We start from the raw sequence: 55948 nt of genomic DNA, 5'->3' as shown, positions 1-55948 counted from the left end.
ATCAGCCGTCGAGGGAAACGCACCGTCGTTCCCAGCAGTTCGGCAACTTCTTCCACGTCCATCAGTCGATCCATCTTCAGCCCTCCCCCTGGGTGTCGAGGTCTTGCAGGGCTTCTCGTGCTGTCTCACGGTTCAGTTGGAGGTCTCGGGCGATGGATGCGGCGAGGGCGGATTCGCCGGGTGTGTGGCCGTGGCCGGCGTACTGCCAGGAGGCGAGGACGAGGACGGTGTTCGGCTCGGTGTCGTCGAGGCCTCGGGCTTGGTCCTCTTGGGCGGCGCGGTAGTCGGCGCGGATCTGGCGGAGGGTGCCGAGGGTGGTGGAGTAGCGGCGGGACTTGGAGGAGAAGTGGCCGCGGAAGCCGAGCATGTGGGCCCAGGCGCGTAGGCGACGCTCCGGGTAGAGGGGTTCGAGGTCGAAGCAGGCATCGATGAGGCGGCGGGCGTGGTCGGGGACGCCGAGGCGTACGGGTGCTTCGCGGTTGCCGATGGGCCGGTCGAGGGTGCCGGTCGTTTCGGCGGCTTTGGTGGCGTACTTGGCGACGTAGGAGGCCACGGCCTGCTCGGTGACGTCCGTACCGTCTCCGAAGGACTTCACGGGGCGGATGTCGAGCTGAGTGCCCCACTGGAAGGTGCGGGGCGGCTCATCGCCAGCGGCGGGCACGGAGACCGAGGCGTAGCGGTGTACGGCGGCGGCGCGGATCGCGTGGGTGAGGAGTTCGACGCTCGCCCAGGGCGGCGGGGGGTCTTCGGGTCCGTCGGGTCCGTCGAGGCGCATCACGGCGTGGAAGTGGACGGCGCCGCGCTTTTGGAATTCGGCGACCTTGCCGTACGACAGGCGTGCGGTGTCGGCGAGTTCGCGTTGGGTCAGGCCGGCTCGTGCGGCGATTTCTCGGCGCAGTCGTTTGATGAAGCGGTGCCACAGGTCGCCGGCGTGGTTGTTGAAGAGGACCGCGCCCGCGTAGTCGTAGGTCGTCGGATCGAGGGCTGTACCGAGTGCCGGATCTTCGGAGGTGTGCTGGGCGCCGCAGCGGCAGCGGCCGTGTGTGGGCCGGTTGTGGACGGGGCCGAAGGTGGGGGCGGTGAAGGTGGCGAAGACGCGGGGGTGTTCGCGGACGGTGGCGGGGATGTCGTGGCGATCGTCGCCGGCCAGGCCCGCGCGGATGAGGTGGTAGGTGTCGCCGGCGTACATCCAGGCGCAGGCCGGGCAGCGAGAGGCACGGCGGTTACCGCAGGCGATGCGCAGCCGGCCACCGGGCTCGTTCTCGGTGCTGTAGCGGTGCAGGGTCTCGCCGGTCGTCTTGTCTTTGGTGAGCGACCAACCCGTGATGTGGATCGGGTCGGCACAGCCACCGGTGCGGCGGATCTGGTCTTGCCAACGATCGAAGTCATTGGCGCCGGCCACCCTCAGCATGTCGGCGAGGGTGACCGGGTCGAGGCCCGCGGGGGTGGGATCAGACACGAGCCACCTCCCGCCGACGAACCGGAATGGTGCCGATGCCGTGGCAGGCCGGGCAGGCGACCTGGATGGTCTCCCGGGAGCCGTCGCGGTGACGGACGCCGGTGGTGATCGCGGCGGCGGCCTGGCCGTCGCAGTGGGAGCAAATAGGCATGTTCAGGACGCGCTGAGGCATGATGGTGCTTCCCTTTCGGGTCCGTTGGATCTGGAAGGTGGGAAGGCGCCCGGAGCGGCGGAAGTTTGGCGACCGAGGCCGCTCCGGGGGCCGGTTAGCGTCGCTTCGCGTCGGTGGTGATCAGGGAGCGGATGACCAAGGCGCAGATGGCGAGCGAGGCGCCGGTGATGGCGACGGCGAGCAGCATGGAGACGAGGACCGCTCCGACGACCAGAACCACGGCGACACCCGCACCGGCCACAGCCACGACAGCGCCCGGGGTGAGCTGGGTGGTCGATCGAGGCGGCGCCGGGGCAACGGGAGCCGGTGCGTGGTGCTGGCAGCCGCAGGGAGTCACCGGAGCGGGGTGGTGCTGCTCAATGGCGGTCGGCGTGATGACGGGCACGATCTGGCCGGTCGGGATCGGGTTGACCGGGATGCGGGGCTGGAACACGGTTGATCTCCCTTCTGGACGGGGTTACTTGGTGGCGGTGTCGATGGCGGGGGCAAGGAAGCTGTCGGCGAGGAGGTAGCCGCCGATCAGCAGGACCAGGACCAGCCAGAGCGGCGGGCGGACGAGCTTGATGCCGACGAGACCGACGCAGGCGATGAAGAACCAGAGCGGCACGGACATGAGCTGATCTCCTTTCTTCGGGTCAGCGGACGCGGCAGCGGTGGCCCTGGGCGGCGATCATGGCGGGACTGGCGTCGTCGTACTCGACGGACCAGCCGCAGTCCTCCGCGGCGCAGGCGGCTACGTACTTGATCTCTCCGCGGCGTCCGTGGGCGGTGCCGACGGTGACCTGACCAACGCGGCGCAGTTCGCGGAAGATCTGGTAGAGGCCCATGGGTGGAACTCCCTTCGGAATCAGTTGAGTTGAGCGGCGATCGCATCCGCCATCGGGGCGGGGACGCCGAGGCGGGCGCGCAGGGTGTCGGTGTCGATCCGGCTGCCAGTGCGGGCGCGGTGGTCGTCGGCGAGCTTGCGAGCGTGGGCGACCAGGGCTGCCGGTACCGACGGAGCCGGATCAGGTTCGGCGGCGGGTAGGGCCGGCGCTTCCTGCACAGCGGTCAGCGGTGCGGTCTGCGGCCGAGCATCAGCGGCAGGCTCGCGTTCGACTTCAGGCACGGGGATGGAGGCGCTGGACGCCGGCGGAGCTGGTGCCGGATCCTCTCCGGAGTGCGAATGAGCGAGAAGGGTGCCGCCGAGGAAGGCCAGCGCGGGCCATCCGGCGATGCCGAAGCGCAGCCAGGCCGGAGGGTGGGCGAGGTCGAGGAACCCGGCCGTTGCGACGTTGGCTCCGAGCGAGGCAACCAGGGCGATCAGGAACCAGCACCAGGCCAGTCGGGACGGCCCGCCACTACGCAGCCGACGCCAGGCAGCGACCAGGAGCAGGTCAACGCTGATCGGGTAGGCCCAGGCCTTCCAGCCGGTCTGTCCAGCCGCGTCGGCGAGCTCGTGCAGGTGGGCGAAGGACAGAGCGCCGGCGATCACGGCTTGTACGAGTACGGCGTCCGGTCGGATCGAGCGGGGCATGTCTTCACCTCCTTCGAGGGGTTGGACCAGGGCAGGGCGGGGATCAAGTCCGGCCGCCCGGCCCCGGGTGGGGTTCAGTCGGTGGCTTCGCCGGTTCCGAAGCAGGCAAGGCAGATGCCGGACTGCTGTCCGACAACGCGTTGCTTGCGGCCGACACGGACCGTGCGGGGGGTCTCTCCGGTGCCGTTGCACGGCTCGCACTTCCGCAGCTCCGGAGCCTTGCGAGCGGGGCTCTTGCGTCCGGCCATGAGGTGATCTCCTTCCGGCTTCAGGCATGGAGCGGGTAGGGACCTGGCGCGAGACGGTCACGCCAACCGGTGAAGCAGGGAGAGATCAGGCAGCTTCAGCCACTGCCGGCGCCTCAACGGCCGCGAGATCCAGCACGGGCCTGAAGCGCGCCAACTCCGGCAGGTCCGGCACCAGATGGGCGTACCGGTTGCAGGCGGACACGGCTTGGCGCATCGACGTGTGCGGAGTACGGATGCGCGTCCACTCACCGGTGGAGTAGCCGACGACGGCCATTCCTCGGCGGTCGTTGGGAATCTGCGTGGCGGCGAACACAGCGTGCGGAGAGATGTCCCCAAAGGCCATCTTCGCGGTCGACTCGTCGTTGACGCGGTGCACGATCCGGCCGGTGAGCTGGGCACGCAGCATGGTGATGCCGTCGCCGAGTTCGGAGCCGAAGCGCTGCCCGTAGATGTCCAGGAAGACGCCGGCGGCGCGGCCCAGTTGAGCGAGCCGGATCAGGGCAGTGATGATCCGGTCCCGGCGCGGATCGTTCCTCTTGGCACTCATGGCGAGTTCGGCGATCTCGTCGATCGTGACCACGATCGGCACCGGGCGCAGCGCTTCGGGCAGGTCCCAGATGTTCGCGGCGATCTCCGCATCCGGGGTGTCGGCACTGATCCGCTGTTCGTGGCGGATCACGTCGTAGGTGCCCTCCATGCGGACCACCAGCGCTTCGAGCAGATCGGCCGCGTCGTTGGGATTGTCGACCAGGGCGGAGAAGCGTCGGGCGAACGGGTCGAGTTCGATCGTCTTGCAGTCGATGCCGACCAGGGCGACCGGCTGAGCGGCGAGTTCTTTGATCACAGTTCGCTGGAAGACAGACTTACCGGACTGCGTGGCGCCGACCGTCACCGAGTGCGGCACCTCCCGGTAGTCCCGGTAGTGGACCGAACCGTCCTCCACCAGCGCAACCGGGATCTTCAGCAGACCACGGTCGGTCTTGACGGGCATCTGCACGTGCTTGAGCACGTCATAGCCGGTCAGGGTGATTTCGACTACGCCCGGCTTCACTTCCCGGGAGGTGACCTGGTGGACGCCGAAGGAGTGGCGCAGCCTGTCGCCGGCAGCGGAGAACTCGAACGCGTCCTGCCCGGGGCGCATCTTGATCCGCAGTCGAACGCCGGTCCGGGTCGGCCTCAGCCACAGCAACCGAGGAATGCGCTGCTGCGGAGCCGGCCTCTTGGACCAGCGGGCCAGCGCCAGCCGGAGGCGCGAGGCAGGGACGGTGAGGTGACAGGCATCCATCACGGCCGCGTAGCGGAAGCGGATCCGCAGTGCGGCGAACAGGATGCCGAAGACCAGCCAGTACCAGGCCGGGCGGCGCCACTTCAGCAGCAACGCCGACCCAACCACGACCGCGATGGCGATCAGTAACCAGCTCATCGTTAGGCCGCCTTGGGCTTCGAGGCGCCGGCGGCGAGCGAGGTCACGGCGACCGCGCGGAAGCTGATGCCGTGGCGCTTCTGGCCGTTGAACTCGTTCTCCCACGGCCGGGCGACCAGTCCAGTCAGTGCGACCGGGGTGCCCATGGCCAGCTCACCGGAGATGTCCGGCTCGGCCACGGTGATGCTCACGACCTCGGCGTTGCCGTTCATCACGAACAGCACGTCCACCGTGACGAGCGTGTGCCCGGTGTCCTGGTCGGTGGCGATCACGCCGTTTCGCTTGTCGCGCATCTTGACCTGCGGGGGCTGGGCGACCATCAGGGTCGCACCGTTCGTGTCGACGGGGATCTGACGCATTATGGAACTCCCTTTTCCGAGGGGCGGGAGCGGCGGACTACTTGGCGGTGGGTCGCCGCTCCTGCGTGTTGTTGGTCTTGGTCCGCAAACAGCCACGGACACTCGCGTTCCCAACTGGTGCGCACCAATAGATTCCATCTGGTGCGCACCAGATGTCAAGCCCTGTCGCGATCCGGCTTTCTCAACTCGCCTTCCTGCGACACTTCTAGGCAACCGCGTTCGCCAACGACCCGGTAGCCAACAGGGGTTAACGCGGTTTGGGTTAACCCCTGACGACCTGCGCAGATGTGCGGCATGCTGCTGTTACGGCTCAGGACTCACATGCAGGGCGGTGCACGTGACGAACGGACTCCGGGCAGCGAGAAGCGCGCGCGAGTGGTCTCAAGAACGGCTGATCCGAGAGATCGAGCGGTACGCGCGACAGCACTTGCTCACGATCGCGTCCACAGCCAGCCTGCGCGTCTACGTCTCGGAGTGGGAGAACGATCGGCGTCCGATCACGGAGCGCTACGCAAAGATCCTCCGGGCATTGCTCGGCATCACCGACGACGAGCTGAACGGCAAGCACACCGCGCCAGAGATCCCGGAAGCTGACGGATATGACGACCTGGTAAGCCGTATCGACGCAGCCCGCAGCGTCAGTCTCACCATGGTGAAGACCTTCATGGACCAGACCGAGCTACTACGGACCGTAGATCGTCAGATGGGTGCAGCCAGTCTCGTTGACCAGATGAGCGGCCATCTCTCGACGCTCGAAGAAGCGTTGACCTTCGCCGTGCTCCCCGACACGCGTCGACCCGTCGCGCAGGCACTCGCCGGCGCAGCGACACTCGCCGCATGGCAGGCCCTCGATGTCGGAGCCGTCGAACGAGCCTGGCGGCACTACGAGTTGGGCAAGCACGCTGCCAAGGAAGCGGAAGCTCCGATGTACCTTGCGCACGCCACAGCCGAGCAGGCGTACGTACTCTGCGACGCGGGTCGACCAGCCGTAGCGGTCGAATTGATCAGGGATGCCCAACGCGCCGGCGGAAGGGCGATGTCTCCCCGACTGCGGGCATGGCTGTACGCAGCCGAGGCCGAGATATGCGCCAAGGCCAACATGCCCGACGACTGCCGGCGAGCACTGGACAAGGCGACCCAGTGTCTGCCGTCAGGCCAAGATGCCCGCGACCCAGACATGTTGAGCATCTTCCTGAACGAAGGCCATCTGAGCCGATGGCGGGGCAACGCCCTCGCGCTGCTTGGAGATGATGACGCGGTAGACAACCTGTACGTAGCTCTTGAGGCTGTAGACCCCACATTCATCCGGGCAACGTCCGGACTGCGGTGCGATCTCGCGCAGGCGCATCTGGCGCGTGGCGAGTATGACCAGGCAACCGATCACCTTCGGCAAGCGCGTCTTCTCGCGAACCGGACCGGATCTGTTCGCCACCGCCGCCGAATAGAACAGCTCACGCAGCGGTTGTAGGGGACTTCCCGCCGGTCCGCGATGCAAGCACGTGCAGAAGCGCGACGAGGGTTCCCGAGCCCATCAGGTCCCCGCTTGCCATGAGCCCAGGAATGTCGGCGAGCGGCACCCAGGCGACCCGGCCAGCCTCTTCGAGGTCCGTTGGCTCCCCGATGTGCTTGGCACCACGGCCCACGTAGATCTCATGCGGCGAATCGACCATGCCGACCATGGGCTGATAGGTGATCATGTGCTTCAGACCATCCGGGCGCCAACCGGTCTCTTCCTCGACCTCACGGGCAGCAGCCGCAGCGGGATCCTCCCCGTCATCGACGATGCCACCGGGCAACTCCCAGCCGAACGTGTCGGGCACGAAGCGGTAGCGCCAAAGCATCAGTACTCGGTCCTGATCATCGAGAACCGCAGCGATCGCGACATGGTGCAGCCGCACCACGTGATGTTCGAACCGCTCCATGCCGGGCGGCTCAACATCAACGAGACCGAGCTTCACCCACCGGTTGTCATAGACGGTGCGTTCTCCATGGATCCGCCATGGCTCCAAGTCCCTCGGTGTCTCAACGGAGACGGCATGCTCGGGAACGCGGTACGAGCTTCGCCCGTGTACTTCCACGATGCCTTCGAGCGCGAGACGCCCCAAGACGACGCGCAGTTGAGTGCGCCCGATGTCGAGGTCTTCGATCAGCGTGCGCTCTGAAGGGAGCTTGGAGCCTGGCGGGTACTTGCCCGCGGAGATCCATTCGCGAATCGTGCGGTCAACCCGCGCCGACTTCGTTTCCATCCCTTGAGCACACTCCCCGATGTCATCACCTGGCCCGCACCAGCGTAGCCGCGGAGCCTGCCACTCGACAGAGCCGATCTCCGAAGGACGCGGCCAAACTTTCCCTACATCATCAAGGCTCGCTGCGCTCGCGGCCGCATCAGCAGCCGCGAGCGCCAACCACTCCTGCCCCGGGATGATCAGTCCGAGTGACGCGGAAGATCCCACCGCGTACCGCTGCCGCGATCCGACCTCTGGGAGGGGAAAGCCCAAGCACCCGTTGCCACGCAAGCGCACGGGGAACTCACCCAGCACCACCAGACCCGCACCGCCTAACGAAGTGAGGTCGATCAAAGGACCGAGGGCCGCGCACAGCGCGGGGGGCGCCGGCCGGCCCGGCGCCCCCTGCCTCAATGTCTGCGCCACCGGCTGGGCGCGCCGGCCCGTCCGTCGCCCCCGGCAGCGGCCAAAACCCAGCACGGGGCCATGGGGAGCAAAGCGATTGCCGCACAGCAGGTCACAGACGCTTTGTCTTACCGAAAGAGGCCGGATCGCGGCAGCGGTACGCGGCGGACTCTCCCGCTCCCATGGCCGTTGCCCCGTGGCTGGGGCGGTCGGCTCCACGGCTTTAGGCAGCCACCATGGGGCGAGCCTCGAAGATCATGGCCCCAACGTCGTGCTTTAACGGGCAGGTCCACAGACTGCCCGACTCGCCGGAAGCTTACGGGGCCATGATCACTCGCCCCATGGCAGCTCCCGCCCAAAGCCGCTCCACCGACCTAGTCGTCGCCCTCTACGGGTTCAGCCTTCACCCAGCGGCTAACGAAGTCTCGTCCAGCGGGAGTTACGACAAAGTCTTGATGGGCAGGGATCCCCGCGATCTCGATCCGCGCGCCACCCTGCGCCACGGCCAACAGCCCATCCTTGATCAGATACATCAGTTGGATGTCCCAGCCGCCAGGCAGCCTGATCTGCGCAGCCTGGGGCGACTCCACCAAGAGGTCAAGAATGCGCCTCTCCATCTCTCCGTATCGACCAGAGATGACCGAGAGGTTGGCCTTGTACGTCTTCATGGAAAGCCGGTCGATATCACCGTTGTCGTACCTCGTGTGACAGGTCGGGCACAACGCAATGAGATTCTCAAACGTGTGCTCTTGGACCTTGGACCACGGGTCGATGTGCGCGAGCTCTACCGGGACGGTGCGGCACGTCGGGATGGCACACCGATGACCGGCCTCCACCAACACTCGACGTTCCAGCGGCCGCGGGATTGCCGGTCTTCCTTCTGGCATATAGGCAGGATACGGACCTCAACCCCGGGGCGCTGCACTTTCGACCCTCGATCAATCTCAGGGCCGGTCTCCTGCCTCTATCACGCATCGCCTCAAGCAGGCAGTGATCTCGACCACATTAGCGATCATCGGTTCGGTCACGAACATGCGATCGAGTACCCTACGCACTTGAGGGCAGCACAAACCCCGGCGCCATGCCGTGGTGACAGGCGGCCGGGGTTGGGAACTTCTTGGCAGTCGTTCGTCAACGTACAGGGTGTCCATCACCGATGGAACACCAGGGTCGCCTCCTGCCTGAGATATGAGGAGGCTCACATGCCTAAGTTCGTGATCAACAGGAAGTTCAGCAGCTCGTACCGAGAGGTCGAGGCGCAGAAGTTCCAGACCGTCGGCGACTACATCGACTTCGAGGACAGCGAGGGCATCGTGCTCCGCATCCTGGCGAAGGACGTCCACACGATCGAGCGCGACGCCGCCTAATACCAAGCGGGGCGACGCGTCCACTTGTCGCCCCGCCCGGCGTGCCCGTCACGTGCCCGACGAGAGGGCACACCAGAGGCGCCCACGGGGAACGACGGGGAACCAGCGACAAACACGCAGGTTAGCGTTTCACCAGTTCAGCCCCGGTGCGCATACGCGATCTTCCAAACTAGCTACGCGGGTTCGATTCCCGTCGCCCGCTCCATATGACGTAGGGCCAGGCAGAGGTTCGATCCTCCGCCTGGCCCTCGTTCGTTCTCCAGCGGCTTCCTCGGCCCGTCGCGTTCGTAATAGAGGTGAGCGGAGACGGGGCGCGCGAGGTCCCGGGGCAGGGGTGTGTCCCCGGCTCGCCGCGGGGCCGGGGCGTGCCCCTCTCGGTCAGAAGCTGATCGAGTTGATGGTCTCCGCTATCGAGTTGAGGAACCGGTTGATGGACGGAGCCATCCCGGTCGAGGCGAGGAAGAAGCCGAAGAGCACCGCCACGATGGCTGGGCCCGCCTTGATCGATCCCCCTCGGATCAACACCACCAGGATGATCGCCAACAGCAGCACCACTGACAGCGAAATGGCCACAACTGATCACACCCTACGGTCGGTTCCGCTCTCCCGGCCCGGGGGTGCCATCCCCGCGCACACCCCCGCCAGAACCATCGTGCCACCAACAGGCCCGCCGTATGCGGCGGGTGGGGCATCGTTCGGCCAAGGAAACGGGAAGCCGTCGCGTCCGCACCTTCCCCGCGGACCGAACCGCCGGGCCCCGCACAGCAATTCGAGGGTCCCCCCGCACAGGGAATTCAAAGTGATCGTTTCCATGTCCACACATCGTGTTCGCAGGTAATTCGAATTGTTGCCACAGACACCTCGAAGGCGCCCCCGGGCGGGTAACTAAAGACTAATGAACCGGACATTTCACCAGAGTCGCCCGCGACTGGTATGCACCATTTAGTCGGGATGAATACGGACACAACAGCCGGATACTGTATGCCGATCGGGGGTCGGATCTTGGATGGATTCGGATGTTGACTTCGCCAAATCCGGGGTATCCGCAGGCGATAACAGGAATCACACTCAGAGGTTTTACGAAATACCATGGACAACGCTAGGGTGCCTCAGATGTTCCACGCTGCCTCGTCCCCCGCAAGTGCAGCGAGGTCCCGGATCGTCCCGCCCAGTTTTTGGTGGGAGGCTCTGTGACGAACTCGTTGCGTCCGCACGGCCCCGACAGAGCGCCGCTCCCCCCGGCACAGCCGCCGGTGGACGGAGTGCCGAGTCCGCGCTCGCCCCAACCCACCCGGCAGGCCTCCCCGGCCGCCTCCCCCGACACCAAGCCGGCCAAACAGCGCGACGCCTTCTTCGACAACGCCAAGTACCTGGCGATCGTCCTCGTCGCCATGGGTCACGCCTGGGAACCGCTCACCGACCGCAGCCGCGCCGCAGAGGCGCTCTACATGGTCGTCTACACGTTCCACATGCCGGCCTTCATCCTCATCTCCGGCTACTTCTCACGCAGTTTCGACATGCGCCCCGACCGGCTGAAGCGGCTGGTCACCGGGGTCGCCGTGCCGTACGTCCTCTTCGAGGTGGCGTACTCCCTCTTCAAACGGTGGGCCGACCACGATCCCGGCCACCCGATCAGCCTGCTCGACCCCTGGTACCTCACCTGGTTCCTGGTCGCGCTGTTCATCTGGCGGCTGACCACCCCGCTGTGGAAGATCGTGCGCTGGCCGGTGCCGCTCGCGCTCGCCGTCGGCGCGCTGGCCTCCGTCTCCCCCGACATCGGCGACGACCTCGACCTCCAGCGGGTGCTGCAGTTCCTGCCGTTCTTCGTCGTGGGTCTGTGCATGAAGCCCGAGCACTTCCAGCTGCTCCGCCGCCGTGAGGTGCGCATCCTGTCGCTGCCCGTCTTCGCGGGCGCGCTGCTGGTGGCGTACTGGGCCGCGCCGCGGATGTCCTCGGTCTGGTTCTACCACCGGGACAGCGCACAGGAGATGGGCTTCCAGTGGTGGGCCGGCGTCGTGATGACGCTCGCGCTCTTCGGCTGCTCGCTCGTCCTCACCGCCTGCTTCTTCGCCTGGGTGCCGCGCCGGAAGATGTGGTTCACGGTCCTCGGCGCGGGCACGCTGTACGGCTATCTGCTGCACGGCTTCCTCGCCAAGGGCTCCCGTTTCTGGGGCTGGTTCGACCACGGGTGGGTGCACCAGCCGCTCGGTGAGCTCTTGGTGACGCTGTTCGCGGCCACGGTCATCACCGTGCTGTGCACCCCGCCCGTCCAGCGGATGTTCCGTTTCGCCATGGAGCCGAAGATGGAGTGGGCCTTCAAGCGGGATGCCAAGGAGGTCGCGCGCGAGCGCGCCACCGCGGACGTGAAGGCCGACCCCCGGACCATCGAGGACCGGACCGCCGAGACCCGGGTCGGGATCAGGACCTCGGTTTAGAGGGCGGGGATCTCACCTCGCCGGACCGACGCTCGTCACCCGGGCGGCAGGCCGAGAAGCGCGCGCATCGAGGCGTACTTCTTGGCCAGCCGGGCCCGGGTGTGTTCGTCGAGGACCGCGAGCCGGGCCGGGTCGGCGTTGTGCGCCAGGTCCGCCGCCTTCACCAGGAGAGCCCCCGAGGTCGAGCGGATGCGTTCCGCGTACGCCTCCGGGGGCTCGTCCTCGTGTTTGGTGAGGGCGAGGACGATGTCCTTGGTGCGCCGGGTGAGCGCGGCCTCGTGCAGCCACTTCTCGGACAGCGCCTCGTCCTCCACGGCGTCGTGCAGCCAGGCCGCCGCTATCTGCTCGTCGTCGCCACCGCGCTCGCGCACCCCCTCGGCCACGGCCTGGAGGTGCTCGGCGTAGGGCCGCCCCGCCTTGTCGGTCTGCGCGGCGTGCGCCTTGCGGGCGAGGGCTTCGACTTCGGCCAGGGTCAGGAGATTCTGCGTCACCCCTCCAGTGTCTCCCCGCGCAGCGCCGCGCGGGCCGGGACGGTGGCCGCCGTCACACCGAGCACGACGATCGCCGCGACGAACGAGGCGTACAACAGCGGGGGTATGTACGGCGCCTGACCCGTGAGTCCCTTCATCATCGGCACCAGCGTGGCGAGCGCGATGACCGTGCCGAGGACGATGCCCGCGAGGACGACCAGGAGGGCCTCCCAGCGGATCATCCGCAGCACCTGGCGACGGGTGGAGCCGATCAGCCGGAGCGTGCCGAGTTCGCGGCGGCGGTCGAGGACCGTCATCACCAGGGTGTTGGCGGCGGCGACGGCCGCGAAGCCACCGAGGACGGCCGCCATGACGGTGTTCGCCCAGGCGTTGAGCTCGCGGTCGAGGGACTGGGCGGCGGTGTGGTCCCCGGGGTCCAGGACCCGGCCGAGGCCGGACAGGGCGGTGGCCGTGCCGCCCTTCGTCCAGATCTCCGTGTCGAGGGAGCTGGTGACGTGCGTCGCCAAGTCGTCCCGGTTCAGCGTTACTTGGGACAGACCGAGACCGCGGCCGTACGTCGCCACGACCGTCGGCGACGCCCTGGTGCCGTCGGGCAGACGCAGGTGAAGGCGGTCGCCGACCTTCACGTGGGTGCTGTCGGCCAGCGCGCCGTCGAGCGCGACCTGCCCCGGCTTCAGCGTGAGGATGCCGTGCCGGACGTCGAGGTCCTGCACCCGCGCCAGGGAGGCCGCCGAGCCGGTCACGCCCTGGGCCGAGGCCGACTCCAGCGAACCGCTCGCCGGAACGAGGACGGCCGTTCTCAACAGGCCCACGGCAGCGGTGACTCCGGGGGTGCGGGCGGCCCGGTCCACGGCGTCGGGGGCCAGGCCCGGGTCGGAGGTGACGATGTGGTCGGCCACGACGCCGGCCCGCTGCTGCTCCTCGATGGCCCGCTCCTCGCTGGTGTGCATGAAGACGAGGACGGAGGAGAAGGCCATCGCGAGCACGATCGGGGTGATCGCGGAGGCCAGTCGGCGGGCGTTGGTACGGGAGTTGGCGGCCGCCAGCGAGGCGGCGGCACCCGCACCGCGCAGCGGCAGCCCCAGCAGGGCGGCACAGACCCGTGCGACCAACGGGCCGAGCAGGGCCATCGCGAGCATGAAGAGCACGACGATCCCGAGCGCCGCGTTGGCCGCGTCCTCCCCGGTGAGCGAGGCGGCGAGGCCCGCGCAGACGAATCCGCCGGCCGCGGCCGCGAGACCCAGCGGCGTACGGATCCAGCCCGGGCGCAGCCGCTCCACGGATGCCTCGCCGAGCGCCTGGCCCGGCCTGATCCGGGAGGTGCGGTGGGCCGCCATGAAGCCGGCGAACAGCGCGGTGACGAGGACCGCGCCGACGGCCGTGACCAGCGGGATGTACGAGACCGACAGATCGACGGCCTGTGGGATCGCGCCCCTGTCCTGGAGCTGTCCGAACCACCAGCGGGCCAGCGCGAGGCCGGGCAGGCAGCCGACGAGGCCGGCGAGCGGGGCGACGAGCAGGGTCTCGGTGGCGATCGTGCGGCGGATCTGGCGCGGGGTGGTGCCGAGGGCGCGGAGCAGGGCGAACTCACGGGCGCGCTGGCCCACGGAGAGAGCCACGGTGCCAGCCGCGGTGAAGACGGCCACCATGGCGGCGACGCCGCCGAAGGAGGCGCCGAGCCCGACGAGCAGCTCCTTGGCGCCGGCCAGGGAGGCGTCCTCGACGGCGCCGCGGTCGTCGCCGGTGTGCACCTCGGCCGCGTCCCCGAGGGCGTGGGCCACCTGGGACTTGAGGGCGGCGGCGCTCACTCCGGCCCTGGGCAGCACGGCGACCGCGTCGATGCGGCCCGGGTGACCCGAGACGCGTACCGCCTCGGAGTCGGCGAACCAGACGGTCGGGTCACCGGCCGTGCCGGTCACACCGGAGACCCGGAAGTCGCGGGCGCCGTCGGCGGTGGTGAGAGTGACACGGTCACCCACCGCGGTGGCCCTCCCGCCGGGCGCGCCCGCGGCGAGGACGACCTCACCGGCGCCCGGGGCCCGGCCGGAGGTGAGCTTCTCGCCGGTGAAGACGGTGGAGCCCCAGCCGTGTCCGGTGAGGGCGCCGCCCGGGCTGAGCACCGGGAACGTCACGTCGGCCACCGCCGTACGCGCGCCCGGCACCGAACCCGCCTTCGCCACCAGGGAGTTGGCGATCCGTGCCCGGTCAGGGACCGCTACGGCCTCGTCCTCGCGGTTGTCACCGTGCCCGGTGACGAGGTGGGCGCCCTGGTCGGCGGCGACCACGACGGGGGCGCCCGCGTAGCGCTGGGGAGGGACGGAGGCGCGTACCCCCGTCTCCAGGAGGATGCCACAGGCGGACACGATCATCGCGGCCATCGCGAGTGCGATGAACGTCCCCACGAAGGCGGCGGGTTTGAAGCGCACGGCGGCCCGGGCCAGCCCGTTCGGCACGAACATCAGACTGCCGCTCCCGGGCGGCGGACAGGTAGTGCGTGCACGCGGTCAAAAGCGGTCGGTTCGTGCCCGAGGCCGGGGACAGGCAGTGCGTGCCCGCGGTCGGGGACAGGCAGCTCGTGCACGCGGTCGGGGACGGGCAGCTCGTGCCCGTGGCCGAAAGCGGTCGGTTCGTGCCCGTGGACGGGGGCGGTCGGTTCGTGCCCGAGGCCGGGGACAGGCAGTGCCTGCCCGCGGTCGGGGACAGGCAGCTCGTGCACGCGGACGAGAACAGGCAGCTCGTGCCCGCGGCCGAAAGCGGTCGCTTCGTGCCCGCGGACGAGGACAGGCAGTGCGTGCACGCCGACGAGGACGGGCATCAGGCTGCCGCTCCCAGGTAGGTCGGTGCGGCGGTGAGGGCCGTCATCCGGGCCGCGATCCGGTCGGCCGGGGCCCGCTCCAGGCGGTCGACGATCGCGCCGTCGGCGAGGAAGAGGACGCGGTCCGCCCAGGCGGCGGCCGCGGGGTCGTGGGTCACCATGACGACGGTGGAGCCGAGGCCGTCGACCGCCTGGCGCAGCAGGCCGAGGATCTCGGCGGCCGTGGTCGTGTCGAGGGCGCCGGTGGGCTCGTCGGCGAAGACGACGTCGGGGCGGGTGACCAGCGCGCGGGCGATCGCGACGCGCTGCTGCTGGCCGCCCGAGAGCTGTCCCGGCCGGCGGCGGCCCATGTCCTGGAGGCCGACCTGGGCGAGCACCTCGGCGGCGCTGCGGCGGTCGGGGCGGTGTCCGGCCAGGCGCATCGGGAGCACCACGTTCTGTTCGACCGTCAGCGACGGCAGCAGGTTGAACGCCTGGAAGACGAAGCCGAGGCGCGAGCGGCGCAGGGCCGTCAGCTTGTTCTCGCTCAGGCCGGTGATCTCCGTACCGCCCAGCCGTACGGTCCCGGCGCTGGGCCGGTCCAGGCCCGCCGCGCACTGCAGGAAGGTGGACTTACCGGAGCCCGAGGGGCCCATGACGGCGGTGAAGCTGCCGCGGGCGAGGGCGAGGTCGATACCGCGCAGGGCGTGCACGGCGGAGCCACCGCGGCCGTACTGCCGCCGTACGCCGTGCAGTTCGACGGCCCAGTCACCGCCGGGGCCCACGCGGTCACCGTCCGGGCCCGCGCCCGCGTCTTCGTGGCGCTTCTTCCGCAGGCCCATGGTGGGGTCCCGTCCTTCCGTGACGTCCGATCTCGCTGACCTCTCGAACGTACGGAAACGGGGTCTGTCGGGACCATGAGGGCGGCCGCAGACTTGAGGTGGGGAGAACCCCACCCCCGGCGCCCGTGCGGGCACCCGGTCCCCGGCCGCGGCGCAGGTCAGCGGGCGACGGACAACCGGTGACCAGCGACGGGCGACCGGCGACCGGCTACGGTCAGCGCGCGGCGACCGGCGATCAGCGACCGGCTACGGTCAGCGCGCGGCGACCGGCGATCAGCGACCGGCGACGGTCAGCGCGCGGCGGTCGGCCCTTCCCGGCAGATCAGCAGCAGCGCCCGGTCGTCGTTGACGTCCTTCGCCACCGCTTCGATCAGGTGCCAGGCGGCGCCGTGGAACCCGCCGGCGACATAGCGGTCGGCCTCGCCGGTGAGCCGGTCGATGCCCTCGACGATGTCCCGCTCGGCGGTCTCCACCAGACCGTCCGTGAAGAGCATCAGCACGTCACCGGGGCGCAGCGAGCCCTTGACCGGGTCGAACTGGGCCCCGTCGTACACCCCGAGGAGCGGCCCTTCGGCGGCCTTCTCCTCCCAGCGGCCGCTGCCCGCACTGAGCTGGAGACCCGGCGGGTGCCCGGCGGAGAAGAGTTCGTAGTCCCCGGAGTCCAGGTCGAGGACCAGGTGGATGGAGGTGGCGAACCCCTCGTCCCAGTCCTGGCGCAGGAGGTAGCCGTTGGCCGCGGGCAGGAAGGCGTGCGGCGGCAGCGAGCCGAGCAGACCACCGAACGCCCCCGACAGCAGCAGCGCACGCGATCCCGCGTCCATGCCCTTGCCGGACACGTCGGTGAGGACGACCTCCATGGTCCGGCCGCCGTTCGTACGGGCCGCCACCACGAAGTCCCCGGAGAACGACTGCCCGCCCGCCGGGCGCAGCGCCATCTCGCGGTGCCAGCCCGCCGGCAGGTTCGGCAGCTTGCTCTGGACGCGGATGCGTTCGCGCAGGTCGAAGAGCATCGTGCCGCCGCGCCGCCAGGGCACGCCGACCCGGCTGCGGAACTGCGCGATGAGCAGCCCGAAGAACCCGCAGGCCGCGACCACCAGCACCACGCCGGGCGTCACCCGGGACGGGCCCTGGGTGTACGGGCCGAGCTCGACCGACTCCACTATCAGCGCGGTGGCCGCGGCGGCGTACAGCCCGAGCAGGCTGGCCGGGCGCAGCACCAGTCCCCCGGCGACGATGGGCAGAACCAGGGCGGCCGGCGAGCACCACACGGAGTTGACCAGCGTCGTGGCGGCGATCAGCGGGATCGTCAGCAGCAGCCCGACCAGCGCGACCCAGTCCGAGCCGTCCCCGCGGAAGTAGTCGACGGCGGATCTACGCAGGGCGGTGCGGACCCGGTGCCACTGCTTGTTCCACCGGGCCGTGAACGTCTCGGCTTCCGCGCGCCGCTCTCGTCCTGCTGCCATTGTTCGGGACCCTATCCATCGGACCTGCTCCTTGGCACGGGAGGTCCCACTTGTCCCCCGTCCGAGGCTTCAACTTCACGAAGAAATTCACAGACCAACGCTCCCGGTAACCGGCCCGAAATTCCGTCGCCCGGACCGCATCCCCCTGGTAGGCATGGCCCATGACGACTGACGTGCGAGTGCTGCGGCAGACCGAGTGGAACGTCTGGTACGACAACCTGATCCGAGCGTTCGGGGGCGTACCGGAGTCGTCGGAGGAGCGCGAGATGTTCGACGCGCTCACAGACTACGACCGCTCCCTGGGTTTCTGGGACGGCGACCAGTGCGTGGGCACCGCGGGCGCGTTCGTCTTCCGGCTCACGGTCCCCGGCGGAGCCTCGGTGCCGACCGCGGGCGTCACGATGGTGAGCGTCGCCGCCACCCACCGGCGGCGCGGGGTACTGACCTCGATGATGCGCCGGCAGCTGGACGACATCCGCTCCTGGGGCGAACCGCTGGCCGCCCTGACCGCCTCGGAGCCGGAGATCTACGGGCGGTTCGGCTACGGCGTCGGGACCCTTCAGCTCAACGCCGAGATCGACACCGCGCGCGTGAAGCTGTCCGTACCGCCCGGCACCGATGACGTACGTCTGCGGTACGCCGCGCCGGCCGAGGTGCTGGACGCGTGCGAGGCCGTCTACGCGCGGGGGGTGCCGACCCGGCCGGGCATGCTGGCGCGGCAGCCGGGCTGGGAGCGGCTCGGGGTGCTCGACCCGGAGAGCGAGCGGCACGGTGCTTCGCCGCTGCAGTGTGTGGTGGCGGAGCGGGACGGCGAGGTGGTGGGCTACGCGCGCTACCGGATCACGCCCGGGTGGAGCCTGTCCGGGCACGACGCCACGATCTCCCTGGAGGACCTGGAGGGGCTCGACCCGGCGGTGCACGCCGCGCTGTGGCGGTTCCTGTTCGGCCTCGACCTGACGACCAAGGTGCGCACCCGGGGCCGTCCCGTGGACGAGGGATGGCAGCACCTGGTGTCCGACATCCGGCGCTGCAGTCTGCGGGTCGTGGACTCGCTGCACCTGCGCCTCGTCGAGGTCGGCGCGGCGCTGGAGGCGCGGACGTATCAGGCCCCGGTGGACGTGGTGTTCGAGGTCGAGGACGCCTTCTGCCCCTGGAACGAGGGGCGTTGGCGGCTGACCGGCGACGCGAAGGGCGCTGTGTGCGTCCGTACGGAGGAGGCGGCTGATCTCGCCCTGTCCGTACGGGAGTTGGCCTCGGTGTATCTCGGCGGTACGTCCCTGACGTCGCTCGCCGGGGCCGGGCTGGTGCGGGAGCTGCGGCAGGGTGCACTGGCGGAGGCGTCGGTGGGCTTCGGCTCGGCGGTGGCGCCCTGGCTGCCGCACGGGTTCTGATTCCGACGCGCGCGCGGCAGACCGGCGTCCGGCCGGCCGGCGTGCGACAGAACGGTGCGTGGCCGCCCGGCATGCGACAGACCGGTGCGTGGCCGCCCGGCGTGCGACAGACCGGTGTGTGGCCGGCCGTCTTGGGCGGTCAGGGCCGGCCCGGTCGATCACGGCGCAGATGTGCGTGCCACACCCCGCGACCTGCCACATGACCTGCCGGACAGGTCCTAACCGCGCACTGCCGCCAGGCACTCGTCGTACAGATCCATGATGTCGCCCTTGCCGTCGTTGCCGACCCACGTCATCGATGCGGCATCCAGGCATGCGAACGCCGTCGCGATCACCGCGCGGGCCCTGGGATCCGCGCTGCCGACAGCAGTGTCCATACGCGCCTCGACGAGGGGCAGCAGGTCCTCCTGGAACTGCAGCCGCTTTTCGAGCCAACCGGCGCGCAGCGACGGGGTGTTGTGCAGGAGACGGAACCGCTCCAGGGCCTGTTCGCGGCTGTCGTGCAGAGCCAGTACGGCGGCAACCCCTGCGCGCAGAGCCTCCCAGACACCGACTTCGGCAGGCTGTTCGCTGATCGTGTCCGTCAGGACCTGCCCGAACCGGCCCTGGTCGCCGCCGAGAAGGTCCTCCTTGGTGCCGAAGTAGCGGAAGAGGGTGCGCTGGGAGACTCCGGCCTCCCGGGCGATCTGGGCGATGGTCGTCTCGTCGTAGCCCTGCTCGGTGAACAGGCGCAGAGCCGTCCCGAGGATCTCCTCGGAGGCCAGTTGCCGTGTCCGGTCCCACAGCGTGGTCGGCGCGCCCGTCGCTGTCCTGGCTTCCTTCTTCATGCCACCAGGCTAACCCAGCACTGCCAGACTGGCACTCACATCATACTTGGCAGTCACTGCCAGCCAGGCGTACGCTGCCACAGGTGATCGTCGCAGCACGGGCCGACGCTCCACAGGCCGGCCCGCTCGCCGACGCGCCCCCTACCTCCCCAGAGCAAGCAAAGGAACGCACCATGTCTGCACCCGCAGCTTTGATCACCGGTGGAACCAGCGGCATCGGCAAGGCGACCGCCGAACTGCTCCACTCTCGCGGCTACCGCGTCATGGTCACCGGCGTCGGCAATGTCGCAGGCGCAGGCCTCCCCGAGGACGTCGTGGTCGTCCGGGCCGACGCACAGTCCCTGCCGGACATCGACCATGCGGTGGAGCAGGCACGCCGGCAATTCGGCTCCCTCGACCTGCTCTTCCTCAACGCGGGCGTCTCCCGTCCCGGCCCGATCGAGTCAACCGACGTGGCCGCCTTCGACGCCCTGTTCGACATCAACGTCAAGGGCAACTTCTTCACCCTGCAAAAGGCGCTCCCACTCCTCGGCGAGGGCGCCTCGGTCGTGTTCACCGTGGGTGCCGGGGAAGGGGTCGGAGCCGCCATGACAGCCGCCAAGGGCGCCCTGCTGCCCCTCATGCGGTCCCTCGCGCTCGAACTCGCCCCCCGCCGCATCCGCGTCAACGCCGTCAGCCCAGGACTGATCAACACCCCTGCGTACAGCAGGATGGGCGTCTCCCAGGAAATGATCGACTCCTGGGCTCGGGACGTCCCGCTCGGCCGCGTCGGCACTCCCGCCGACATCGCCGAAGCCGTGGCCTTCCTCGCCTCGGAGGCCGCCGGCTACATCACCGGCGACAACCTCACCGTCTCCGGAGGCATCGGTGTTCACGCCCGCGCCTGACGAACAGGTCAGCACGCGGCTCCGATCTCCGCGCCGGCGCAGAATCCGCTGCGTGAAACCATCCGGTCACGGCACTACCGGCGCTGGCAGTCCGGGCACCAGAAGAGGTTGCGGGCGGCGAGACCGGCGGTGCGGATCTCGCCGCCACAGATGTGGCAGGGCAGGGTGGCCCTGCGGTACACGTAGACCTCGCCGCCGTGGTCGTCGACGCGCGGCGGGCGGCCCATGGCCTCCGGGGTGTGCTCCGGGCGGACCGTGTCGATGCGGTTGTGGCGGACGCCCTCCCGCATCAGGGCCACGAGGTCGGCCCAGATCGCGTCCCACTCGGCGGGCGTGATGTCCTTGCCCGCCCGGTACGGGTCGATGCCGTGCCGGAAGAGGACCTCGGCGCGGTAGACGTTGCCGACACCCGCGATGATCTTCTGGTCCATCAGCAGGGCGGCGATCGTCGTACGGCTGCGGACGATTCGGTGGTACGCCGTTGCCGGGTCGGCGTCGGGGCGCAGCGGGTCGGGGCCCAGGCGGTCGTGTATCGCCCGCTTCTCGTCGTCCGTGATCAGGGCGCAGGTCGTGGGGCCGCGCAGATCGACGTACGCCGTGGTGTTCGCGAGGCGCAGGCGGACGGTGTCGGTGGGCGGGGGTGCGGGGGCGCCGCCGAAGTTGACCTTGCCGAAGAGGCCGAGGTGGATGTGGATCCAGTCCGCCGCACGGAAGCCCAGGAAGAGGTGCTTGCCGTGGGCGTCGGCGGTGGTCAGTTCCGTGCCGTCGAGGAGGGCCGCGGCGTCGGCGAACTTGCCCTGGGGGCTGCTGACCCGGGTCCGTTCGCCGCCGAAGCCGGCCTCGTAGTCCGCGGCCAGCCGGTGAATCGTGTGCCCCTCGGGCACGGTGTCCTCCTGCGGGTACTGTCCTGCGGCCGAGCGGGTCTCACCCCCTCCGCCCCTGCCCTTCCCGTACACGGGGCTCCGCCCCGAACCCCGCTCCTCAAACGCCGGAGGGGCTGATTCCTACGGCTGCGGGTGGTGGGCCGGGACCGGCGGCAGTTCGCGGGTGGTCTCGTACGCGGACAGCATGTCGATGCGCCGGATGTGGCGCTCGTCGCCGGAGAACGGGGTGTTCAGGAAGGTCTCGACGAACTTCGTCGCCTCGTCCTGGGAGTGCATACGGGCACCGACGGCCACCACGTTGGCGTCGTTGTGCTGACGCCCCAGCGACGCGGTCTCCTCGCTCCAGGCGAGGGCGGCACGCACCCCGGCGACCTTGTTCGCGGCGATCTGCTCTCCGTTGCCGGAGCCGCCGATCACGATGCCGAGCGTGCCCGCGTCCGCCGCCGTACGCTCCGCGGCGCGGAGGCAGAAGGGCGGGTAGTCGTCCTGGGCGTCGTAGATGAGCGGCCCGCAGTCGACGGGCTCGTGGCCCGCGGCCTTGAGCCACTCGACGAGGTGGTTCTTCAGTTCGAAACCGGCATGGTCGGAGCCGAGGTACACGCGCATGCCCCGAGTGTGTCACGGCTGTTTCGGATCGGCCTCGCCGGGTGCCGCCGCGGAAAACTGTGAGCAACGCTACAGAACCTCAAGCAAACCTCAAGTAACGATCCGGATTCAAAGGTTCACGAATTCATTCGCCTCCGATTCACTGGACCGGCTCGTACACCGCTCGTACGAGTCCCCGTACACCGCTCGTACGGGAATCCGCTCACCCGGCGCAAAGGAATTCCGTTCATGACCTCGCAGTCGACCCTGCCGAAGGCCGGAAACGGCCCCGGCGGCCCCGGCGAACCCGGAGGCGGCCTCCAGGCCGGACTCAAGAACCGCCACCTGTCGATGATCGCCATCGGTGGTGTCATCGGAGCCGGTCTCTTCGTCGGTTCCAGCTCCGGTATCGCCACCGCGGGCCCGGGCATCCTGCTGTCGTACGCCCTCGTCGGCACGCTCGTGGTGCTGGTGATGCGGATGCTCGGAGAGATGTCCGCGGCCAACCCGACCTCGGGCTCCTTCTCGGCGCACGCCGACCGTGCGCTCGGGCGCTGGGCCGGCTTCTCTATCGGCTGGCTGTACTGGTTCTTCTGGGTGGTGGTCCTGGCCGTGGAGGCCACCGCCGGCGCCAAGATCCTCGAAGGCTGGATGCCGGCCGTACCGCAGTGGGGCTGGGCACTGATCGTGATGATCGTGCTCACCGCCACCAACCTGGTCTCGGTCGGCTCGTACGGTGAGTTCGAGTTCTGGTTCGCCGGGATCAAGGTCGTGGCGATCGGCGCGTTCATCATCGTCGGCGGACTCGCCATCTTCGGTGTGCTGCCGGGCGTCGACGCCGAGAAGGCGGGCGTCGGCAATCTGAGCGACCACGGCGGATTCCTGCCGCACGGACCCGGCGCGATCCTCACCGGTGTGCTCCTGGTCGTCTTCTCCTTCATGGGCAGCGAGATCGCCACCCTCGCGGCCGGCGAGTCCGAGGACCCGCAGCGCGCGGTCACCAAGTCCACCAACAGCATCATCTGGCGGATCGGCGTCTTCTACCTCGGCTCGATCTTCGTGGTCGTGGCGCTGCTTCCGTGGAACGACCCGTCCATCAAGGACAAGGGCTCGTACGTCGCCGCCCTCGACTCCCTCGGTATCGCGCACGCCGGTCAGATCATGAACTTCATCGTGCTGACCTCGGTGCTGTCCTGCCTCAACTCCGGGCTGTACACCGCCTCCCGCATGGCCTTCTCGCTCGGTGAGCGCGGGGACGCGCCCCGGATGTTCGCGAAGACCACCTCGCGCGGTGTGCCGAGGACCGCGATCATCGTCTCGGTCGTGTTCGGCTTCGTCGCCGTCTTCTTCAACTACAAGTTCCCGGACACCATCTTCCTCTTCCTGGTCAACTCCTCCGGTGCGGTGGCCCTGTTCGTCTGGCTCGCCATCTGCTTCTCGCAGCTGCGGATGCGGAAGATCATCCAGCGTGAGGCGCCGGAGAAGCTCGTCGTCCGGATGTGGCTGTACCCCTATCTCACCTGGGCGACGGCCGCGCTGATCGTCTTCGTGCTCGGCTACATGCTGACGGACACGGAGCACGACGGACGGGAGACCGTCCTGCTGTCCCTGCTCGTCGCCGCCGTGGTGCTGGTCATCGCGGTGATCCGGCAGAAGCTCGGCGCGGGTACGCCGGTGCGTGGCGTGCCCGAACCGCGGGACGAGGCACCGGTGAAGACCGGCGCCTGAGGCTCCGCCTCTCGATGTGAAGGGCCCCGCGGTGTTCGCCGCGGGGCCCTTCTCTGTGTACCGCTTCTTTGTGTACGGGGTCTTCGCGTACGGCTTCCTGGGGCTCCTGGCGTTCAGCTTGGGCGCTCGCTCAGAGGACGGTGAAGCTGTTCTTGACCTGCTTGTAGGTCTTGAGAGCCCCGTCCGCCGTCTCCGGCTGGTACCAGGTGTTGATCTGGTACGACCTCCCGTCGGTGTCGAAGCCGAGCAACTGGGCGTGCCAGCTCACCCCTTGGAGGGTGAAGGTGTACTCCCAGACGACCGCGGGCCAGCCGCGGAAGGTCGTCTTCTCCAGCCGGATCTTCCGGTAGTCCTGCCCCCGGTGAGCGTTCAGTTCCGAGGTCCGCCAGGTCTCCATCAGGTCACCGCGGGCGATGGCGGACTTGGCGACGAGCTCCTCCCTGCCGTCCGGCGAGGTGTAGTGCACCTCGGCCCCTGTCTTCACATCACGCCGCCAGCCCTCGGGCGTCGCCCACGCGAACCCGCCGGCCTCCCGGTGCGCGCCCGGCGGCAGGCTGGGCGGGCGCGAGGTCCCGTCGACGGTGGGCGAGGTCGAGGGGGACGACGGGCTGCCGGTCGCGCTGCCGCCGCCGGACGAGGGGGACGGTGCGGACGACGCGGCAGTCGCGGCGGTCGCGCTGCTCGCACCGGTCTTGTCGTCGGAGGCTCCGCCGTTCGTCGCGATGAGGAGTCCGGCGACGGCTCCCGCGATGACCACACCGCCCGCGGCGACGAGTCCCCCGCGGCGCCGGCGGTGCCGCGAGGTGGACGGGGCGGCGGGGCCGGGCGGTTCAGCCGGGTGCCCGGTGAGCGGCGCGGGCACCGACGGCAGGCGGCTCACGGCCGCCGCCGCGTTGGGCACCTCCTCGGTGGGTGCCTGTTCGGTCGACGGCACCTTGGCGGACGCCTGGCGTCGTGGCTGCGTGCCGATCTCCGAGCGCACTTCCGAGGGGGTTTGGGAGGGCGCTTCGGAGGAGGCGTGGGCCGGTGCAACGGATGTCGTGCGTGGCACCGGTGTCGCATCCTGCACGGGGTCGGGCCGCGCGAAGACTTGCGTGGGGGAATCCGAAGGGGGCGGCGGCGATGACGGGGCCGACGCGGCCGGAGAAAGCGATGCGCCGGACGACGGCGGTTCCGGTGCGGACGGCTCCGATACCGGCGACTTCGCTACGGGCGGCTCCGATACCGGCGACTCCGATACGAACGGCTTCGATACGGGGGGATCGAGCACACGCCGTTCACCCACCGGCACTTCCGACACCGGCGACCCCGGAACGGACGGCCGCGGAACGGACGGCCGCGGGACAGGCGGCTCGGCGTCGGGCTGTCGCGGGGTGGCGGACTGCCGCGAAGTGGGCTGTCGCGGCAGGTCCGCGATCGGTGCGAGCGCCGCCTCCAGGTCCTCCAGGCCCGGGCGGGCGGCCGGCTCCTTCTCCAGGAGGGCGGCCAGGATGTCCGTCAACTCACCGGCCGAGGCGGGGAGTTCGGGCTCCTCGTAGAGGACGGCGTGCAGGGTCGCCAGGGTGGTCGAGCGGGAGAACGGCGAGTGGCCGCCGAGGGCCGCGCAGAGCGTCGCGCCCAGGGACCACACGTCCGACGGCGGGCCCTGCGGACGGCCGGACACCCGCTCGGGCGCCATGTAGTCGGGGGACCCGACGAGCATCCCGACCATGGTGAGCGCCTCCGCGTCCTGCATCGCGGCGATGCCGAAGTCGGTGAGCACGACCCGCTGACCGCGCCGCTCGACCAGGACGTTGCCCGGCTTGATGTCCCGGTGCAGCACACCCCCCGCGTGCACCTCACGCAGCGCCGCCACCAGTCCGAGTGCGAGCCGCGCCGCCTCACGGGGGCCGAGCGGGCCGTCCTCCACCACGATCTGTTCGAGGGAGCGGCCCGCGACCAGCTCCATGACGATCCACAGCCGCTCCCCCTCGTCCAGGACGTCGTAGATACGGACGACGTTGGGGTGGTCGATCCGGGCCGTGGCGCGGGCCTCGCGCAGCGTGCGCTCCCGGCGGGTGCGGGTGTCCTCCAGGTCGAGTCCGTCGATCCGCATTTCCTTGACGGCCACCAGCCGGTCGAGCATTTCGTCGACGGCTCGCCACACCCGCCCCATTCCCCCCTGGCCGATGCTCTCGACCAGCCGGTATCGACCCGTCACCAATAATCCCGGAACACCACCGTACGCATTCCCCGGCAATCCCCTGCACCCCCTCAACACCCGCCACAAACGTCTGTAACACCAGAACCACAATGGTCACACTTCAGGTCGTACCAGCATAGTGCGGAGAAATCTTGTGGTACCTCTTCAAGTACTGCGAATTCAGGCGCAGCCAAGGGGGACGAACATGAGTTCTCGTCGTACGACGACCATCGCAGGATCGCTGCTCACGGCATCTTTCTCGGCCGTGATGATCCTTTCCTGCACCGCCGTCGCGGATGACACGGGGCCAGGGAGCAGCAAGGGGGGAAAGGCCGTCGACGAGGCACCGGCAGGCGTGAAGCTGACCACGCAGCTGCCCGAGAAGATCTCGGTCGACAACAGCTCGCAGAAAACGGCAATTACCGCCACGGTAAAGAATGAAGGGACGAAGAAAAGCGGCGCGATCCGGCTATTGGTGGTCGGTTTCGACGGCTTGCAGGTCAAGAACGTCAAGGGCTGTTCCGCCCTTGCCTCCGCGGATCTTCCGGAGGGATCGAACAGTGGTTTCAGTTGCGCGGTCGGCACTCTTGCGGCCGGCAAGTCGAAGTCGTACGACGTGGACGCGACCTTCGATGTGAACAAATCCGGAAAGATCTGTCTGCCGGTCCAGGACAGCGCCGGGAAGAAGACGTTCTGGCAGCAGGGCCCGGTCCCGTTCGGTACGTCGAACCCGTCACCGAACGCGCCGGCCACCCCGCTGCTCCTCGGCACCGACAACAAGCCGGTGGCACCCGGCGGTGACGAGCTGCCGAAGACCGGCGTCGGAAGCGACGTCCTGCCGCTCGGCGCGGCCGGCGCGGCGCTCCTGTCGGCGGGGGCGGCGGGCCTGTGGTGGGTCCGCCGGCGCCCTCAGTAGCACTCGGCGCGCACCCGACCGCCACCCGGCACACACGGCCGGGGTGCCGAGCCAGGCACCCCGGCCGTCCGCTGCCTGCCCCGTGGAAAACCTGACGGCAACTGTCAGGTAATGCGGCCACGATGTGATCCATGAACACAGTGGACGGAACCGATCACACCGGCACCCCGCACCCCACGGGTGGGCTCGTCCTGCGGCCCGGTGACGCGGGGTACGAGGACGAACTCGCCGGATTCCAGACCGGGTTCACACAACGGCCCGCCGTGATCTTCGCCGCGGCCTCGGCCGAGGACGTGGTCGCGGCGGTGCGGTACGCGGCCGCGGAAGGGCTCCCCGTCGGCGTCCAGGCCACCGGGCACGGTCTGCCGGGCGACGCCGAGGGCGGCGTACTGATCACCACGCGGCGCATGGACGGGGTGCGGGTCGACGCGGAGGCCCGCACCGTCCGCGTCCAGGCGGGCGTCCGCTGGGGCCAGGTCGTCGCGGCGGCGGAGCCCTACGGGCTGGCGCCGCTGAACGGCTCGGCACCCGGCGTCGGCGCCGTCTCGTACACGCTGAGCGGTGGACTCGGCATCCTGGCCCGGGAGTTCGGCTACGCGGCCGACCATGTGCGGGCGCTGGACGTGGTCACGGCCGACGGGCGGCTGCGCCAGGTGACACCGGCGTCGGACCCCGATCTGTACTGGGCCCTGCTCGGCGGCGGTCACAACTTCGGCGTCGTCACGGAGCTGGAGATCGACCTGGTGCCCGTGGCCCGGCTGTACGGCGGCTCGCTCTCCTTCGACGCGGCCGAGGTCGACCCGGCGGCCGTCCTGCGGGCGTACGAGCGCTGGACGCGGACCGTGCCGTCCACGCTGACCTCGTCGTTCGCCGCGGTGCCCTACCCGGACATCCCGGCGGTTCCTCCGCGGCTGCGCGGACGGTACGTCGTCTCCGTACGGGTCGCCCACACCGGCGCCGAGGGCGAGCGGCTCGTCGCCCCGCTGCGGGAGGCCGGTCCGGTGCTCGCCGACTCGCTGCGCGAGATGCCGTACGCCGAGAGCCACACCATCCACAGCGATCCGGACTTCCCGCACACGTACTACGGGGACAGCGCGGTGCTGCGGGAGCTGGATGTCGAGGCGGTGGCCGGGCTGCTCGCCCTGACCGGTCCCGAGGCGCCCACGATGTGCGTCGTCCAGATCAACCATCTGGGCGGGGCGCTGGCCGAGGCCGCGCCGAACTCGGTGCCCTACCGCGAAGGACGTTTCCTGGTACGGCTGTTGACGATGGCCGACCGGGCGACGGCACGGGCCGGACTCGACCCCGCGTTCGCACTGCTGGCACCGTGGACGATCGGGCGCGCCCTCAACTTCGCGTTCGGCGCGGGCGATCGCACGGACGGGCTGTACGGGCCCGGAACGCGGACGAGGCTCGCCGGGCTGAAGTCGCGTTACGACCCGGCGAACCTCTTCCGCAGGAACTACAACGTCGCGGACGCCGACGGCTCATGAACCGCCGGCGCCCCGCACGTCAGCGCCTGACGAGCTTCCAGGCGGTGGGCAGCACGCCCATCGCCAGGGCGGCCTTCAGGGCGTCGCCGATCAGGAACGGGGTCAGACCCGCCGCGATCGCCGCGCTGAACGACATGTCGGCGGAGACGGCCAGGTACGGGACGCCGACCGCGTAGATGATCGCCTCGCCGAGCAGCATCGCGCCCGCCGTCCGCAGGACCGAGCGGTCGGCACCGCGGCGGGCGAGGGCGCCCACGACGGTGGCGGCGAGGAGCATGCCGAGGATGTAGCCGAAGGACACGGTGGCACCGGAGGCGCCGCCGGCGAACCACGGGACGCCGGCCAGGCCGAGCAGCGCGTACAGCGCGAGGGAGAACAGGCCGCGGCGCGCGCCGAGGGTCGTGCCGACGAGGAGGGCCGCGAAGGTCTGGCCGGTCACCGGCACCGGCGAGCCCGGGACCGGGACGGAGAGCTGGGCGGCGAGGCCCGTGAGCGCGGCTCCGCCCAGGACCAGCGCGATGTCCCTGACGCGGGAGGCGGGGAGGAGGTCGGCGAGGACCTCGCGGGGGTGGGCGGGGGCGGTTGCGGTGCTCATGGGGACTCCGGCGGGGCGCATGGTCGGGACATCGTGACGCTATCCCAGGGCACTTGGGGGATCACCGGCAGCGGTCCACAAAGTGGATCGCGTGGGGTTGGTGGCCTTCTGACAAAGGGAGGCGGGTACACCCTTGCGGGCGTGATGCTGGTCACTGAGGTCGGGTCGGTTTGTCCACGGTGGTGGGTGCGGCTCGACTGTGGGGTCCCACCAACTGTTCTCGCCCCCGCCGCCCCTACCCGTCACGTACCGGGGGCCGGCACCCGGACCCGCGCATCGCTCTGACGCGCTCGTCCTCAAACTCCGGACGGGCTGAAAATCTCTCCCGTGGGGCACAGTCTTCGAAGTCCGCCCGGGGCAAGAATCCAGCCCCTCCGGCGTTTGAGGAGCGGGGTCTGGGGCGGAGCCCCAGGTTGGGACGCCAGGGGCGAACCCACCCCTGGCCGGATCCGCCCGGCAGGGCCTACGCTTCGCGTCATGGTTGCTCAGGCTGAAGACTTCGCGTCGCGTCGCTATGTCGACCTGCGGCGCCAGGGCACGGCCACCTGTTGTCCTCCGGTGTGAGGCGGGGCGGAGCGGATCCGGCTCGCCGAGCAGACGAAGGCGCAGTGTCGGACCGACTCCGAGGAAGTCACCCATGCCCCGCTCCCTGGCACCATCCCCTCCACCCACCCGTCGGGCACCCGCGCCGGTACGGCGGGCCGTCGACAGCGACCGGCGCAGGACCAGCGCCAGTGTGATCCTGCGGTGCGTGCTGGAGCACGGGCCCGTGGCCCGCAGCACGGTCGCCCGGCTGACCGGCCTCTCCCCGGCGTCGGTGACGGACTACTGCGCCCGCTTCGCCGTGCTCGGCCTGATCCGGGAGGCTCCGGCGCCCCCGCGGTCGAAGGGGGTCGGGCGCCCGCACGTACCGGTCGACCTGGACGACTCCCGGTTCGTCGTCGGCGGGGTGCATGTGGCGGTGCCGTACACCACGGTGGCGCTGCTGGATCTGCGCGGCCGGGTGGTCGCCGAGCGGCGGCTGGCCCACTCCGGCACCGAGCCGGGGCGGGTGCTGGCGAACGCCGTCGACGGACTGAAGGCCCTGCTGGCGGACGCCCCCGGCGTCACCCCGCTGAGCGTGGGCGTGGCGACCGGCGGCTGGGTGGACCGGGACTCCGGGACCATCGTCGAGCATGCGCTGCTGGGCTGGCGTGACGTGGCCGTGCGGGAGGTGATCGAGGCGCGCACCGGGCTGCCGGTGCATGTGGACGGGCACGCGCGGGCGTTGGTGAACGGGGAGCGGCTGTTCGGACGGGCCCGGGGCAGCCGCAGCGTGCTGCATCTGTTCGTCGGCAACGTGGTGGACGCCGCCTTCGCCACCAACGACGAGGTCCACCACGGGCCCCGCTCCCAGGCCGGGGCGATCGCCCATCTGCCGCTCGCGGGCGGCACGGAGCGGTGCGACTGCGGCCGGACCGGCTGCCTGCAGGCCGAGTTGAGCGAACGGACGCTGTGCCGGCGGGCCCGCGAGGCGGGCGTCGTCGACACGGTGAACCCGATGCACGTACTCGCCGCGGCCACCGCCGGCGACCCGGACGCCGTACGGCTGCTGGTCGAGCGGGCCCGGCTGGTCGGCCGGGCGGCGGCGCTGCTGCTCGATGTGCTCAACCCGGACACGGTCGTCGTCACCGAGGTCGGCGTCATCCACCGCGAGGACTGCCTGGGCGCGCTGCGCGACGAGGTGGGGGCGGACCGGGCCGCGGCGGTCGTACCGACCAGTTTCCCGGACTCGGTGCTGGCCGTGGCGGGCGGTTCGGTGGCTCTCGACGAGTTCTACCGGGATCCCCTGGCGCCTCATCATGGCCCGGTCGACCACGTCGGCGGGCGGGAAGCGATCGCGTCACCGGGGACGAATTAATTCAGAAAATCCGAATGTTGACAGGGGTCGCGCCCGGCCAGCAGCATTCTCTGTATGAGCAGCGCGCAGGACTTTTCCCCGGTGATCCGGTTGCGGCAGGGCCGCGACCGGACGGCCGGTGTCGCGCTGTCGCCGTCGCGACAGGTTCCGCTGACCAAGTGCCGTGTCGTCGACCTGATGCGGGTCGCCCGCACCCTGTGTTGCTGACGCGCTGACCTGCTGACTCGTCGGCTCGCGAACGCGCCCTGCGTCGACGCGCGAGCTGCCGGGACGTGGACGCTCCGAAGCGCCGGTCGCCTCCCGACAGCGCTCGGCCGTGTCCCGGCGGTGTCCCGGAAAGGCCGGCCCTGTCGGCACTCCCCCGCGCCGCCGCCCTTCAGCACCCCATTCCCTTTTCGCATTCCGCCGCCGCGGACCGCGCTGACGCGCCTTCGGCGTGTGCCTTCTCCTGCGCGCACTTTTCCTTTCTGGATTCGCCCTGCCCGGAATTCCGCGCGTTTTCCTGCCTCTTGAACTCACGGAGTCCTCCCATGCCACCACTGCCCGCGTCCTCGTCCGTGTCCGGTGTCGACCGACGGCTGTTCCTGTCCTCCCTGCTCGGCGCGGCCGCCGCTGCCGCCGGGCTCAGCGGCTGCGCGGGCAGCAGTGCCGCCGAATCCGGCTCCAAGGGGTCGATAGCCGCCCCGCTGGCCGACAAGGTCCCGTCCGGTACGAAGCTCAAGGTCGCCTCGTACCAGGGCGTCCAGCAGCTGGAGTTCAAGCTCGCGGGCCTCACCGACCTGCCCTTCACCGTCTCCGACTGGGTGAACATCGGCGCCGGCCCCGACGTCATCAACGCCTTCCGCGCCAAGTCCCTGGACGTCGCCAACAACGCGGGCATCCCGCCGATCCAGGCGCACTACCAGGGCTACGACGCGAAGATCGTCGCCATCAACATCACCCGCAAGCCCAACTACCTCTTCGCCACCAAGCCCGGCAGCGACATCGAGGACGTCCAGGGCTTCAAGGGCAAGAAGCTCGCGTTCTCGCAGGGCCAGGCCCAGGGTGTGGTCCTGCTGCGGGCGCTGAAGAAGGCCGGGCTGAAGTACGACGAGGTGGATCTCGTCCCGCTGACCAGCAACCAGTTCCTCACCGCGCTCCAGGCGGGCCAGGTGGACATCGCACCGCTCGCCAACAGCCAGTCCCCGGCCTACCTCAAGCAGTACGGGGCCAAGGGCGCGCACACGATCACCACGGACGTCGTGGACCTCCTCAACCTGCTGTGGGCGCCCACCTCCGTACTGGCCGACTCCGCCAAGGCCGCCGCGGTCGCCGCGTACATCCCGCGCTGGGCGAAGGGCCAGGTGTGGGCGTACGAACACCCCGACGCCTGGAACGAGGAGTTCTACGTCAAGACCCAGAACCTCACCCTGGCCCAGGCCCGGTCGATCACGGAGCTCGCCAACAAGCCGCTGTTCCCGCCGAGTTGGGACGAGGCGGTCAAGTGGGAGCAGGAGACCGCCGACCTGCTGGCGGAGGGCGGCTTCGTGAAGGGGTTCAAGGTCGGCTCGCTCTTCGACCGGCGCTTCGAGGGCCTCGCGGCCAAGGCCGTCCCGGCCACGTATCGGAAGTGACGGCCATGACCACCACTACCACCGCCGCGATACCCGTACCCGCGGTCGAGCAGAGCGACGACCGGCCGCAGCGCGCCAGGCAACGCCGGGGTCTGGCGCCGGGCAAACGCCTGCCGGCCTCCCGGCTGATCGGGCCCGCGCTCTTCGTCGCCCTGTGGGCCGTCGCGTCCGCCGCCGGGCAACTGGACCCGGGCGCGATCCCGGCCCCCTGGACGGTCGTACGCACCACCGGTCAGCTGTGGACCGACGGCACGCTCCCCACCGACGTGCTCACGTCCCTGGAGCGCGCCGCGTACGGCTTCGCCCTCGGTCTGACCGCCGGCGTACTGCTGGCACTCGCGGCCGGGCTCAGCAGGGTCGGCGAGGCCCTGATCGACGGGACGGTGCAGCTCAACCGGGCGATCCCGACGCTCGGTCTGATCCCGCTGTTCATTCTCTGGCTCGGCATCGGCGAGACCTTCAAGATCGCGATCATCGCCATCGTCGTCTACATCCCGATCTACCTGAACCTGCACGCCGCGCTGTCCGGCATCGACCACCGGTACGTCGAACTCGCGGAGGTCCAGGGGCTGTCGAGGGTGCGGTTCGTCCGGGAGATCGTCATCCCCGGCGCGCTGCCCGGTTTCTTCGTCGGACTCCGGCTCGGGGTCACCGGCTCCTGGCTGTCCCTGGTGGTCCTGGAGCAGATCAACGCCACCAGCGGCCTCGGTTACATGATGTTCCAGGCCCAGAACTACGGCCGTACGGACATCATCCTCGTCGGCCTGTTGATCTACGGCGTCTTCGGCCTGGTCTCCGACAGCACGGTCCGTCTCATCGAACGGAAGGTGCTGTCATGGCGACGCACGCTGAGCAGCTGACCCCCCTGCGGCACGCCGTCCGACTCCGCGGGCTGACCCGCTCCTTCGACGGCCGCAAGGTCCTCGACGACATCGACCTCGACCTTCCGGCGGGCCAGTTCACCGCCCTGCTCGGGCACAGCGGCTCCGGCAAGAGCACGCTGCTGCGGGCCGTCGCGGGACTGGACCACAAGGTCGCCGGCAGCGGGAGTCTGGCCGCCCCCGAGCGGGTGTCCGTCGTCTTCCAGGACTCGCGGCTGCTGCCCTGGCGCCGCATCCTCGACAACGTCCTGCTCGGCGAGGAGGGCAAGGACGCCGACGCGCGCGGTCGCGCCGCCCTCGCCGAGGTGGGGCTCGCGGGGCGCGAGCGCGCCTGGCCCAACGAGCTGTCCGGCGGGGAGGCGCAGCGTGCCGCGCTGGCCCGCTCGCTGGTCCGTGAGCCCGAACTGCTGCTGGCCGACGAGCCGTTCGGCGCGCTGGACGCGCTCACCCGGATCCGGATGCACGTCCTGCTGCGTGAGCTCTGGGAGCGCCACCGGCCCTCCGTCCTCCTCGTCACCCACGACGTGGACGAGGCGATCGTGCTCGCCGACCGGGTCCTGGTGCTCGACCGGGGCCGGATCGGCCTCGACCTGACCATCGAACCCCCGCATCCCCGCTCGTATCGCGACCCACTGCTCGGCGAGTACCGCGAGCGTCTGCTCGCCGCACTGGGCGTCACGGAGGACCACAAGTGACCACGCCACGCCAACTGCACCTCAACGCCTTCCTGATGAACACCGGGCACCACGAGGCCTCCTGGCGGCTGCCCGAGAGCGACCCCTACGCGAGCGTCGACCTGGCGCACTACGTCAACCTCGCCCGCATCGCCGAACGCGGCACCTTCGACTCGCTCTTCCTCGCCGACGGCCCGGTCCTCTTCAACAGCGTCGGCCAGCGCCCCTCCGGCACCCTCGAACCCATCACCCTGCTCACCGCGCTGGCCACGGCCACCGAGCACATCGGCCTGATCGCCACCGCCTCCACCTCCTACAACTCCCCCTACAACCTGGCCCGCAGGTTCGCCTCCCTGGACCACATCAGCGGTGGCCGCGCGGGCTGGAACATCGTCACCACCGCCGGCGCCGAGGCCGCCCGCAACTTCGGCCTCGACGACGAACCCGCCCACGCCACCCGCTACCTACGCGCCGCCGAGTTCCTGGACGTGGCGCTCAAGCTCTGGGACAGCTGGGAGGACGACCTGATCGTCGCGGACAAGGCGGCGGGGGTCTGGGGCGACGAGCGCAGGCTGCATCCGCCGCGCCACCGGGGGACGTACTTCCAGGTGGAGGGCGCGCTCAACGTGCCCCGGACGCCGCAGGGTTACCCGCTCCTGGTGCAGGCCGGCTCGTCGGAGGACGGCAAGCGGTTCGCGGCCCGGTACGCGGAGGCGGTCTTCACCGCCCAGCAGACCCTGGCAGACGCCCAGGCGTTCTACGCCGACCTCAAGTCCCGTACGAGCGCGGCCGGCCGTGATCCCGGCCATCTCAAGGTCCTCCCCGGCATCGTCCCGGTGATCGGCTCCACCGAGGCCGAGGCCCGGCGTCACGAGGCCGTCCTGGAGGACCACATCGTCTACGAGCACGGGCTGCGCCGGCTGGCGCACCTGCTGCACCTGGAGCCCGGCGCTCTCGGCCTGGATGCCCAACTGCCTGCCGATCTGCCGCCGGAGAGCGCCATCGAGGGGGCCAAGAGCCGCTACACGCTGGTCGTGGAGCTCGCCCGGCGCGAGCGGCTCACCGTCCGCGAACTCATCGGCCGGCTCGGCGGCGGACGCGGCCATCTCACCTTCACCGGCACGCCCGAGCAGGTCGCCGACGCGATCGAGGAGTGGTTCCGGGGCGGTGCCGCCGACGGCTTCAACATCATGCCCGCCCTGCTGCCGTCCGGCCTCGAACTCTTCGTCGACCAGGTCGTGCCGATCCTGCGCGACCGCGGCCTGCTGCGCACGGAGTACGGCCCCCGGCAGACCCTGCGGGAGCGCTACGGCCTTCCGCGCCCCGCCAACCAGTACTCCGCCGAGTTCCCGGCCCGTCTCGAACAGGGGGGACCCGCGTCCCCCGCACTCGCCACCCGCTGAAAGGACCGCCTCCCATGACCGATATCGAGATCAGCAAGGTCACCGCCCACATAGGGGCCCAGGTGTCCGGCGTCGACATCGCCAAGCCCCTGGACGACGTGACCGTCGCCGCGCTGCGCGACGCCCTCAACCAGCACAAGGCGCTCGTCTTCGACGACGTCGATCTGGACGACGAGGGGCAGCAGAACTTCGCCCGCCACTTCGGCGACCTCACCACCGCCCATCCCACCGTGCCCGCCGTCGACGGCGCCCCGAACGTGCTCCCCGTGGACAGCGAGCGCGGCCGCGCCAACCACTGGCACACCGACGTCACCTTCGTCCTCAACCCGCCGCAGGCCAGCACCCTGCGCAGCCTCGTCGTCCCGCCGTACGGCGGCGAGACGCTGATCGCCAACTCGGCGGCCGCCTACCGCGATCTGCCCGACCCGCTGCGGCTGCTGGCCGACACCCTGTGGGCCGAGCACACCAACGACTACGACTACGCGGTGCCGGACGAGGAGATCGACGCGGAGAAGGCGGAGCAGCGCGCCCAGTTCACGTCCATCCAGTACCGCACCGCCCATCCGGTCGTCCGGGTCCACCCGCTGACCGGTGAGCGCGGGCTGTTCATCGGCGGCTTCGCCCAGCGGATCGTGGGCCTCTCGGTGGGCGAGTCCCGCAAGATCCTCGACCTGCTCCAGGCGTATGTCACCCGGCCGGAGAACATCCTGCGCTGGCGCTGGTCCCCCAACCAGCTCGTCCTGTTCGACAACCGGATCACCCAGCACTACGCCATCGACAACTACGACGGGCTGCCGCGCCGCCTGCACCGGGTGACGGTCGCCGGTGACGTGCCGGTGGGCATCGCGGGCAAGGAGAGCTACGCGATCGCGGGTGACGCCTCGCACTACACGTCGGTCGCGGCCTGATCCTCGGCCGCGGAGCCCGGCCTCGCAGGTCTCCCCGCGCCACCGGGCCCTTACGGTCCGTAGCGCACCCGTCCGTATAGTGGGCAGCCTCTCCCTCCAAGTGGAGAGGCTGCCCAGACTGTGGGCGTTTTTGCCCCGTCTCACGTAACGGACCACCCGCGCCCATGTCTCGGACCGCACCCGACGTCGACCCGTCGGCCGGCGTCACCTCCGCCCCCGCGGAACCGCTCACGCACGGACTCAAGCAGCGCCACCTGTCGATGATCGCCCTCGGCGGTGTGATCGGCGCGGGCCTGTTCGTCGGCTCCGGTGCGGGCATCGCCGCCGCCGGGCCGTCGATCGTCATCGCCTACGCCGTATCCGGCCTGCTCGTCATGCTGGTGATGCGGATGCTCGGCGAGATGTCGGCCGCGTATCCCTCCTCCGGTTCCTTCTCCGCGCACGCCGAGCGGGCCATCGGGCCGTGGGCTGGCTTCACCGCCGGCTGGTCCTTCTGGGTGCTGCTGTGCACGGCCGTCGGGCTGGAGGGCATCGGCGCCGCGAAGATCGTCACCGGCTGGCTGCCGGGCACGCCCCAGTGGGCCTGGGTGGCGCTGTTCATGGTCGTCTTCTGCGCGGCCAACCTCGCCGCGGTGAAGAACTTCGGTGAGTTCGAGTTCTGGTTCGCCGCACTGAAGGTCGGCGCGATCACGCTGTTCCTGGTGCTCGGCGTGCTGGCCGTCGCCGGGGTGCTGCCCGGCACGGACTCCCCCGGCGCCTCGAACCTCACCGGGGAGGGTGGCTTCCTGCCGAACGGCAGCGAGGGGCTCGTCATCGGCCTGCTCGCGTCCGTGTTCGCGTACGGCGGTCTGGAGACCGTCACCATCGCGGCGGCCGAGTCCGAGAACCCGGTCCAGGGCGTGGCACGCGCCGTGCGGACGGCGATGTGGCGCATCGCGCTCTTCTACGTCGGTTCGATGGCCGTGATCGTCACTATCGTCCCCTGGGACTCCAAGGCGGTCGTCGAGCAGGGCCCGTACGTGGCCGCCCTCGACCACCTGTGCATTCCGGGAGCCGCGCAGCTGATGAACGTGGTCGTGCTCGTGGCCCTGCTCTCGGCGATGAACGCCAACGTCTACGGCGCCTCGCGCATCACCTTCTCCCTGGTGGCGCGCGGGCTGGGCCCGAAGGCGCTGGGCCGGGTCTCCGGCGGCGTCCCGCGCGTCGGCGTCCTCGTCTCGTCCGTCTTCGGCTTCGGCTGCGTCCTGCTCAGCTACTGGCGGCCCGACGACGTCTTCCCCTGGCTGCTGAACATGATCGGCGCGGTGATCCTGGTCGTCTGGATCTTCATCGCCGTCTCGCAGCTGCGGCTGCGGCGCCGGCTGGAGCGCGAGACGCCCGAGAAGCTGGTCGTACGAATGTGGCTGTTCCCGGCGCTCACCTGGGTGGCGCTGGCCGCGATGGCCGCCATCTTCGTCCTGATGGCCCGCCGGCCGGACACCCGCGTGCAGTTGTACTCGACGGGCGCGATGACGCTGTTCCTGGCGGCCGTCGGCTACGCCTGGCAGCGGACGCGCGCCCGCGCCTGACCGGCGCACCGGGCATCCGGCATCCACCTGGCAGCACTGAAGGGCCCTCGCACGGAGGAGGTTTCGTGCGAGGGCCCTTTCGCGCGCCCGGGCCCGGTTCCCCCGGCGCGGGTGCGCGTGTGCGGGCCCCGGCGCGCTCCTCCACTCTCTTGCTGCTAGCGTGCACTTGCAAGTACTTTGCAATAAGAGGTCAGAGGGGACCTGGCATGGCCGTGTACACACTTCCCGAACTGCCGTACGACTACGCCGCGCTCGCTCCGGTGATCAGCCCCGAGATCATCGAGCTGCACCACGACAAGCACCACGCGGCGTACGTGAAGGGGGCCAACGACACTCTGGAGCAGCTCGCGGAGGCCCGGGACAAGGAGTCGTGGGGATCGATCAACGGCCTGGAGAAGAACCTCGCCTTCCATCTGTCCGGCCACATCCTGCACTCGATCTACTGGCACAACATGACGGGTGAGGGCGGTGGCGAGCCGCTCGCGGCGGACGGCGTGGGCGACCTGGCGGACGCGATCACGGAGTCCTTCGGCTCGTTCGGGGCCTTCAAGGCGCAGCTCACCAAGGCCGCGGCGACCACACAGGGCTCAGGCTGGGGCGTCCTCGCGTACGAACCGCTCAGTGGCCGCCTGATCGTCGAGCAGGTCTACGACCACCAGGGCAACGTCGGCCAGGGCGCGACCCCGATCCTGGTCTTCGACGCCTGGGAGCACGCCTTCTATCTCCAGTACAGGAACCAGAAGGTCGACTTCATCGACGCCATGTGGGCCGTCGTGAACTGGCAGGACGTGGCGAAGCGTCATGCCGCCGCGAAGTCCCGCGCGGACGTCCTGCTGCTCGCCCCCTGAGGGCGACACACAACGCCCTGCTCGTGATCGTCTTCTCACCCTTCACGCGGCAGGCGGAGGAAAGGAAAGCCCTCGCGAGGACATGACTCGCGAGGGCTTTCCCCTGCCCCGCTCCACCGAACGGCGGACAGCTTGCCGCGCGGAGCTTCCGGTATGCACGGCTCCGGGTGATGGTGGTCGGATGCCGAGGGAAATGACGTACCCGTGCCACACCTGCGGCACCTATCAGCCGCACCGCCAGCCCCAGGACGACCGCGAGCGGGACGTGATCCGCAAGCTGGCCAAGCTGGAGAAGCCCAACGCGTACGTGGAGAACTACTGGATCTGCGTCAGCACCGAGCAGGACTGCCGCAACATCCGCAGGGCCGGGGTGGCCAAGCCCTTCGACCCGCCGCAGAAGATGCCGGTGTTCGACTGAGGGACCCCCGTACCCTCCCGCCGCGGACTACAGGTTGCTGAAGTCCGGGCCCGCCGTGCGGGTGCGCTTGATCTCGTAGAAGCCCGGGGTGGAGGCGACCAGCAGGGTGCCGTCCCAGAGCTTGGCGGCGGCCTCGCCCTTGGGGGCCGGGGTGACGACCGGGCCGAAGAAGGCGATCTGCTCGCCGTCGGCGCCGGGGACGGCGATGACGGGCGTGCCGACGTCCTGGCCGACCTTGTCGATGCCCTCCTTGTGGGAGGCGCGCAGCTCGGCGTCGAACTCGAAGGGGTCCTGGTCGGCGTAGTCGATCAGGTCCGCGGGGAGGCCGACGTCGGAGAGCGCCCCGGCGATCGCCGCACTGGCGTCCTGCTCACCCTGGTTGTGAATACGGGTGCCGAGCGCGGTGTAGAGCGGGCCGAGCACGTCGGCGCCGTGCTTCTGCCAGGCCGCGGTCACCACCCGGACCGGGGCCCACGCCTTGGTGGTGAGCAGCTCCCGGTACTCCTCGGGGAGCTCGTCGAGCTTCGGCTCGTTCAGGACAGCCAGGCTCATCACATGCCAGTGGACCTTGATGTCGCGCACCTTCTCCACCTCCAGCACCCAGCGCGAGGTCATCCAGGCCCAGGGGCACAGCGGGTCGAACCAGAAGTCGACAGGGGTCTTCTCCGACATGACTCTCCTCAGGAGGACTGTTTCTCCTCCGGCAACACCGGCGCTCGCCCCGCCCATTCCCGGGTGTGTTCCGTCAGGGGCACATGGCAGGATCGGTCCTGTTCACCCACATCCAGGAGATCCCGAGGGAGTGCCGCCCGTGCCCGGTGAGAATCTGTCCCGCGACGAGGCCCAGGAGCGGGCCGCGCTGCTGTCCGTCGACGGGTACGAGGTGTCCCTCGACCTGCGGTCCGCCGTGGGGGACGCCGGGAGCGAGCCGCGCACCTTCCGTTCGGTGACGACCATCCGGTTCCGCTGCACGGAGCCGGGCGCGTCCAGCTTCGCCGACCTGATCGCGCCGGCCGTCACCGCCGTGTCGCTCAACGGCAGGGACCTCGACCCGGGCGCCGTCTTCGACGGCTCCAGGATCCGGCTGGACGACCTCGCCGCCGACAACGAACTCGTCGTCGACGCCCAGTGCGCCTACTCCCGCACCGGCGAGGGCATGCACCGCTTCGTCGACCCGGAGGACGGCGAGGTGTATCTGTACACGCAGTACGAGCCCGCCGACTCCCGCCGCGTCTTCGCCAACTTCGAGCAGCCGGACCTCAAGGCCCCCTTCCGCTGCGACGTACGGGCCCCCGAGGGCTGGGTCGTGTGGAGCAACGGCGTCGGTGAACTCGCCGACGGCGTCTGGCGGTTCGCCGAGACCAAGCCGATCTCGACGTACATCACCTCCTTCGCGGCCGGCCCGTACCACTACGTGACGGACCGCTACTCCCGCACCTTCGACGACGGTACGAAGCTGGAGATCCCGCTCGGCGCGATGTGCCGCAAGGGTCTCGCGCCGTACTTCGACGCGGACGACGTCTTCCTCGTCACCAAGCAGGGCCTGGACTTCTTCCACGACCACTTCGACTACCCCTACCCCTTCGGGAAGTACGACCAGGCGTTCGTGCCCGAATACAACCTCGGCGCGATGGAGAACCCCGGACTCGTCACCTTCCGCGAGGAGTTCATCTTCCGCGGCAAGGTGACGCAGGCGTCGTACGAGGGCCGGGCGAACGTCATCCTGCACGAGATGGCGCACATGTGGTTCGGCGACCTCGTCACCATGGAGTGGTGGGACGACCTGTGGCTCAAGGAGTCCTTCGCCGACTTCATGGGCGCGTTCGCGCTGGTCGGGGCGACCCGTTTCAAGAACGGCTGGATCACCTTCGCCAACCGCCGCAAGGCGTGGGCGTACCGCGCCGACCAGCTGCCGTCCACGCACCCGATCACGGCGGACATCCGCGACCTCCAGGACGCCAAACTCAACTTCGACGGCATCACGTACGCCAAGGGCGCGTCCGTGCTCAAGCAACTCGTCGCGTACGTCGGCCAGGACGCGTTCCTCGAAGGCGCCCGCCGCTACTTCAAGCGGCACGCCTACGGCAACACGCGCCTCGGCGATCTGCTGTCGGCGCTGGAGGAGACCAGCGGGCGCGACCTGGCCTCCTGGTCGCGGTCCTGGCTGCAGACGGCCGGTGTCAACTCCCTCACCCCGCAGGTGATCCTGAGCGCCGACGGCCGGATCACCGAACTGGCCGTCGTGCAGGAGGCGGCGGAGTCGCACCCCGAACTGCGCCCGCACCGGGTGGCCGTGGGCCTGTACAAGCGGACACCCGAGGGCACCCTGGAGCGCTACGCGCGCGCCGAGGTTGACGTCGACGGCCCGCGCACGGTCATCGGCGAACTCGTCGGCGCCGAGGCACCCGAACTCGTCCTGGTCAACGACGACGACCTGACGTACTGCAAGATCCGCTTCGACGAGAACTCCCTGGCCACACTCCGCGACCGGCTGGGCGACCTCACCGACCCGCTGGCCCGCGCACTGTGCTGGTCGGCGCTGTGGAACCTCACCCGCGACGCGCTCATGCCCGCGCGTGACTTCATCGACCTGGTGCTGCGCTTCGCGGGGCGCGAGTCGGACATCGGCGTGCTGCAGATGCTGCACGCCTGGGCGAACTCGGCGCTCACCCACTACGCGGCCCCCACCTGGCGGACCGAGGGCGGGCTGCTGCTCGCGCAGGGTGCGCTCAAGGAGCTCCGGCTCGCCGCGCCGGGCAGTCAGGAGCAACTCACCTGGGCGCGCTTCTTCGCCCGGGTCGCCTCCAGCGAGGCCGATCTCCAGCTGCTGGCAGGCCTGTTGGAGGGCACGGCCAAGATCGACGGCCTGGACGTCGACCAGGAGCTGCGGTGGGCGTTCCTGGAGCCGCTCACCGCGCACGGGGTGGCCGACGAGTCGGTGCTGGCGGCCGAGCTCGCCCGCGACGACACCGCGTCCGGCAAGCGCCATCAGGTCCGCTGTCTGGCCGCCCGCCCGTCGGCGGCGGTCAAGGCACAGGCCTGGGCGTCGGTCGTGGAGTCCGACGCGCTGTCCAACGCGCTGGCCGAGGCGACCATCGCCGGCTTCGACCAGCCGTCCCAGCGTGAGCTGACCGCGCCGTACGCCCCGAAGTACTTCGCGGCGATCGAGCGGATCTGGGCGGAGCGGTCGATCCAGATCGGGATGGACGTGGTCCGGGGCCTCTTCCCCGACCTGCAGGACTCGCCCGGGACGCTGGACGCCACGGACGCGTGGCTGTCGGCCCACGAGGACGCGCCGCCCGCCCTGCGACGGCTGGTCCTGGAGGCCCGGGACGATCTGGCCCGCACCCTGCGCGCCCAGGCCTGCGACGTGGCCGCCGGCTGAGCACCTGAGCCATGAGCCGAGCGGAGGGCACCGGCGCATGCCGGTGCCCTCCGGTGGCACAAAAACAGTGGTTACGAAATGCAGGTATTCAAAGCCGTAACCCCTGCTGACCCCCATCCGGACCAGCCGCTTTCGGCAGTCGAACGCCCGTACTTTAGGGCGAGCTTGTCCTGATTTGTCGACGGGCGTGTAACAGCGGTTAGGGGACGGATCAGGCGCGGGAAACCCCGGGTCATGAACCACGACACCCCGCTCTCCCCCCGCCCCCTCCGCCACCTCTGCGAAGCACAACGGCGCGTGCTGACCACCACGCAGCTGCGGGCCCACGGCGTGAGTGCCGCCGAGGTGAACGAGCAGTGCCGTCCCGGCGGCCCGTGGCAGCAGATCCTCCCCGGGGTCTGCCTGCTGCACCCGGGCCCGCCCACCGGCGAGGAGCGGCTGCACGCGATCCTGCTGTACGCCGGCCGCTCGCCCATGGGCGAGACGGCGCCCGGCGTCCCGGTCCAGCCCAGCGCGGACGAACCGCACCGCCCCACGTACGCCGACGCGATGATCACCGGCCTGGCCGCCCTCACCCTGCACGGCTTCGCCTCGGCGCCCCCGCTGCTCTCCCTCGACCGGATCGACGTCCTCGTGCCCCGGCTGCGCCGGCTGCGCTCGACCGGCTGCGCCCGCATCGTGCGCACCGCGTCCCTGCCGGCCCCGGAGCAGGTCACCGGCGTGCCCGTCGCCCCGGTCCCACGCGCCCTCGCCGACGCGGTGGCGGACATCGTGGACGCGAATGTCGTACGCCGGCTGCTCACGGAGGCCGTGCGCGGCGGCCACTGCGAACCTGCGGCGGTGGTACGGGAGTTGACCCAGGCGCGGCTGCTGAGCCGGCCGCACGTGGTGGACGCGGTGGACTCCCTGCTGGCGGAGGGCCGCTCGATCGCCGAGGACCGGCTCTACCGCATGGTCCGCGACCACGGGCTGCCCGACCCCGTCTGGAACGTGGACCTGCGGCTGCCCGGCGGTCCCCACCTCGGCGGCCTCGACGCGTACTGGCCCGAGCAGGCGGTGGCGGTCGAGCTGGACACCCGCGCACCCCGTCAAGACCTTCGGCAGGACGACGACGCCCTCTGGTCCGAGTACGCCCGCAAGCGCGAGCACCTGGAGCGGCTGGGCATCACCGTCGTCCACATCACCCCGAAGAAGCTGCGCGACGCGCTGGAGCAGCAGGCGACCGTCGTACGCACCGCCCTGATGGCGTCGAGCGACCGCGATCCGGCGGCCTATGTCGTGGTGCTTCCCCGGTAGTGACGGACCGGGGAGACATCAGGAGGGGAGAGGAGGGGCCGCCGGACCACCGGCGGCCCCTCCTCGCGTCCGCGTCGGCCCGGCGGGCCTTCCCGTCCTGCGTACGGGAACGAGTCAGGTCACTTGCCGCAGAACTCCGCCTCGATCACCTCGTCGCTGCCTCCCGACCAGTCGTTGTTGAAGTTGAAGGACAGGGAGTGGCGCCCGTCGGCGGTGGTGACGGCCTCCGAGGTGGAGCCGTGGATGCCGCCGCCGTGGCCCCAGACATGGACTCCGCAGCTCAGTTCGCGGTCCATGAGTCCGAGGCCGTAGCCGGCGTTCGGGATCGCGTCGACCTTGATGGTGGTCTTCATCTCGGCGAGCTGCGCGGCCGGCAGCAGCCTGCCCCGCAGCAGGGCGGAGTAGAAGCGGTTCAGGTCGCCGGAGTCGGAGATCATCTCGCCCGCGGAGGAGGCCAGGGACGGGTTGAGTTCGGTGACGTCGTAGGTCGGTCCGGTCGCCGTCTCGGCGAGCTTCCCGTAGGCGCGGCTGCTCGGCTGCGGCACCTCGGGAGACGTGCCGGGTACGACGGTGGCATGCAGGCCGAGGGGCTCGATGATGCGGTGGCGGATCTCCGTGGCGTACGAGTGCCCGGTGGCCTTCTTGATCACCATGCCCGCGACGACGTAGTTCGTGTTCGAGTAGCTCCAGGACGTGCCGGGCGTGAAGTCCGGCTTGTGGGACATCGCGATGCCGACGAGCTGCTCGGGTTTCAGGGTGTCGTAGCGGTGCTCGAAGAAGCCGTCCTTGAGGAAGTACGTGCGGCCGAAGTCCTCGTCCGAGGTGTAGTCGTAGACGCCGCTGGTGTGGTTGAGGAGCTGGCGCAGGGTGATGCGGCTGCCGTCGTGGCCGTTGCCCTTCACCACGCCCGGGAGCCACTTCTCGACCTTGTCGTCCAGCGAGAGCCTGCCCTCCGCCTCCAGCTGGAGCAGGACCGTGGAGACGAAGGTCTTGGTGATGCTGCCGACGCGGTAGCGGTCGTCGGCGCCGCGGGCCTTGCCCGTCTTGAGGTTGCCGACACCCGACGCCGCCTTCCAGGTGCCGTGCCGGTCCTTGGCCTGGGCGGCGACGCCCGGGACCCCGCTGTCCACGGCGGCCTCCATGGCCCGCCGGGTCGCCGCGTGGTCCACCGCGGCGGGAGCGGCCACCGCCGGCCCCGCCAGACTCACCACGACCGCCACCGCGGCCGCTCCCACCAGCCCCGTACGCACTGACATGTGTTCCCCCTTCGTCCCTGGCCACGGCAGCGACCGTGGTCACGGGGAGGGACCCGGGGCGCAGCGGCAACAGTTGCCTGCCGCTTCGACGGTTGAGCCGGAATCAGCCCTTCTTCAGGACCAGTTCGGTGTTGCGGTCCCCTGCCTTGCCGGACAGCGTCGAGCGGGAACCGGGGGCGTTGAAGCCCAGCTCGCGGTAGAGCGCGGCCAGACCGGTCTGGCTGAGATCGGCGAAATCCGTGCGGTGCGGGGCCGCGGACTCGATGAGCGTGGTGAACAGGGAGAGGGTGCCGTCCTTGTTGTCCACCACCTCGATGACGCGGGCGAGTTGGGGGAAGTCGACGTGGGAGGCGGTCGAGATCTCCCAGAAGGAGCCGCCACCGGAGGCCGCGTGCGGGGTGATGGCGTTCTTGTGGCTGTGGCCGTTCACCCAGACCAGGACGTTGGAGTGGCTGCCGAGGAGGGCGACCAGCTCGCTGCCGCCGTGCCGCTTCTCACCGGGGTGGGCCGGGTCGGTGCGGAGGTTGCGCATCGACTTGCTGGTGTGGTGGCTGAAGACGATGACGTACGAGTCCTTGTTGTCGCGCAGGGTCTTGTCCAGCCAGCGCAGTTGGGCCGCCCCGATCGAGCCCTCGTAGTGGCCGCCCGGGTCGGTGGAGTCGAGGCTGACACCGAGGACGTCGTCGGCGATGCGGAAGGCGTAGTACTGGGTGCCCGAGGCGAGGTTGGCCTGGGAGTAGCCGTGGCCGATGGGGCCGGGCCCGGTGTGGGCCGGGTCCAGGTGCGCCTTGAGGTACTCGGCGGAGGTGAAGGGCGCGCGGGCCGCGTCCGGGGTGACCGAACGCATGTGGCGGGCCTGCGACTTGAGCATCGCCTTGAAATCGACGCCCTTGGGGTCGCCGCCGTTCTTGACGTTGTCCCAGATCGCCTTGCCCGCGGCCGTGTCGAGGGTCATCAGCTTCTTGCCGCCGACGGCGAAGTCGGCGAAGAAGGAGTCGCCGGGCGCGTAGCAGCCGCCGGGCAGGGCGTCGTGGTTGCCGACCGTGGAGTACCAGGGCAGGCCGAGTCCGGGGCTGCGCAGTTCGCGGATCGCCGCGTCGAGGAAGCCCTGGATGCGCGGGAAGCCGAGCTGCTTGTCGGCGTCGCGCAGGGCCGCGTCGGGCTGCCAGTACAGCTTGAGGTCGCTGTTCTGGACGCCCTCGTAGTGGCGCGGGTCCCCGGAGTTGGGGGTGATGCGGCCGCCGCTCATCACCTTCAGGAACCAGTCGAGTTCCGTCTTGGAGTTGTTGTCGGTGTTGTCCCCGGTGGTCATCACGAAGTGCAGCGGGGAGCCGGTGACGGGGGCTCCTCGCAGCGCGTTGACCCGCTCGACGAGCGACACCGCGCCGGCCACCGACAGGGACTCCTGCGGTCGCCAGGCGCTGGCCGTCTGGGCGCGCAGGTACTCGTAGCGCAGCGGGTGCTGGACGTCCACCAGGTGCAGGTCGGTGAACTGCACGAAGGAGGCGAGCGCGGTGCGCCGCCCGGCGCGGCCGGCCTTGGCTGCGGCCAGCTCGCCGCGGACCACCCGGGACCAGGCGGGGCCGTCACCGAGCCGGCGGTAGCCGGAGCTGCCGCGGGGCGCCGCGACCGAGGCCAGCGTGGTGCCGCGGCTGTACGGCGCCAGGGGGGCGGCGGGTGCCTGGCGGGACATGGCGACGGGCGCCTGTCCGGCGGCGGGGGCCTCGCCCGCGGCGGCGTGGGCCGTGGAGCCGGGCCGCAGCGCGTAGCCGACGCCCGCGGAGACGGTTACCGCGCCGGCCGCGGCGAGCAGGGCCCGGCGGTCCAGCGAAACGGCGGCTGAGGTGGTGGCGGCAGTGGCGACAGAGCGTATGCGCGACATGGCGCGATCTCCCCGAGTGCAAACGCGTCGGCAGTGGTCGCGGGGGGCTCGTGTCGCAAACTCCCCGCTCATACTGGATCGTTGGCACCGGGAATGACCTGCACGTTAACTGGACAGCAACGCGCAACGCCGATCACCGTACGTGGATCTTGGACTACCCTGCGCGTCCATGGAGCCCTTCCCGAACGGCCGGGAAGCGGTCACTCCGTGTTCATCTTCCGGGGTACTGAACCCGTTCCGGGCGCTCCGGCCGCCCTACTCGGCGTCGACGGCCCGTCCGGTGGCCGGTCGCCCGCGCCACAGGGCGAGGCCGACGTCGACGAGCCCGACCCGGTCGAGACGGGGCACCTCTTCGAGTGGGTGCCAGGCGGCCATGTCGGTCGAGCCGTTGGTCTCGTGCCGCAGCTCGCCGCCGGTGATCCGGGCCTCGTAGACGATCCGCAGCCCGTGGAAGTCGGCGGTGCCGCCCAGCCGGCGCGAGTAGACGCGCTTGATGGAGTCGACGCCGAGCAGCGCCACCGGTTCGACGGTGTAGCCGGTCTCCTCCTCGGCCTCGCGGACGACGGTGTCGTAGGGGTCCTCGCCGTGGTCCATGCCGCCGCCGGGCAGGGTCCACCGTTTGCTGCCGTCGCCGGCGACCCACCGGGCCAGCAGCATCCGGCCGTCCCGCACGCACACGGCGTAGGCCGCCACCCGCAACTCCTCGCGCATGCGCCGACGTTACGGCAGCGCGGGGTTGGCCGGTGAGTACTCGGGCGGCGACCAGCGCAGCGGACTGGCCCCGGGTGTCTCGACGACCCCGGTCACCGAGAAGCGGACCGTGCGGGTCTCCCCGTCGGCGCCGAACTCGGTGCGGGCCGTGCCGGTCAGCTGGAGGATCGCGCCCGACGTCCAGTCCAGGAAGAGCAGCCCCGCCCTGGAGTCGGCCGCCAGATTGCCGAGGGTCAGGAACATGGAGTTCCCGGGATAGTCGCGCCAGCTCAGCTCGTCCGGCCCCGCTCCGTCCGGCGAACCGGTGCGCACGAAGCCGGGGTTGCCGCCCCGGTGACTGGCGTCGGCACCGTGCGCGTGCACCGTCGCGAGGAAGAAGGTGTCGGCGTCCTGGATGAACTCCCTTTGCTGCGCGGTGAGTCCGGCGGAGCGGCGGGCCACGGCCGGCGGGCGCCCGACGCTCTCGTACGACTCCCTTCTCTGGAGGTACTTCGGGCAGTTGGCGAAGACCTGGTCCGCCTCGACGGCGAAACCGCGGGGGGTCGGGCGCGCCCGGCCGTTGAGCCGCATACGGCGACGGGTGCGCGGGTCGAGCGCGATGGTGCCTACGGGGGTGCCGTCCGCCCGGAGCGCGGCGGCGAGCGGGTCGCCCTCGCGCGGCGCGCCGGTGACCGAGATGCGGTGCGGCCCGGTGGCTCGTACGAAACCGGGCTCCCCCGTGAGCAGCGAGGCCCACACCGCGCCGGTCGCCGGGTCGGCGCCGCCGAGCACCAGCATCGGCTGCTGCTCCAGGAAGGCGGCGGCGACCGGGCGGATGCCCGGCCCGACGGCCTGGCCCACATGGTCGGCGAGGTCGCGGACGCCGACCCGGTCCTGCACGGCGCGCGAGCCGGAGTGATACGTCATGAGGTGCCTCTCCCTGGAAATGACACGCCTCGCGCTAGAAGAAGCCGCAGGTCGGGGCGGAGCCACTGGGGGCCGGTGCCTCGTCGGCGCCGCTCGGTGCGTAGATCTCCAGCCGGATGCCGTCGGGGTCGTGGAAGAAGATGCCGCCGGACGCCGAGGCCTCGCGGTGGGCGACGACGCCTTCGTGGGCGAACTCCACGCCGTAGGCGCGCAGTGCCGTCTCGTACTCCCCGACCCGCTCGACCGAGTCCACCTCGAGGGCCAGGTGGTGCAGACCGGCACGGCCGGCGTCGTACGGCCCCCGGGCCTGCTGCCACAGCGTGAGCGCGAGGGTGCCGCCCGCGCCGAGGAACGCGTACCGGCGCTCCTCCTCCTTGCCCTCGCCGACGACCTCGAAGCCGAGCACGTCCCGGTAGAAGCCGAGCGAGCGGTCGAGGTCGGTGACGTTCAGGCCGATGTGGCCGGTGCGCGGTGTCATGACGGTCCCCTCTGGCGGCGCAGCCCTGGACCGGGCTAACCCTTGATTTCGAGATTAAGGGTTAGACTCAGGGAACGCAACCGGTCACGTACTCTTGACCGGTTAGCAACGAAGGGAACCGTCCGCCATGTCCAGCACCTCCGATCCGCGTCCGCTCACCGGCGAGCCGGTCTCGCTCGACCTCCTCAACACCCGCTGGATGCGCGAGGGAGCCGTGCAGGACCTGCTGACCGGCACCGAGGGACTGGCGGTGTGGCTGGCCGCGAACGGACTGGACGCCCCGGCCGACGAGCCGACCCTCCGGCACGTCCGCCAGGCGCGCGACGCCCTGCGCGCCGCGGTCGACGGGTCCCTGGCGGAGGGGGCGGAGCGCATCGACGCCGTCCTCGCGCACGGGCGGGTGAGGGTGACCCTGACCACCGCGGGCCCGGGTGAGAGCGCCGAGTTCGCGGACCCCGCCTGGGGGCCCGCGTGGCTCGCCGCCCGCAACTATCTGGAGCTGCTCACCGCCGCCCCGGACCGCATCCGGCGCTGCGCCCACGGCTCGTGCATCCTGCATTTCTTCGACACCTCACGGAACGGCACCCGTCGCTGGTGCTCGATGGCCGCATGCGGCAACCGCGCGAAGGCGTCCCGCCACTACGCGCGTACGAAGGAGGGCTAAACGCGCACAGAGGGCACCCGAGGCTTCTGGAATGTCCCTTCCCGAGCCGGTTTGACCGTCATGGCGTATGGCGGAAGTACGCCATGCTTTCATCCCGCCCCGGTCAACTCTCCCCAAACAACTGCCCCTTAGGTAAAGCTGAGCGGTCATCCGGGTCCACATACCGGACTGATGCGATCGGCCCCACTGATCCCGGGACCGATCGTTCCAGAGCTCGTTCCTTTACCTACAAGGGATGCTGATGACCCCCGACCCTCAGCGCGCTCCGATATCGGGCGCGAGACGCGTGGCCCGGGTAGCCGTGGCCGCCGGCCTGATGGCCGCGCTCTCCGCGGCTGGGCCGATACCCATGGCCTTCTCCGCCGACCACGCACCCACCACCGCGGACCCGGGCACCAAGTCCGCGAGCGCCAAGCTCGGTTCGGCCGACGCCGACCTCCTCGCGGAGGCCAAGGCCGACGGTGCCAAGAACGTCACGATGATGATTGCCACCGCCCCCGGCCAGACCGAGCAGGTCGCCGACCAGCTGGACGCGGTGAAGGGCGGCTCCGTGGGCCGTACCTACGACAAGCTCGGCTACGTCCGCGCCACCGTCCCGACCGCGAAGGCCGAAGCGGCCATCGCCGGCGCGGCGAAGCTCTCCTCCGTGCACGGCATCGACCTGCGCCAGGAGATCGCACTCGACGATCCGACCCCGAGCGCCGACACGGCCAAGGGCGCTTCGGCCAAGGCGGGTACGGCGGCCACTTACTCCGGCCCGTCCAAGACCACGCCCGCCGAGAACCCCTACAACCCGTCCTTCGAGACGGGCGCCGTCGACTTCGTGAAGGACCACCCGAAGTCCGACGGCCGGGGCGTCACCATCGGCATCCTCGACTCCGGTGTCGACCTGGCGCACCCCGCGCTGCAGAAGACGACCACCGGCGAGCGCAAGATCGTCGACTGGGTCACCTCGACCGACCCCATCACCGACGCCGACGCGACCTGGCGCCGCATGACCAACCCGGTCACCGGTCCCGTGTTCACCTACGGCGGCGCCACCTGGAAGGCCCCCGCGGGCGACTACCAGGTCAACCTCTTCCGCGAGTCCGCGTCCGTCGGCGGTGACGCCAACGGCGACGTGAACCGCGACGGCGACAAGACCGACGCCTGGGGCATCCTGTACGACGCCGCGGCCGGCACGGTCCGCGTCGACCTGAACAACAACCAGGACTTCACCGACGACGCGCCGATGAAGCCGTACAAGGACGGCTTCCAGATCGGCTACTTCGGCACGGACAACCCGGCGACCGACGTCGCCGAGCGCCAGCCGTTCGTCGTCGAGATCCGCAAGGACGTGCCGACCGACCCGTACGGCGGCGACTGGGTCGGCAAGAAGGCCGACTTCGTCAACATCGGCATCATCGAGTCCGAGCACGGCACGCACGTCGCGGGCATCACCTCCGCGAACGGCCTGTTCGGCGGCAAGATGAACGGTGCCGCACCCGGCGCCAAGATCGTCTCGTCCCGTGCCTGCACCTGGACCGGCGGCTGCACCAACGTCGCGCTGACCGAGGGCATGATCGACCTCGTCGCCAACCGCGGCGTCGACATCGTCAACATGTCCATCGGCGGGCTCCCCGCGCTGAACGACGGCAACAACGCGCGCGCCGAGCTCTACACGCGTCTCATCGACACCTACGGCGTCCAGCTGGTGATCTCCGCGGGCAACTCCGGCCCCGGTGCCAACACCATCGGCGACCCCGGTCTGGCCGACAAGGTCATCTCGGTCGGCGCGGCCATCTCCAAGCAGACCTGGGCCGCCAACTACGGCTCCCAGGTGGAGAAGTCGTACGCGATGATGCCCTTCTCCTCGCGCGGTCCGCGTGAGGACGGCGGCTTCGCGCCGATCATCTCCGCCCCCGGCGCGTCGATCAACAGCACCCAGACCTGGCTGCCCGGTTCGCCGGTCGCCGAGGCGGGCTACACGCTGCCGGCCGGCTACTCGATGCTCCAGGGCACCTCGATGGCGTCCCCGCAGGCCGCGGGCGCCTCGGCGCTGCTGCTGAGCGCCGCCAAGCAGAAGGGCATCGACCTCACCCCGGCGACCCTGCGCACCGCGCTGACCTCCACCGCCGACCACATCAAGGGTGTGCAGGCGTACGAGGAGGGCGCGGGCCTCATCAACATCGTGGACGCGTGGGAATCCATCAAGGACGAGGCCACAGCCCACGACTACACGGTCAAGGCGCCGGTCGACACCGCGATCGACGCCGCGCTGAAGACGCCGGGCTTCGGCACCGGCCTGTACGACCGTGAGGGCGGCCTCAAGGCCGGTCAGTCCAAGACGTACGACGTGACCATCACCCGTACGTCGGGCGCCGACCGGGCGATCCGCCACGAGCTGCACCTGGAGAACAACGCGGGCGGCACCTTCCGCATCGTGGGCTCCGACGAGGTGTCGCTGGGGCTGAACAAGCCGGTCACCGTCAAGATCGCCGCCAAGCCGTCCTCGGCCGGCCTCAAGAGCGCGATCCTGGAGGTCGACGACCCGCGCACCGAGGGCATCGACAAGCAGATCCTGTCGACCGTCGTCGTCGCTTCGCCGGTCAAGTACACGTACTCCGCGTCGGGTTCGGTGCAGCGCAACAGCACCACGTCGTACTTCCTCACGGTCCCCGAGGGCGCCAAGTCCCTCGAGGTCGCGATCGGCGGGCTCAAGGACAAGAGCCAGACCCGCTTCATCTCCGTCCACCCCTACGGCGTTCCGGTCGACACCACGTCGACGCCGAACTGCTACAACAACTACCTCGACGGCAACGGCTGCCGCCCCGACCTGCGTTCGTACCCCGACCCGCAGGCCGGCGTATGGGAGATCGAGGTCGAGGCGCGTCGTACGTCGCCGCTGCTCGACAACCCGTACAAGCTGGACGCGGCCGTGTTCGGCGCGGCCTTCGACCCGGCCGTCGTCACCGTCCCCGAGGCCAAGGTCGGCACCCCGGCCCCCGCCTCCTGGAAGGTGACGAACAACTACGCCGCGCTCGACGGTTCGCTGAAGGGCGGCCCGCTCGGCTCCTCGAAGACGGCACGGCCGACCATCACCGAAGGCGTCACGCAGACCACCACGGTCGAGGTGCCCGCGGGCGCCACGTCGCTGGACGTCGCCATCGGCAATGTCTCGGACGCTGCGGCCGACCTCGACCTGTCGGTGAAGAACGCCGCCGGCACGGTCGTCGGTTCGTCCGCCGACGGCGACTCGGAGGAGGCCGTCTCGGTCCCCTCGCCGGCCGCCGGGACGTACACCATCGAGGTCGTCGGCTACGCCGTCCCGTCCGGCTCCACCGCGTACGACTACCGGGACGTGTTCTTCTCGTCCTCGCTCGGCCAGGTCACGGTCGACGGGTCCGCGCCGGTGAAGCTCGGCACGGGTGACTCGGCGACGGTGTCCGCCTCGGTCACCGCCGCGGCCGCCGCGCCCGCCGGACGCGAGTTCTTCGGTCAGGTCCAGCTGGTGAACTCCCGCGGTACGGTCGCGGGCATCGGCAGCGTGAAGATCGAGAAGGTCACGCCGTAGCTCTTACGGCGCCGTAGTCACTACGGCAACGGGGGCGGGCGTCCGACACGGGCGCCCGCCCTCTTCCTGTTTGTCCGGCGGCTTTGTCCGTCGGCGTCGCGCGCCGCCGCCCTCAGTCGTCCTCCATCTGTTCCGGGGCCGCCGAACACGCCAGTCCCTCGGCTCCGGGCAGTGCCTTGAGGATGTCCTTGCGGGCGTCGCCCACGCCCCAGCCGACCTCCCAGTCCTGCCGGTCCTGCGCGTGCACCGGTAGGCGGACGAGGGTGTAGACGCCCGGCTTCAGATCCTCGCGCGCGATGCCGTCCAGGGTGACGGCGATCGTCGGGTGGTCGGTCACGGACCGCTCCGGCCGGTAGTAGCGCTTCACCTTCAGCACGACCCGGACGTCCCCGTCGTCCCGCGCGGTGATGCTGACCACGGTCCCCTCGACGAGGACGCGCGAGCAGGCAATGTGCATCGCGGCTGCGGAGACCGACGAGGGGGCCGACGAGGCGTCCGACGAACCGCCGCCCTTGCTGTCCGCCTCCCCGCCGGACGTCTTCGCGCTCGACGCGCTGCTCGACGCGTCGTTGGACGCCCCGCCGGAATCCACCACGAGCCAGCCCATGCCGGCGACCACGGTGGCCGCGACCGCCGCGGCCAGCGTGCCCATGACCATGACCAGGGCCGGCGGGCGGCGCCGGCGGCTGCCGGGAGCCGGATCCGGACGACGCGTGCGCTGCTTCGGCGCCCGGTCCGCACGCCGGGCCCGCTTCTTCGGCGCCCGTACCGGAACCGGCCGGGCGCTCTCCGTCCCGTCCGCCAGCGCGTCCCCGATCAGCGCCAGCTGTTCCCGCAGCAGCGCCACGTCCGCCACCGCGGACCGGTGTTCGGCGAGGAACCCCGCGTCGTCGCGGGCCCCCTCGGGCAGCGGTTCGTCCGTGATCGCGGCCAGCAGCGCGTCGGCGACCGGATTGCCTTCGTACTCGGCCACGTCACACCACCTCGTCCTCGTGCAGGCGGACGCGCAGCGCGCGGACCGCCGAATGCAGCCTGCTCTTGACCGTGCCCTCCGGTATGCCGAGTTCCTCGGCGATGTCGCGCACCGGCAGGTCGACGTAGAACCGCAGGACGAGCACCTGGCGCTGGGCGTCGGGCAGCTCGTCCAGACCGCGGGCCACGGCGAGCGAGAGCACGCTGGACTCCTCGTCCGAGTCGTGCGCCGGCTGCCTCAGTCCCGCGAGGCGCTCGCCGAGCCGCTCCTGGCGGCGCTTGGCGCGGTGCCAGTCCATCGCCAGGTTCGAGGCGACGACCGCGGCCCACGCGGACACGTCACGCGGCGCCTCGTCCCCCTTCGCCGCACGTTCCAGCAGCCGCAGACGGACCTGCTGCACCCCGTCCGGCAGGTCCGTCTGCGGCACGCCGCCGAGTGCGAGCACCGCACGCACCCGGCGCTCCTGAACCGCGTCCAGGGGGTCGTCCACCCCCTGGGCGCGGCGGGCCGTTCTGCGCAGCACAGCCACCCCTCCCCTCGCCGCGTTTCCTCTACGACGCCGGGGCGGGCGGAAACGTTCGCCCCCGCCCCCTGGACTTTCCGGCGTCCGACGTCCGGCACCCGGCACCCGGCACCCGGCACCCGGCCGAGGCATACGTCACACGCGCCGTCCCATTCCGCGGGCAAAGGATTGGACACGTGGACCCCGGTGAGACGCATGATGGGGTCATTGGGCCCTGTCGTACGTACGCAGGAACGCAAGCTAGGAGTCGCCGTGAAGGTAGGAATCGTCGGAGCCACCGGTCAGGTCGGCACGGTCATGCGCAGGATCCTCGTCGAGCGGGACTTCCCCGTCGAGACGCTGCGTCTGTTCGCCTCGGCACGGTCGGCCGGTTCGACGATCGACTTCAAGGGCAAGCCGGTGACCGTGGAGGACGCCTCCAGTGCCGACTACTCCGGCCTGGACATCGTGCTCTTCTCCGCGGGCGGCTCGACGTCGAAGGCGCTGGCCGAGAAGGTCGCCTCGCAGGGCCCGGTCGTGATCGACAACTCGTCGGCCTGGCGCAAGGACCCCGAGGTCCCCCTGGTCGTCTCCGAGGTGAACCCGCACGCGATCGCGGACCGCCCCAAGGGGATCATCGCCAACCCGAACTGCACGACGATGGCCGCGATGCCGGTCCTGCGGCCGCTGCACGACGAAGCGGGCCTGGAGGCGCTGGTCGTCGCCACCTACCAGGCGGTGTCCGGTTCCGGTCTCGCGGGCGTCGCGGAGCTGCACGGCCAGGCGCAGAAGGTCGTCGCCGACGCCGACAAGCTGACCCATGACGGGGAGGCGGTCGACTTCCCCGAGCCGCAGGTCTACCAGCGCCCGATCGCCTTCAACGTGCTGCCGCTCGCCGGTTCCCTGGTGGACGACGGACTGCACGAGACCGACGAGGAGCAGAAGCTCCGCAACGAGTCCCGCAAGATCCTGGAGATCCCCGGGCTGAAGGTCTCCGGCACCTGTGTGCGCGTCCCGGTCTTCTCCGGCCACTCCCTCCAGGTCAACGCCCGCTTCGCCCGCCCGCTCTCCGTCGAGCGCGCCACGGAGCTGCTGGCCGGCGCCCCGGGTGTCGCCCTGTCGGACATCCCGACGCCCCTCCAGGCCGCCGGCAAGGACGCCTCGTACGTCGGGCGCATCCGTCCGGACGAGACCGTCGAGAACGGCCTCGCCCTCTTCATCTCCAGCGACAACCTCCGCAAGGGCGCCGCGCTGAACGCCGTCCAGATCGCGGAGCTGGTCGCGGCCGAACTGTCCGCGTGACACCCGGCTGACCGGCCGGACCCAGCTGTCCCGAGGGGGGGCCCACCGGTGGGGGGGGGGAACCCCCCCGCTCTTCCCCATAAGGGCTTACCCACCACCCGACACCACCCCCCCTCACCACACTCCCCCCCCCACCACCC

General features: G+C 70.3%; 54 protein-coding genes (1 of these 54 only partly in view). 24 read left to right on the top strand and 30 right to left on the bottom strand.

Annotation, left to right across the window (positions count from 1 at the left end; genetic code table 11):
- From ACFWM2_RS25665 to ACFWM2_RS25620, 10 genes are all read right to left on the bottom strand, one after another.
- Nucleotides 1–62: the 5' end (the start) of an excisionase family DNA-binding protein gene (locus tag ACFWM2_RS25665; protein WP_383284290.1), read on the bottom strand. It extends 133 nt beyond the left edge of the window; 62 of the gene's 195 nt are visible here — the first part of the coding sequence; the start codon lies at nt 60–62; the stop codon falls past the left edge of the window.
- Nucleotides 63–76: 14 nt separating this feature from the next.
- The gene (gene repSA, locus ACFWM2_RS25660) at nt 77–1459 is read right to left on the bottom strand and encodes a replication initiator protein RepSA (RefSeq protein WP_383284287.1); all 1383 of its coding nucleotides are present in this window, start codon (nt 1457–1459) and stop codon (nt 77–79) included.
- Nucleotides 1452–1610 (bottom strand): hypothetical protein, encoded by a 159-nt coding sequence (locus ACFWM2_RS25655; protein WP_383284284.1) that lies wholly within the window; start codon nt 1608–1610, stop codon nt 1452–1454. Before ACFWM2_RS25655 ends, repSA begins: the two co-directional genes overlap by 8 nt.
- A gap of 115 nt (nt 1611–1725) precedes the next feature.
- A complete protein-coding gene (locus ACFWM2_RS25650; protein WP_383284282.1) occupies nt 1726–2064 on the bottom strand; it encodes a SpdD-like protein in 339 nt (112 codons plus the stop codon).
- A gap of 24 nt (nt 2065–2088) precedes the next feature.
- Nucleotides 2089–2244, bottom strand: coding sequence for a hypothetical protein (locus ACFWM2_RS25645; RefSeq protein ID WP_383284279.1), 156 nt, complete (start codon nt 2242–2244; stop codon nt 2089–2091).
- A 22-nt stretch (nt 2245–2266) separates the two neighbouring features.
- On the bottom strand, nt 2267–2458 hold the full coding sequence (locus ACFWM2_RS25640; protein ID WP_383284277.1) for a mobile element transfer protein: 192 nt from the start codon (nt 2456–2458) through the stop codon (nt 2267–2269).
- A 20-nt stretch (nt 2459–2478) separates the two neighbouring features.
- On the bottom strand, nt 2479–3147 hold the full coding sequence (locus ACFWM2_RS25635; protein ID WP_383284275.1) for a DUF2637 domain-containing protein: 669 nt from the start codon (nt 3145–3147) through the stop codon (nt 2479–2481).
- Between the two features lie 74 nt (nt 3148–3221).
- Entirely contained in the window at nt 3222–3395 is a 174-nt protein-coding gene (locus tag ACFWM2_RS25630) for a hypothetical protein (protein WP_383284272.1), read from the bottom strand.
- 85 nt (nt 3396–3480) lie between these two features.
- Nucleotides 3481–4818 carry an FtsK/SpoIIIE domain-containing protein gene (locus tag ACFWM2_RS25625; RefSeq protein WP_383284270.1) on the bottom strand — a complete coding sequence of 446 codons (1338 nt, stop codon included), beginning with the start codon at nt 4816–4818 and terminating at the stop codon, nt 3481–3483.
- A 2-nt stretch (nt 4819–4820) separates the two neighbouring features.
- Nucleotides 4821–5177: a hypothetical protein gene (locus tag ACFWM2_RS25620; protein WP_383284268.1), complete on the bottom strand. Its 357-nt coding sequence runs from the start codon at nt 5175–5177 to the stop codon at nt 4821–4823.
- A 337-nt stretch (nt 5178–5514) separates the two neighbouring features.
- On the opposite strand from ACFWM2_RS25620, the gene ACFWM2_RS25615 reads away from it, so the two are divergent.
- Complete coding sequence (locus ACFWM2_RS25615; RefSeq protein ID WP_383284265.1) at nt 5515–6645, top strand: XRE family transcriptional regulator; 1131 nt, start codon at nt 5515–5517, stop codon at nt 6643–6645.
- Here ACFWM2_RS25615 and ACFWM2_RS25610 read toward each other — a convergent pair.
- Complete coding sequence (locus tag ACFWM2_RS25610; RefSeq protein WP_383284262.1) at nt 6629–7423, bottom strand: NUDIX domain-containing protein; 795 nt, start codon at nt 7421–7423, stop codon at nt 6629–6631. The two genes, ACFWM2_RS25615 and ACFWM2_RS25610, sit on opposite strands and share 17 nt — an antisense overlap.
- Nucleotides 7424–8181: 758 nt before the next feature.
- Nucleotides 8182–8694: an HNH endonuclease gene (locus tag ACFWM2_RS25605; protein ID WP_383284259.1), complete on the bottom strand. Its 513-nt coding sequence runs from the start codon at nt 8692–8694 to the stop codon at nt 8182–8184.
- A 315-nt stretch (nt 8695–9009) separates the two neighbouring features.
- On the opposite strand from ACFWM2_RS25605, the gene ACFWM2_RS25600 reads away from it, so the two are divergent.
- Nucleotides 9010–9174, top strand: a complete 165-nt coding sequence (locus ACFWM2_RS25600) for a hypothetical protein (protein WP_383284256.1) — start codon at nt 9010–9012, stop codon at nt 9172–9174.
- 378 nt (nt 9175–9552) lie between these two features.
- Here ACFWM2_RS25600 and ACFWM2_RS25595 read toward each other — a convergent pair whose 3' ends face one another.
- The gene (locus ACFWM2_RS25595; RefSeq protein ID WP_016435177.1) at nt 9553–9747 is read right to left on the bottom strand and encodes a hypothetical protein; all 195 of its coding nucleotides are present in this window, start codon (nt 9745–9747) and stop codon (nt 9553–9555) included.
- Between the two features lie 617 nt (nt 9748–10364).
- Here ACFWM2_RS25595 and ACFWM2_RS25590 point away from each other — a divergent pair.
- Nucleotides 10365–11609 (top strand): acyltransferase family protein, encoded by a 1245-nt coding sequence (locus ACFWM2_RS25590; RefSeq protein WP_383284252.1) that lies wholly within the window; start codon nt 10365–10367, stop codon nt 11607–11609.
- Nucleotides 11610–11644: 35 nt separating this feature from the next.
- On the opposite strand, the gene ACFWM2_RS25585 is transcribed toward ACFWM2_RS25590, so the two are convergent.
- Together ACFWM2_RS25585 and ACFWM2_RS25580 are read right to left on the bottom strand one after the other, a co-directional pair.
- Entirely contained in the window at nt 11645–12100 is a 456-nt protein-coding gene (locus ACFWM2_RS25585) for an HD domain-containing protein (RefSeq protein WP_383284249.1), read from the bottom strand.
- Nucleotides 12097–14559 carry an FtsX-like permease family protein gene (locus ACFWM2_RS25580; protein WP_383284246.1) on the bottom strand — a complete coding sequence of 821 codons (2463 nt, stop codon included), beginning with the start codon at nt 14557–14559 and terminating at the stop codon, nt 12097–12099. The genes ACFWM2_RS25585 and ACFWM2_RS25580 overlap by 4 nt, the downstream gene beginning before the upstream one ends.
- Nucleotides 14560–14648: 89 nt before the next feature.
- Between ACFWM2_RS25580 and ACFWM2_RS25575 the strand changes: the two genes are divergently transcribed.
- Nucleotides 14649–14936, top strand: a complete 288-nt coding sequence (locus ACFWM2_RS25575; RefSeq protein ID WP_383284243.1) for a hypothetical protein — start codon at nt 14649–14651, stop codon at nt 14934–14936.
- Here the strand turns inward: ACFWM2_RS25575 and ACFWM2_RS25570 are convergent.
- Both ACFWM2_RS25570 and ACFWM2_RS25565 read right to left on the bottom strand, forming a co-directional pair.
- On the bottom strand, nt 14915–15736 hold the full coding sequence (locus tag ACFWM2_RS25570; RefSeq protein WP_383284240.1) for an ABC transporter ATP-binding protein: 822 nt from the start codon (nt 15734–15736) through the stop codon (nt 14915–14917). The two genes, ACFWM2_RS25575 and ACFWM2_RS25570, sit on opposite strands and share 22 nt — an antisense overlap.
- A 290-nt stretch (nt 15737–16026) precedes the next feature.
- Entirely contained in the window at nt 16027–17199 is a 1173-nt protein-coding gene (locus ACFWM2_RS25565; protein WP_383284238.1) for a PP2C family protein-serine/threonine phosphatase, read from the bottom strand.
- 161 nt (nt 17200–17360) lie between these two features.
- Here ACFWM2_RS25565 and ACFWM2_RS25560 point away from each other — a divergent pair, with 161 nt between their 5' ends.
- Nucleotides 17361–18590, top strand: coding sequence for a GNAT family N-acetyltransferase (locus ACFWM2_RS25560; protein ID WP_383284235.1), 1230 nt, complete (start codon nt 17361–17363; stop codon nt 18588–18590).
- 218 nt (nt 18591–18808) lie between these two features.
- Here ACFWM2_RS25560 and ACFWM2_RS25555 read toward each other — a convergent pair whose 3' ends face one another.
- Nucleotides 18809–19417 (bottom strand): TetR/AcrR family transcriptional regulator, encoded by a 609-nt coding sequence (locus ACFWM2_RS25555; protein WP_383284232.1) that lies wholly within the window; start codon nt 19415–19417, stop codon nt 18809–18811.
- Between the two features lie 173 nt (nt 19418–19590).
- Between ACFWM2_RS25555 and ACFWM2_RS25550 the strand changes: the two genes are divergently transcribed.
- Nucleotides 19591–20304: an SDR family NAD(P)-dependent oxidoreductase gene (locus ACFWM2_RS25550; protein ID WP_383284229.1), complete on the top strand. Its 714-nt coding sequence runs from the start codon at nt 19591–19593 to the stop codon at nt 20302–20304.
- A 74-nt stretch (nt 20305–20378) separates the two neighbouring features.
- On the opposite strand, the gene ACFWM2_RS25545 is transcribed toward ACFWM2_RS25550, so the two are convergent.
- On the bottom strand, nt 20379–21188 hold the full coding sequence (locus ACFWM2_RS25545; RefSeq protein ID WP_383284226.1) for an Fpg/Nei family DNA glycosylase: 810 nt from the start codon (nt 21186–21188) through the stop codon (nt 20379–20381).
- 120 nt (nt 21189–21308) lie between these two features.
- Nucleotides 21309–21794: a ribose-5-phosphate isomerase gene (locus ACFWM2_RS25540; RefSeq protein ID WP_383284223.1), complete on the bottom strand. Its 486-nt coding sequence runs from the start codon at nt 21792–21794 to the stop codon at nt 21309–21311.
- 228 nt (nt 21795–22022) lie between these two features.
- On the opposite strand from ACFWM2_RS25540, the gene ACFWM2_RS25535 reads away from it, so the two are divergent.
- Nucleotides 22023–23501 carry an amino acid permease gene (locus tag ACFWM2_RS25535; protein ID WP_383284221.1) on the top strand — a complete coding sequence of 493 codons (1479 nt, stop codon included), beginning with the start codon at nt 22023–22025 and terminating at the stop codon, nt 23499–23501.
- Between the two features lie 130 nt (nt 23502–23631).
- On the opposite strand, the gene ACFWM2_RS25530 is transcribed toward ACFWM2_RS25535, so the two are convergent.
- A complete protein-coding gene (locus ACFWM2_RS25530; protein WP_383284599.1) occupies nt 23632–25656 on the bottom strand; it encodes a protein kinase in 2025 nt (674 codons plus the stop codon).
- A gap of 232 nt (nt 25657–25888) precedes the next feature.
- Here ACFWM2_RS25530 and ACFWM2_RS25525 point away from each other — a divergent pair, with 232 nt between their 5' ends.
- Together ACFWM2_RS25525 and ACFWM2_RS25520 are read left to right on the top strand one after the other, a co-directional pair.
- The gene (locus ACFWM2_RS25525) at nt 25889–26599 is read left to right on the top strand and encodes an LPXTG cell wall anchor domain-containing protein (RefSeq protein WP_383284596.1); all 711 of its coding nucleotides are present in this window, start codon (nt 25889–25891) and stop codon (nt 26597–26599) included.
- A 131-nt stretch (nt 26600–26730) separates the two neighbouring features.
- On the top strand, nt 26731–28092 hold the full coding sequence (locus ACFWM2_RS25520; protein WP_383284218.1) for an FAD-binding oxidoreductase: 1362 nt from the start codon (nt 26731–26733) through the stop codon (nt 28090–28092).
- Nucleotides 28093–28111: 19 nt separating this feature from the next.
- Here ACFWM2_RS25520 and ACFWM2_RS25515 read toward each other — a convergent pair whose 3' ends face one another.
- Nucleotides 28112–28687, bottom strand: coding sequence for a biotin transporter BioY (locus ACFWM2_RS25515; protein WP_383284215.1), 576 nt, complete (start codon nt 28685–28687; stop codon nt 28112–28114).
- A 637-nt stretch (nt 28688–29324) separates the two neighbouring features.
- On the opposite strand from ACFWM2_RS25515, the gene ACFWM2_RS25510 reads away from it, so the two are divergent.
- From ACFWM2_RS25510 to ACFWM2_RS25465, 10 genes are all read left to right on the top strand, one after another.
- Entirely contained in the window at nt 29325–30587 is a 1263-nt protein-coding gene (locus ACFWM2_RS25510; protein WP_383284212.1) for an ROK family protein, read from the top strand.
- 54 nt (nt 30588–30641) lie between these two features.
- Nucleotides 30642–30794 carry a hypothetical protein gene (locus tag ACFWM2_RS25505; RefSeq protein WP_383284210.1) on the top strand — a complete coding sequence of 51 codons (153 nt, stop codon included), beginning with the start codon at nt 30642–30644 and terminating at the stop codon, nt 30792–30794.
- A gap of 323 nt (nt 30795–31117) precedes the next feature.
- Nucleotides 31118–32200, top strand: coding sequence for an ABC transporter substrate-binding protein (locus ACFWM2_RS25500; protein ID WP_383284207.1), 1083 nt, complete (start codon nt 31118–31120; stop codon nt 32198–32200).
- 5 nt (nt 32201–32205) lie between these two features.
- Nucleotides 32206–33060 (top strand): ABC transporter permease, encoded by an 855-nt coding sequence (locus tag ACFWM2_RS25495; RefSeq protein WP_383284204.1) that lies wholly within the window; start codon nt 32206–32208, stop codon nt 33058–33060.
- Nucleotides 33036–33776 (top strand): ABC transporter ATP-binding protein, encoded by a 741-nt coding sequence (locus ACFWM2_RS25490; protein WP_383284202.1) that lies wholly within the window; start codon nt 33036–33038, stop codon nt 33774–33776. The genes ACFWM2_RS25495 and ACFWM2_RS25490 overlap by 25 nt, the downstream gene beginning before the upstream one ends.
- On the top strand, nt 33773–35158 hold the full coding sequence (locus ACFWM2_RS25485; RefSeq protein WP_383284200.1) for an LLM class flavin-dependent oxidoreductase: 1386 nt from the start codon (nt 33773–33775) through the stop codon (nt 35156–35158). The genes ACFWM2_RS25490 and ACFWM2_RS25485 overlap by 4 nt, the downstream gene beginning before the upstream one ends.
- Nucleotides 35159–35172: 14 nt before the next feature.
- Nucleotides 35173–36066 (top strand): TauD/TfdA dioxygenase family protein, encoded by an 894-nt coding sequence (locus ACFWM2_RS25480; RefSeq protein ID WP_383284197.1) that lies wholly within the window; start codon nt 35173–35175, stop codon nt 36064–36066.
- 164 nt (nt 36067–36230) lie between these two features.
- The gene (locus ACFWM2_RS25475) at nt 36231–37634 is read left to right on the top strand and encodes an amino acid permease (RefSeq protein ID WP_383284194.1); all 1404 of its coding nucleotides are present in this window, start codon (nt 36231–36233) and stop codon (nt 37632–37634) included.
- Nucleotides 37635–37840: 206 nt separating this feature from the next.
- Nucleotides 37841–38482, top strand: a complete 642-nt coding sequence (locus ACFWM2_RS25470) for a superoxide dismutase (protein WP_383284192.1) — start codon at nt 37841–37843, stop codon at nt 38480–38482.
- 193 nt (nt 38483–38675) lie between these two features.
- Nucleotides 38676–38900 carry a hypothetical protein gene (locus ACFWM2_RS25465; RefSeq protein ID WP_383284189.1) on the top strand — a complete coding sequence of 75 codons (225 nt, stop codon included), beginning with the start codon at nt 38676–38678 and terminating at the stop codon, nt 38898–38900.
- 27 nt (nt 38901–38927) lie between these two features.
- Here ACFWM2_RS25465 and ACFWM2_RS25460 read toward each other — a convergent pair whose 3' ends face one another.
- Nucleotides 38928–39572, bottom strand: coding sequence for a DsbA family protein (locus ACFWM2_RS25460; RefSeq protein WP_383284187.1), 645 nt, complete (start codon nt 39570–39572; stop codon nt 38928–38930).
- Nucleotides 39573–39711: 139 nt separating this feature from the next.
- Here ACFWM2_RS25460 and pepN point away from each other — a divergent pair, with 139 nt between their 5' ends.
- Nucleotides 39712–42285, top strand: coding sequence for an aminopeptidase N (gene pepN / locus ACFWM2_RS25455; protein WP_383284184.1), 2574 nt, complete (start codon nt 39712–39714; stop codon nt 42283–42285).
- Between the two features lie 234 nt (nt 42286–42519).
- A complete protein-coding gene (locus tag ACFWM2_RS25450) occupies nt 42520–43581 on the top strand; it encodes a hypothetical protein (protein ID WP_383284182.1) in 1062 nt (353 codons plus the stop codon).
- Nucleotides 43582–43700: 119 nt separating this feature from the next.
- On the opposite strand, the gene ACFWM2_RS25445 is transcribed toward ACFWM2_RS25450, so the two are convergent.
- The 5 genes from ACFWM2_RS25445 to ACFWM2_RS25425 form a co-directional block, all read right to left on the bottom strand.
- Complete coding sequence (locus tag ACFWM2_RS25445) at nt 43701–44837, bottom strand: serine hydrolase domain-containing protein (RefSeq protein ID WP_383284179.1); 1137 nt, start codon at nt 44835–44837, stop codon at nt 43701–43703.
- A gap of 103 nt (nt 44838–44940) precedes the next feature.
- Nucleotides 44941–46719 (bottom strand): TIGR03767 family metallophosphoesterase, encoded by a 1779-nt coding sequence (locus ACFWM2_RS25440; RefSeq protein ID WP_383284177.1) that lies wholly within the window; start codon nt 46717–46719, stop codon nt 44941–44943.
- Between the two features lie 255 nt (nt 46720–46974).
- Nucleotides 46975–47430, bottom strand: coding sequence for an NUDIX hydrolase (locus ACFWM2_RS25435; protein ID WP_383284174.1), 456 nt, complete (start codon nt 47428–47430; stop codon nt 46975–46977).
- 9 nt (nt 47431–47439) lie between these two features.
- Complete coding sequence (locus ACFWM2_RS25430; protein WP_383284172.1) at nt 47440–48336, bottom strand: pyridoxamine 5'-phosphate oxidase family protein; 897 nt, start codon at nt 48334–48336, stop codon at nt 47440–47442.
- A gap of 34 nt (nt 48337–48370) precedes the next feature.
- Nucleotides 48371–48814: a VOC family protein gene (locus ACFWM2_RS25425; protein WP_383284169.1), complete on the bottom strand. Its 444-nt coding sequence runs from the start codon at nt 48812–48814 to the stop codon at nt 48371–48373.
- Nucleotides 48815–48941: 127 nt separating this feature from the next.
- On the opposite strand from ACFWM2_RS25425, the gene ACFWM2_RS25420 reads away from it, so the two are divergent.
- Nucleotides 48942–49478 carry a CGNR zinc finger domain-containing protein gene (locus ACFWM2_RS25420; protein WP_383284166.1) on the top strand — a complete coding sequence of 179 codons (537 nt, stop codon included), beginning with the start codon at nt 48942–48944 and terminating at the stop codon, nt 49476–49478.
- A gap of 241 nt (nt 49479–49719) precedes the next feature.
- On the top strand, nt 49720–53031 hold the full coding sequence (locus ACFWM2_RS25415; protein ID WP_383284164.1) for a S8 family serine peptidase: 3312 nt from the start codon (nt 49720–49722) through the stop codon (nt 53029–53031).
- A 112-nt stretch (nt 53032–53143) separates the two neighbouring features.
- Here the strand turns inward: ACFWM2_RS25415 and ACFWM2_RS25410 are convergent, their stop codons facing one another.
- Both ACFWM2_RS25410 and ACFWM2_RS25405 read right to left on the bottom strand, forming a co-directional pair.
- Nucleotides 53144–54004: a hypothetical protein gene (locus tag ACFWM2_RS25410; protein ID WP_383284161.1), complete on the bottom strand. Its 861-nt coding sequence runs from the start codon at nt 54002–54004 to the stop codon at nt 53144–53146.
- A 1-nt stretch (nt 54005) separates the two neighbouring features.
- The gene (locus tag ACFWM2_RS25405) at nt 54006–54533 is read right to left on the bottom strand and encodes a sigma-70 family RNA polymerase sigma factor (protein WP_383284159.1); all 528 of its coding nucleotides are present in this window, start codon (nt 54531–54533) and stop codon (nt 54006–54008) included.
- Nucleotides 54534–54779: 246 nt separating this feature from the next.
- On the opposite strand from ACFWM2_RS25405, the gene ACFWM2_RS25400 reads away from it, so the two are divergent.
- Nucleotides 54780–55808 carry an aspartate-semialdehyde dehydrogenase gene (locus tag ACFWM2_RS25400; protein WP_383284156.1) on the top strand — a complete coding sequence of 343 codons (1029 nt, stop codon included), beginning with the start codon at nt 54780–54782 and terminating at the stop codon, nt 55806–55808.
- The last annotated feature ends 140 nt before the right edge of the window (nt 55809–55948 follow it).

The organism is Streptomyces sp. NPDC058371, assembly GCF_042723265.1.
Lineage (GTDB): Bacteria > Actinomycetota > Actinomycetes > Streptomycetales > Streptomycetaceae > Streptomyces.
The sequence above is the reverse complement of the archived record's forward strand: the minus strand, read 5'-3'. Positions and strand labels throughout refer to the sequence as shown.

What these genes read in the sequence shown, in the direction of transcription:
- ACFWM2_RS25495 (WP_383284204.1), top strand. Translation starts at nt 32,206, where the DNA reads ATGACCACCACTACCACCGCCGCGATACCCGTACCCGCGGTCGAGCAG.
- ACFWM2_RS25515 (WP_383284215.1), bottom strand. Translation starts at nt 28,687, where the DNA reads ATGAGCACCGCAACCGCCCCCGCCCACCCCCGCGAGGTCCTCGCCGAC.
- ACFWM2_RS25600 (WP_383284256.1), top strand. Translation starts at nt 9,010, where the DNA reads ATGCCTAAGTTCGTGATCAACAGGAAGTTCAGCAGCTCGTACCGAGAG.
- ACFWM2_RS25440 (WP_383284177.1), bottom strand. Translation starts at nt 46,719, where the DNA reads ATGTCGCGCATACGCTCTGTCGCCACTGCCGCCACCACCTCAGCCGCC.
- ACFWM2_RS25505 (WP_383284210.1), top strand. Translation starts at nt 30,642, where the DNA reads ATGAGCAGCGCGCAGGACTTTTCCCCGGTGATCCGGTTGCGGCAGGGC.
- ACFWM2_RS25460 (WP_383284187.1), bottom strand. Translation starts at nt 39,572, where the DNA reads ATGTCGGAGAAGACCCCTGTCGACTTCTGGTTCGACCCGCTGTGCCCC.
- ACFWM2_RS25610 (WP_383284262.1), bottom strand. Translation starts at nt 7,423, where the DNA reads ATGGAAACGAAGTCGGCGCGGGTTGACCGCACGATTCGCGAATGGATC.
- ACFWM2_RS25555 (WP_383284232.1), bottom strand. Translation starts at nt 19,417, where the DNA reads ATGAAGAAGGAAGCCAGGACAGCGACGGGCGCGCCGACCACGCTGTGG.
- ACFWM2_RS25490 (WP_383284202.1), top strand. Translation starts at nt 33,036, where the DNA reads ATGGCGACGCACGCTGAGCAGCTGACCCCCCTGCGGCACGCCGTCCGA.
- ACFWM2_RS25560 (WP_383284235.1), top strand. Translation starts at nt 17,361, where the DNA reads ATGACGACTGACGTGCGAGTGCTGCGGCAGACCGAGTGGAACGTCTGG.
- ACFWM2_RS25625 (WP_383284270.1), bottom strand. Translation starts at nt 4,818, where the DNA reads ATGAGCTGGTTACTGATCGCCATCGCGGTCGTGGTTGGGTCGGCGTTG.
- ACFWM2_RS25500 (WP_383284207.1), top strand. Translation starts at nt 31,118, where the DNA reads ATGCCACCACTGCCCGCGTCCTCGTCCGTGTCCGGTGTCGACCGACGG.
- ACFWM2_RS25465 (WP_383284189.1), top strand. Translation starts at nt 38,676, where the DNA reads ATGACGTACCCGTGCCACACCTGCGGCACCTATCAGCCGCACCGCCAG.
- ACFWM2_RS25630 (WP_383284272.1), bottom strand. Translation starts at nt 3,395, where the DNA reads ATGGCCGGACGCAAGAGCCCCGCTCGCAAGGCTCCGGAGCTGCGGAAG.
- ACFWM2_RS25540 (WP_383284223.1), bottom strand. Translation starts at nt 21,794, where the DNA reads ATGCGCGTGTACCTCGGCTCCGACCATGCCGGTTTCGAACTGAAGAAC.
- ACFWM2_RS25445 (WP_383284179.1), bottom strand. Translation starts at nt 44,837, where the DNA reads ATGTCAGTGCGTACGGGGCTGGTGGGAGCGGCCGCGGTGGCGGTCGTG.
- ACFWM2_RS25530 (WP_383284599.1), bottom strand. Translation starts at nt 25,656, where the DNA reads ATGGGGCGGGTGTGGCGAGCCGTCGACGAAATGCTCGACCGGCTGGTG.
- ACFWM2_RS25420 (WP_383284166.1), top strand. Translation starts at nt 48,942, where the DNA reads ATGTCCAGCACCTCCGATCCGCGTCCGCTCACCGGCGAGCCGGTCTCG.
- ACFWM2_RS25425 (WP_383284169.1), bottom strand. Translation starts at nt 48,814, where the DNA reads ATGACACCGCGCACCGGCCACATCGGCCTGAACGTCACCGACCTCGAC.
- ACFWM2_RS25635 (WP_383284275.1), bottom strand. Translation starts at nt 3,147, where the DNA reads ATGCCCCGCTCGATCCGACCGGACGCCGTACTCGTACAAGCCGTGATC.
- ACFWM2_RS25430 (WP_383284172.1), bottom strand. Translation starts at nt 48,336, where the DNA reads ATGACGTATCACTCCGGCTCGCGCGCCGTGCAGGACCGGGTCGGCGTC.
- ACFWM2_RS25535 (WP_383284221.1), top strand. Translation starts at nt 22,023, where the DNA reads ATGACCTCGCAGTCGACCCTGCCGAAGGCCGGAAACGGCCCCGGCGGC.
- ACFWM2_RS25640 (WP_383284277.1), bottom strand. Translation starts at nt 2,458, where the DNA reads ATGGGCCTCTACCAGATCTTCCGCGAACTGCGCCGCGTTGGTCAGGTC.
- ACFWM2_RS25470 (WP_383284192.1), top strand. Translation starts at nt 37,841, where the DNA reads ATGGCCGTGTACACACTTCCCGAACTGCCGTACGACTACGCCGCGCTC.
- ACFWM2_RS25415 (WP_383284164.1), top strand. Translation starts at nt 49,720, where the DNA reads ATGACCCCCGACCCTCAGCGCGCTCCGATATCGGGCGCGAGACGCGTG.
- ACFWM2_RS25605 (WP_383284259.1), bottom strand. Translation starts at nt 8,694, where the DNA reads ATGCCAGAAGGAAGACCGGCAATCCCGCGGCCGCTGGAACGTCGAGTG.
- ACFWM2_RS25570 (WP_383284240.1), bottom strand. Translation starts at nt 15,736, where the DNA reads ATGGGCCTGCGGAAGAAGCGCCACGAAGACGCGGGCGCGGGCCCGGAC.
- ACFWM2_RS25435 (WP_383284174.1), bottom strand. Translation starts at nt 47,430, where the DNA reads ATGCGCGAGGAGTTGCGGGTGGCGGCCTACGCCGTGTGCGTGCGGGAC.
- ACFWM2_RS25510 (WP_383284212.1), top strand. Translation starts at nt 29,325, where the DNA reads ATGCCCCGCTCCCTGGCACCATCCCCTCCACCCACCCGTCGGGCACCC.
- ACFWM2_RS25525 (WP_383284596.1), top strand. Translation starts at nt 25,889, where the DNA reads ATGAGTTCTCGTCGTACGACGACCATCGCAGGATCGCTGCTCACGGCA.
- ACFWM2_RS25580 (WP_383284246.1), bottom strand. Translation starts at nt 14,559, where the DNA reads ATGTTCGTGCCGAACGGGCTGGCCCGGGCCGCCGTGCGCTTCAAACCC.
- ACFWM2_RS25520 (WP_383284218.1), top strand. Translation starts at nt 26,731, where the DNA reads ATGAACACAGTGGACGGAACCGATCACACCGGCACCCCGCACCCCACG.
- ACFWM2_RS25550 (WP_383284229.1), top strand. Translation starts at nt 19,591, where the DNA reads ATGTCTGCACCCGCAGCTTTGATCACCGGTGGAACCAGCGGCATCGGC.
- ACFWM2_RS25655 (WP_383284284.1), bottom strand. Translation starts at nt 1,610, where the DNA reads ATGCCTATTTGCTCCCACTGCGACGGCCAGGCCGCCGCCGCGATCACC.
- ACFWM2_RS25565 (WP_383284238.1), bottom strand. Translation starts at nt 17,199, where the DNA reads ATGGCAGCAGGACGAGAGCGGCGCGCGGAAGCCGAGACGTTCACGGCC.
- ACFWM2_RS25450 (WP_383284182.1), top strand. Translation starts at nt 42,520, where the DNA reads ATGAACCACGACACCCCGCTCTCCCCCCGCCCCCTCCGCCACCTCTGC.
- ACFWM2_RS25475 (WP_383284194.1), top strand. Translation starts at nt 36,231, where the DNA reads ATGTCTCGGACCGCACCCGACGTCGACCCGTCGGCCGGCGTCACCTCC.
- ACFWM2_RS25645 (WP_383284279.1), bottom strand. Translation starts at nt 2,244, where the DNA reads ATGTCCGTGCCGCTCTGGTTCTTCATCGCCTGCGTCGGTCTCGTCGGC.
- ACFWM2_RS25620 (WP_383284268.1), bottom strand. Translation starts at nt 5,177, where the DNA reads ATGCGTCAGATCCCCGTCGACACGAACGGTGCGACCCTGATGGTCGCC.
- ACFWM2_RS25480 (WP_383284197.1), top strand. Translation starts at nt 35,173, where the DNA reads ATGACCGATATCGAGATCAGCAAGGTCACCGCCCACATAGGGGCCCAG.